General features: G+C 62.6%; 62 protein-coding genes and 1 pseudogene (1 of these 63 running past the window's edge). 32 read left to right on the top strand and 31 right to left on the bottom strand.

The window, feature by feature from the left end; translation table 11 throughout:
* Both AC07FD_RS21780 and AC07FD_RS21785 read left to right on the top strand, forming a co-directional pair.
* Positions 1-113 carry the final stretch of an efflux RND transporter periplasmic adaptor subunit gene (locus AC07FD_RS21780; RefSeq protein ID WP_478351496.1) on the top strand. The gene continues 1,051 nt to the left of window position 1, outside the view, so the window shows 113 of its 1,164 coding nt (coding positions 1,052-1,164); its start codon lies beyond the left edge, outside the window; the stop codon is at positions 111-113.
* Positions 110-3,241 (top strand): efflux RND transporter permease subunit, encoded by a 3,132-nt coding sequence (locus AC07FD_RS21785; RefSeq protein ID WP_478351497.1) that lies wholly within the window; start codon positions 110-112, stop codon positions 3,239-3,241. Before AC07FD_RS21780 ends, AC07FD_RS21785 begins: the two co-directional genes overlap by 4 nt.
* Positions 3,242-3,291: 50 nt before the next feature.
* Here the strand turns inward: AC07FD_RS21785 and AC07FD_RS21790 are convergent, their stop codons facing one another.
* The 6 genes from AC07FD_RS21790 to AC07FD_RS21815 form a co-directional block, all read right to left on the bottom strand.
* Positions 3,292-3,702 carry a GtrA family protein gene (locus tag AC07FD_RS21790; RefSeq protein ID WP_095084614.1) on the bottom strand — a complete coding sequence of 137 codons (411 nt, stop codon included), beginning with the start codon at positions 3,700-3,702 and terminating at the stop codon, positions 3,292-3,294.
* Positions 3,699-4,511, bottom strand: coding sequence for a ChbG/HpnK family deacetylase (locus AC07FD_RS21795; protein ID WP_478351498.1), 813 nt, complete (start codon positions 4,509-4,511; stop codon positions 3,699-3,701). The genes AC07FD_RS21790 and AC07FD_RS21795 overlap by 4 nt, the downstream gene beginning before the upstream one ends.
* A complete protein-coding gene (locus AC07FD_RS21800) occupies positions 4,508-5,497 on the bottom strand; it encodes a glycosyltransferase family 2 protein (protein WP_478351499.1) in 990 nt (329 codons plus the stop codon). Before AC07FD_RS21800 ends, AC07FD_RS21795 begins: the two co-directional genes overlap by 4 nt.
* Positions 5,490-6,653 carry a glycosyltransferase 87 family protein gene (locus AC07FD_RS21805; protein WP_478351500.1) on the bottom strand — a complete coding sequence of 388 codons (1,164 nt, stop codon included), beginning with the start codon at positions 6,651-6,653 and terminating at the stop codon, positions 5,490-5,492. The genes AC07FD_RS21800 and AC07FD_RS21805 overlap by 8 nt, the downstream gene beginning before the upstream one ends.
* Positions 6,654-6,859: 206 nt before the next feature.
* Positions 6,860-7,897: a zinc-binding dehydrogenase gene (locus tag AC07FD_RS21810; protein WP_478351501.1), complete on the bottom strand. Its 1,038-nt coding sequence runs from the start codon at positions 7,895-7,897 to the stop codon at positions 6,860-6,862.
* Between the two features lie 54 nt (positions 7,898-7,951).
* Positions 7,952-9,193 (bottom strand): acyl-CoA dehydrogenase family protein, encoded by a 1,242-nt coding sequence (locus tag AC07FD_RS21815; protein WP_478351502.1) that lies wholly within the window; start codon positions 9,191-9,193, stop codon positions 7,952-7,954.
* 133 nt (positions 9,194-9,326) lie between these two features.
* On the opposite strand from AC07FD_RS21815, the gene AC07FD_RS21820 reads away from it, so the two are divergent.
* From AC07FD_RS21820 to AC07FD_RS21845, 6 genes are all read left to right on the top strand, one after another.
* A complete protein-coding gene (locus AC07FD_RS21820; protein WP_478351503.1) occupies positions 9,327-10,142 on the top strand; it encodes an SDR family oxidoreductase in 816 nt (271 codons plus the stop codon).
* A 36-nt stretch (positions 10,143-10,178) separates the two neighbouring features.
* Positions 10,179-10,664, top strand: a complete 486-nt coding sequence (locus AC07FD_RS21825; RefSeq protein WP_478351548.1) for a MaoC family dehydratase — start codon at positions 10,179-10,181, stop codon at positions 10,662-10,664.
* Positions 10,661-11,695: a phosphotransferase family protein gene (locus AC07FD_RS21830; RefSeq protein WP_478351504.1), complete on the top strand. Its 1,035-nt coding sequence runs from the start codon at positions 10,661-10,663 to the stop codon at positions 11,693-11,695. The genes AC07FD_RS21825 and AC07FD_RS21830 overlap by 4 nt, the downstream gene beginning before the upstream one ends.
* Positions 11,695-12,471, top strand: a complete 777-nt coding sequence (locus AC07FD_RS21835; RefSeq protein ID WP_478351505.1) for an SDR family NAD(P)-dependent oxidoreductase — start codon at positions 11,695-11,697, stop codon at positions 12,469-12,471. The genes AC07FD_RS21830 and AC07FD_RS21835 overlap by 1 nt, the downstream gene beginning before the upstream one ends.
* A 92-nt stretch (positions 12,472-12,563) precedes the next feature.
* Positions 12,564-13,208, top strand: coding sequence for a TetR/AcrR family transcriptional regulator (locus AC07FD_RS21840; protein WP_457150375.1), 645 nt, complete (start codon positions 12,564-12,566; stop codon positions 13,206-13,208).
* Positions 13,209-13,424: 216 nt separating this feature from the next.
* Entirely contained in the window at positions 13,425-13,673 is a 249-nt protein-coding gene (locus AC07FD_RS21845; RefSeq protein ID WP_478351506.1) for a DUF680 domain-containing protein, read from the top strand.
* Between the two features lie 134 nt (positions 13,674-13,807).
* On the opposite strand, the gene AC07FD_RS21850 is transcribed toward AC07FD_RS21845, so the two are convergent.
* The 7 genes from AC07FD_RS21850 to AC07FD_RS21880 form a co-directional block, all read right to left on the bottom strand.
* Complete coding sequence (locus AC07FD_RS21850) at positions 13,808-14,593, bottom strand: ThuA domain-containing protein (RefSeq protein WP_457150377.1); 786 nt, start codon at positions 14,591-14,593, stop codon at positions 13,808-13,810.
* Positions 14,594-14,668: 75 nt separating this feature from the next.
* Positions 14,669-14,899 carry a hypothetical protein gene (locus AC07FD_RS21855; protein WP_478351507.1) on the bottom strand — a complete coding sequence of 77 codons (231 nt, stop codon included), beginning with the start codon at positions 14,897-14,899 and terminating at the stop codon, positions 14,669-14,671.
* A gap of 59 nt (positions 14,900-14,958) precedes the next feature.
* Positions 14,959-15,543, bottom strand: coding sequence for a sarcosine oxidase subunit gamma (locus AC07FD_RS21860; protein ID WP_478351508.1), 585 nt, complete (start codon positions 15,541-15,543; stop codon positions 14,959-14,961).
* Complete coding sequence (locus AC07FD_RS21865; protein WP_478351509.1) at positions 15,536-18,529, bottom strand: sarcosine oxidase subunit alpha; 2,994 nt, start codon at positions 18,527-18,529, stop codon at positions 15,536-15,538. Before AC07FD_RS21865 ends, AC07FD_RS21860 begins: the two co-directional genes overlap by 8 nt.
* The gene (locus AC07FD_RS21870; protein ID WP_478351510.1) at positions 18,526-18,837 is read right to left on the bottom strand and encodes a sarcosine oxidase subunit delta; all 312 of its coding nucleotides are present in this window, start codon (positions 18,835-18,837) and stop codon (positions 18,526-18,528) included. The genes AC07FD_RS21865 and AC07FD_RS21870 overlap by 4 nt, the downstream gene beginning before the upstream one ends.
* Positions 18,838-18,848: 11 nt before the next feature.
* The gene (locus tag AC07FD_RS21875; protein ID WP_095084629.1) at positions 18,849-19,271 is read right to left on the bottom strand and encodes a hypothetical protein; all 423 of its coding nucleotides are present in this window, start codon (positions 19,269-19,271) and stop codon (positions 18,849-18,851) included.
* Positions 19,271-20,524, bottom strand: coding sequence for a sarcosine oxidase subunit beta (locus AC07FD_RS21880; RefSeq protein ID WP_095084630.1), 1,254 nt, complete (start codon positions 20,522-20,524; stop codon positions 19,271-19,273). Before AC07FD_RS21880 ends, AC07FD_RS21875 begins: the two co-directional genes overlap by 1 nt.
* A 201-nt stretch (positions 20,525-20,725) precedes the next feature.
* On the opposite strand from AC07FD_RS21880, the gene AC07FD_RS21885 reads away from it, so the two are divergent.
* From AC07FD_RS21885 to AC07FD_RS21920, 8 genes are all read left to right on the top strand, one after another.
* Positions 20,726-21,094: a YrdB family protein gene (locus AC07FD_RS21885; RefSeq protein ID WP_478351511.1), complete on the top strand. Its 369-nt coding sequence runs from the start codon at positions 20,726-20,728 to the stop codon at positions 21,092-21,094.
* A gap of 164 nt (positions 21,095-21,258) precedes the next feature.
* On the top strand, positions 21,259-22,017 hold the full coding sequence (locus AC07FD_RS21890) for an SDR family oxidoreductase (RefSeq protein WP_478351512.1): 759 nt from the start codon (positions 21,259-21,261) through the stop codon (positions 22,015-22,017).
* A gap of 126 nt (positions 22,018-22,143) precedes the next feature.
* Complete coding sequence (locus AC07FD_RS21895) at positions 22,144-22,530, top strand: SET domain-containing protein (protein ID WP_478351513.1); 387 nt, start codon at positions 22,144-22,146, stop codon at positions 22,528-22,530.
* 177 nt (positions 22,531-22,707) lie between these two features.
* Positions 22,708-22,986: a 30S ribosomal protein S21 gene (gene rpsU / locus AC07FD_RS21900; RefSeq protein ID WP_023810129.1), complete on the top strand. Its 279-nt coding sequence runs from the start codon at positions 22,708-22,710 to the stop codon at positions 22,984-22,986.
* A 191-nt stretch (positions 22,987-23,177) separates the two neighbouring features.
* The gene (locus AC07FD_RS21905; protein ID WP_478351514.1) at positions 23,178-24,029 is read left to right on the top strand and encodes a tetratricopeptide repeat protein; all 852 of its coding nucleotides are present in this window, start codon (positions 23,178-23,180) and stop codon (positions 24,027-24,029) included.
* 177 nt (positions 24,030-24,206) lie between these two features.
* Positions 24,207-24,683 (top strand): DUF992 domain-containing protein, encoded by a 477-nt coding sequence (locus AC07FD_RS21910; protein ID WP_478351515.1) that lies wholly within the window; start codon positions 24,207-24,209, stop codon positions 24,681-24,683.
* Positions 24,684-24,880: 197 nt separating this feature from the next.
* Positions 24,881-25,363: a DUF992 domain-containing protein gene (locus AC07FD_RS21915; RefSeq protein ID WP_478351516.1), complete on the top strand. Its 483-nt coding sequence runs from the start codon at positions 24,881-24,883 to the stop codon at positions 25,361-25,363.
* A 202-nt stretch (positions 25,364-25,565) separates the two neighbouring features.
* Complete coding sequence (locus AC07FD_RS21920; protein WP_478351517.1) at positions 25,566-27,002, top strand: MFS transporter; 1,437 nt, start codon at positions 25,566-25,568, stop codon at positions 27,000-27,002.
* A 101-nt stretch (positions 27,003-27,103) separates the two neighbouring features.
* Here the strand turns inward: AC07FD_RS21920 and AC07FD_RS21925 are convergent, their stop codons facing one another.
* From AC07FD_RS21925 to AC07FD_RS21955, 7 genes are read right to left on the bottom strand one after another with little or no spacing between them, the layout of a single operon-like run.
* The gene (locus AC07FD_RS21925) at positions 27,104-27,796 is read right to left on the bottom strand and encodes a response regulator transcription factor (RefSeq protein WP_457153126.1); all 693 of its coding nucleotides are present in this window, start codon (positions 27,794-27,796) and stop codon (positions 27,104-27,106) included.
* Positions 27,793-30,528, bottom strand: a complete 2,736-nt coding sequence (locus AC07FD_RS21930; RefSeq protein WP_478351518.1) for a DUF4118 domain-containing protein — start codon at positions 30,526-30,528, stop codon at positions 27,793-27,795. The genes AC07FD_RS21925 and AC07FD_RS21930 overlap by 4 nt, the downstream gene beginning before the upstream one ends.
* Before the next feature lie 57 nt (positions 30,529-30,585).
* Positions 30,586-31,149, bottom strand: coding sequence for a potassium-transporting ATPase subunit KdpC (kdpC, locus tag AC07FD_RS21935; RefSeq protein WP_478351519.1), 564 nt, complete (start codon positions 31,147-31,149; stop codon positions 30,586-30,588).
* Positions 31,150-31,160: 11 nt separating this feature from the next.
* Positions 31,161-33,254 (bottom strand): potassium-transporting ATPase subunit KdpB, encoded by a 2,094-nt coding sequence (gene kdpB, locus AC07FD_RS21940; protein ID WP_478351520.1) that lies wholly within the window; start codon positions 33,252-33,254, stop codon positions 31,161-31,163.
* The gene (locus AC07FD_RS21945) at positions 33,251-33,463 is read right to left on the bottom strand and encodes a hypothetical protein (RefSeq protein WP_478351521.1); all 213 of its coding nucleotides are present in this window, start codon (positions 33,461-33,463) and stop codon (positions 33,251-33,253) included. The genes kdpB and AC07FD_RS21945 overlap by 4 nt, the downstream gene beginning before the upstream one ends.
* 25 nt (positions 33,464-33,488) lie before the next feature.
* Positions 33,489-35,192, bottom strand: coding sequence for a potassium-transporting ATPase subunit KdpA (gene kdpA, locus AC07FD_RS21950; RefSeq protein WP_478351522.1), 1,704 nt, complete (start codon positions 35,190-35,192; stop codon positions 33,489-33,491).
* A gap of 34 nt (positions 35,193-35,226) precedes the next feature.
* Positions 35,227-35,316, bottom strand: a complete 90-nt coding sequence (locus tag AC07FD_RS21955; RefSeq protein ID WP_095084642.1) for a K(+)-transporting ATPase subunit F — start codon at positions 35,314-35,316, stop codon at positions 35,227-35,229.
* A 443-nt stretch (positions 35,317-35,759) separates the two neighbouring features.
* Between AC07FD_RS21955 and AC07FD_RS21960 the strand changes: the two genes are divergently transcribed.
* Positions 35,760-36,257: a YciE/YciF ferroxidase family protein gene (locus AC07FD_RS21960; RefSeq protein ID WP_478351523.1), complete on the top strand. Its 498-nt coding sequence runs from the start codon at positions 35,760-35,762 to the stop codon at positions 36,255-36,257.
* A 40-nt stretch (positions 36,258-36,297) separates the two neighbouring features.
* Here AC07FD_RS21960 and AC07FD_RS21965 read toward each other — a convergent pair whose 3' ends face one another.
* Positions 36,298-37,017: a Crp/Fnr family transcriptional regulator gene (locus AC07FD_RS21965; RefSeq protein ID WP_477227958.1), complete on the bottom strand. Its 720-nt coding sequence runs from the start codon at positions 37,015-37,017 to the stop codon at positions 36,298-36,300.
* A 220-nt stretch (positions 37,018-37,237) separates the two neighbouring features.
* On the opposite strand from AC07FD_RS21965, the gene AC07FD_RS21970 reads away from it, so the two are divergent.
* Both AC07FD_RS21970 and AC07FD_RS21975 read left to right on the top strand, forming a co-directional pair.
* A complete protein-coding gene (locus AC07FD_RS21970) occupies positions 37,238-37,474 on the top strand; it encodes a DUF6894 family protein (protein ID WP_478351524.1) in 237 nt (78 codons plus the stop codon).
* Positions 37,475-37,619: 145 nt separating this feature from the next.
* Entirely contained in the window at positions 37,620-37,817 is a 198-nt protein-coding gene (locus AC07FD_RS21975) for a hypothetical protein (protein ID WP_478351525.1), read from the top strand.
* Between the two features lie 128 nt (positions 37,818-37,945).
* Here AC07FD_RS21975 and AC07FD_RS21980 read toward each other — a convergent pair whose 3' ends face one another.
* From AC07FD_RS21980 to AC07FD_RS22005, 6 genes are all read right to left on the bottom strand, one after another.
* A complete protein-coding gene (locus tag AC07FD_RS21980) occupies positions 37,946-38,248 on the bottom strand; it encodes a DUF982 domain-containing protein (protein WP_095084647.1) in 303 nt (100 codons plus the stop codon).
* A gap of 155 nt (positions 38,249-38,403) precedes the next feature.
* Positions 38,404-39,615, bottom strand: a complete 1,212-nt coding sequence (locus AC07FD_RS21985) for an acyltransferase family protein (protein ID WP_478351526.1) — start codon at positions 39,613-39,615, stop codon at positions 38,404-38,406.
* A gap of 144 nt (positions 39,616-39,759) precedes the next feature.
* Positions 39,760-40,038 carry a hypothetical protein gene (locus AC07FD_RS21990; protein ID WP_478351527.1) on the bottom strand — a complete coding sequence of 93 codons (279 nt, stop codon included), beginning with the start codon at positions 40,036-40,038 and terminating at the stop codon, positions 39,760-39,762.
* A 29-nt stretch (positions 40,039-40,067) separates the two neighbouring features.
* On the bottom strand, positions 40,068-40,274 hold the full coding sequence (locus tag AC07FD_RS21995; RefSeq protein WP_478351528.1) for a hypothetical protein: 207 nt from the start codon (positions 40,272-40,274) through the stop codon (positions 40,068-40,070).
* Positions 40,275-40,448: 174 nt separating this feature from the next.
* On the bottom strand, positions 40,449-40,691 hold the full coding sequence (locus AC07FD_RS22000) for a hypothetical protein (RefSeq protein WP_478351529.1): 243 nt from the start codon (positions 40,689-40,691) through the stop codon (positions 40,449-40,451).
* A 423-nt stretch (positions 40,692-41,114) separates the two neighbouring features.
* The gene (locus tag AC07FD_RS22005; RefSeq protein ID WP_478351530.1) at positions 41,115-41,327 is read right to left on the bottom strand and encodes a hypothetical protein; all 213 of its coding nucleotides are present in this window, start codon (positions 41,325-41,327) and stop codon (positions 41,115-41,117) included.
* Positions 41,328-41,733: 406 nt separating this feature from the next.
* Here AC07FD_RS22005 and AC07FD_RS22010 point away from each other — a divergent pair.
* Both AC07FD_RS22010 and AC07FD_RS22015 read left to right on the top strand, forming a co-directional pair.
* A pseudogene (locus AC07FD_RS22010) lies at positions 41,734-41,975 on the top strand (hypothetical protein).
* 452 nt (positions 41,976-42,427) lie between these two features.
* Positions 42,428-42,619, top strand: coding sequence for a hypothetical protein (locus tag AC07FD_RS22015; protein WP_478351531.1), 192 nt, complete (start codon positions 42,428-42,430; stop codon positions 42,617-42,619).
* 533 nt (positions 42,620-43,152) lie between these two features.
* Here AC07FD_RS22015 and AC07FD_RS22020 read toward each other — a convergent pair.
* The 4 genes from AC07FD_RS22020 to AC07FD_RS22035 form a co-directional block, all read right to left on the bottom strand.
* The gene (locus AC07FD_RS22020; protein WP_478351532.1) at positions 43,153-43,863 is read right to left on the bottom strand and encodes a pentapeptide repeat-containing protein; all 711 of its coding nucleotides are present in this window, start codon (positions 43,861-43,863) and stop codon (positions 43,153-43,155) included.
* A gap of 157 nt (positions 43,864-44,020) precedes the next feature.
* Positions 44,021-44,212: a hypothetical protein gene (locus tag AC07FD_RS22025; protein ID WP_478351533.1), complete on the bottom strand. Its 192-nt coding sequence runs from the start codon at positions 44,210-44,212 to the stop codon at positions 44,021-44,023.
* Positions 44,209-44,538, bottom strand: a complete 330-nt coding sequence (locus tag AC07FD_RS22030) for a hypothetical protein (RefSeq protein WP_478351534.1) — start codon at positions 44,536-44,538, stop codon at positions 44,209-44,211. Before AC07FD_RS22030 ends, AC07FD_RS22025 begins: the two co-directional genes overlap by 4 nt.
* Complete coding sequence (locus tag AC07FD_RS22035) at positions 44,535-44,843, bottom strand: hypothetical protein (RefSeq protein ID WP_478351535.1); 309 nt, start codon at positions 44,841-44,843, stop codon at positions 44,535-44,537. Before AC07FD_RS22035 ends, AC07FD_RS22030 begins: the two co-directional genes overlap by 4 nt.
* A gap of 174 nt (positions 44,844-45,017) precedes the next feature.
* Between AC07FD_RS22035 and AC07FD_RS22040 the strand changes: the two genes are divergently transcribed.
* The 11 genes from AC07FD_RS22040 to AC07FD_RS22090 form a co-directional block, all read left to right on the top strand.
* Positions 45,018-46,346 carry a tyrosine-type recombinase/integrase gene (locus AC07FD_RS22040; protein ID WP_478351536.1) on the top strand — a complete coding sequence of 443 codons (1,329 nt, stop codon included), beginning with the start codon at positions 45,018-45,020 and terminating at the stop codon, positions 46,344-46,346.
* Position 46,347: 1 nt separating this feature from the next.
* Positions 46,348-46,899, top strand: a complete 552-nt coding sequence (locus AC07FD_RS22045; protein WP_478351537.1) for a hypothetical protein — start codon at positions 46,348-46,350, stop codon at positions 46,897-46,899.
* A 97-nt stretch (positions 46,900-46,996) separates the two neighbouring features.
* Positions 46,997-47,194: a helix-turn-helix transcriptional regulator gene (locus AC07FD_RS22050; RefSeq protein ID WP_478351538.1), complete on the top strand. Its 198-nt coding sequence runs from the start codon at positions 46,997-46,999 to the stop codon at positions 47,192-47,194.
* Between the two features lie 390 nt (positions 47,195-47,584).
* The gene (locus AC07FD_RS22055) at positions 47,585-48,076 is read left to right on the top strand and encodes a hypothetical protein (RefSeq protein ID WP_478351539.1); all 492 of its coding nucleotides are present in this window, start codon (positions 47,585-47,587) and stop codon (positions 48,074-48,076) included.
* A 261-nt stretch (positions 48,077-48,337) separates the two neighbouring features.
* Positions 48,338-49,480, top strand: coding sequence for an AAA family ATPase (locus AC07FD_RS22060; protein ID WP_478351540.1), 1,143 nt, complete (start codon positions 48,338-48,340; stop codon positions 49,478-49,480).
* Positions 49,481-49,838: 358 nt separating this feature from the next.
* Positions 49,839-50,252 (top strand): hypothetical protein, encoded by a 414-nt coding sequence (locus AC07FD_RS22065; RefSeq protein WP_478351541.1) that lies wholly within the window; start codon positions 49,839-49,841, stop codon positions 50,250-50,252.
* 92 nt (positions 50,253-50,344) lie between these two features.
* Positions 50,345-51,787, top strand: coding sequence for a hypothetical protein (locus AC07FD_RS22070; RefSeq protein WP_478351542.1), 1,443 nt, complete (start codon positions 50,345-50,347; stop codon positions 51,785-51,787).
* Between the two features lie 11 nt (positions 51,788-51,798).
* Positions 51,799-52,080, top strand: coding sequence for a hypothetical protein (locus AC07FD_RS22075; RefSeq protein WP_478351543.1), 282 nt, complete (start codon positions 51,799-51,801; stop codon positions 52,078-52,080).
* 31 nt (positions 52,081-52,111) lie between these two features.
* A complete protein-coding gene (locus tag AC07FD_RS22080; protein ID WP_478351544.1) occupies positions 52,112-52,921 on the top strand; it encodes a hypothetical protein in 810 nt (269 codons plus the stop codon).
* Between the two features lie 42 nt (positions 52,922-52,963).
* Entirely contained in the window at positions 52,964-53,290 is a 327-nt protein-coding gene (locus AC07FD_RS22085) for a phage upper tail fiber protein (protein ID WP_478351545.1), read from the top strand.
* On the top strand, positions 53,290-53,689 hold a 400-nt coding region (locus AC07FD_RS22090; RefSeq protein WP_478351546.1), incomplete at its 3' end, for a hypothetical protein. The genes AC07FD_RS22085 and AC07FD_RS22090, both read left to right, overlap by 1 nt.

Genomic DNA, 53,689 nt, shown 5'->3' on the forward strand with positions numbered 1-53,689 from the left:
TCGACAGCGGCGACATGGTGGTGACCGAAGGCACCCAGAGCGTCAGTGAGGGCGGTGCTGTGCACATCGCCGGCGAAGAGCAGCGCGCCGCGGACGCTGCTCAAGGCTCATGACCAGCCCCGTCAACGCCGCCAGCGACACCGGCTTTACCGCCCTGTTCATCCGCAGGCCGGTGATGGCCTTCGTGCTGAACACACTGATCGCAGTCGCCGGCCTGGCTGCCTTCTATGGCGTCGAGATCCGCGAACTGCCTGACGTCGACCGCGCGGTCGTCACGGTCTCGACCGCATTCGAAGGCGCCGCGGCCGAAACCGTCGACCGTGAACTGACCGACACCATCGAGGGCGCTGTCGCCCGCGTCTCCGGCGTCAAGTCGATCTCGTCGTCTTCCTCCTTCGGTTCGAGCCGCGTCACCATCGAGTTCAACGACGGCGTCGACCTCAACGTCGCCGCCTCGGACGTGCGCGATGCCGTCGGCCGTGTCGCCAACCTGATGCCGGACACGGCCGATCCACCGCGCATCGTCAAGGCCGACGCCAATTCCGATCCGGTGATGCGACTGGCGGTAACGTCGGACAATATGTCGATCCAGGACATGACGGTGGTGGTCCAGGACCAGATCGAGGACGAACTGGCCGCCGTGCCCGGCGTTGCCGACGTCCAGATATATGGCTATCGCGACAAGATTTTCCGCATCGACGTCGACCAGAACAAGCTCGCCAGCCTCGGCTTCACCGTCGCCGACCTCAGGGCAGCACTTGCCTCTGTCGCCTTCGATTCACCGGCCGGTTCGATCACCACGACAGACCAGGACCTGATCGTCCGCACGACGGCGGACGTGACCACGCCCGAGGAATTCGAAAACATCATCATCGGCGGCACGACGCGCATCCGCGACGTCGCCACCGTCACGCTGGGCCCCGATGTCGGCCAGACGACGCTGCGTTCGGACGGCAAGACCGGCATCGGCATCGGTATCATCCGCCAGGCGGAATCGAACACGCTGGACATCTCGACCGGCGTTCAGGCCGCTGTCGCCAAGCTGCAGGAGAATCTACCCAAGGGCATTTCGATCAAGATCACCAGCGACGACGCGGTTTTCGTCAACGGCGCGGTGCACGAGGTCGAGATCGCACTCGGCCTGTCCGTGACCATGGTGCTGATCGTCATCTATGTGTTTCTGCTTGACTGGCGCGCAACGCTGATCCCGGGACTGTCGATGCCGGTCGCCATGATCGGCACCATCGCGGCCATCTATCTGGCCGGCTTCTCGGTCAACATCCTGACCCTGCTCGCTTTGGTGCTTGCGACGGGATTGGTCGTCGACGATGCCATCGTCGTGCTCGAAAACATCGTGCGACGACGCAATGAAGGCATGGGCCCGCGCGCCGCCGCCGTGCTCGGCGCTCAGGAAGTGTTCTTCGCCGTCATTGCCACTACTCTGACGCTGGTCGCCGTCTTCGTGCCGATCTCGTTCTTGCCCGGCCAGACCGGTGGCCTTTTCCGCGAATTCGGCTTCGTGCTCGCCATGTCGGTGCTTTTGTCCTGCGTGGTGGCGCTGACGCTGTGCCCGATGCTCGCCTCACGCATGCTATCGAGCGCCTCGCTGCACCATGAAGGCGGCCACGGCATCGGCGCCCGCATCGGCGGCGCGCTGAATTCAGCCTACAAGCGGGCCCTGCACGCTTGCCTCGACGCGCCATGGATCGTGCTTCTGGTCGCGGTGCTGTTTGCCGGCATCGCCTTCGCGCTGTTCGGCACCATCCGCCAGGAACTGACGCCGACCGAGGACCGCGCCGCCGTGCTGTTGCGCATCAGCGCCCCGCAAGGTGTCAGCCTCGACTACACGACGCAGCAGATGCAGAAGATCGAGAGGCTGATCCAGCCGATGCGCGAGTCCGGCGAGATCCGCAGCACTTTCGAGAACGCCGGCCAGAACGGCTCCTACAACTCAGGCTTCATGGTGATGACGCTGGCGCCGTGGAACGAGCGCAGCCGCAGCCAGCAAGAGATCATGGCCGAGATCAGCCAGCTGACGAGGCAGGTGCCGAGCGTGCGCATCTTCCCCGTGCAGCCCAACAGCCTCGGCATTCGCGGTGCCGGCAACGGCCTGCAGTTCGCGCTGGTCGGCAATAACCGCAAGGCGCTCGGCGACGCGGCGGTCAAGATCATCGCCGAGATGCAGAAGGACCCGCGTTTCCAGACACCGCGCCTGTCGATCGATCCGACGCAGCCGCAACTGGCCGTGGCCATCGACCGCGAGCGCGCCTCCGACCTCGGCATCGACATCACCGGGATGGCCAACACCTTGCAGGCCATGCTCGACGGCAACGATGTCGTCGATGTCTACATCGCCGACCGTAGCTACGGCGTGAAGCTGGTCTCGACCACCAACCCAATCAACGACCCGACCGACCTGGAGAACATCTTCCTGAAGACATCAGACGGCCGCTTCGTACCGATGTCGACCATTGCCACGCTGACCGAGCGTGCGGTGCCGCCGTCGCTGTCGCGTGAGCAGCAGCAGCCGTCGGTGGCGATCACCTCCAACCTCAACGGCGACTTCGCGCTTGGCGATGCCTTGACCCGCGCCGAGGAAATCGCGACGCCGCTTTTGCCTGCCGGCAGCCGCATCCTGCCGTTGGCCGAGGCCGCGACGCTGGGCGAAACCAACAGCGGCATGGTGACCATCTTCGGCTACGCTCTGGTCATCATCCTGCTGGTGCTGGCCGCCCAGTTCGAAAGCTTTGTCAGCGCCGTCATCATCATGGCGACGGTGCCGCTCGGGCTAGCTTGTGCCATCTTCGCGCTGCTGCTCTCGGGCACCAGCCTCAACGCCTACAGCCAGATTGGCCTGGTGCTGCTGGTCGGCGTCATGGCCAAGAACGGCATCCTGATCGTCGAATTCGCCAACCAGCTGCGCGATCGCGGGCTTGGCGTGCGCGAAGCGATCGAGCAGGCCTCGATCATCCGCGTGCGGCCGGTGATGATGACGATGATCTGCACCGTGCTCGGCGGCTTGCCGCTGGTGCTGGCGAGCGGCGCTGGCGCCGAGGCGCGCGTGGCGCTCGGCTGGGTCATCGTCGGCGGACTGGGCCTTGCCACCGTCTCGACGCTGTTCCTGACGCCGGTTGCCTATCTCTTGCTGGGCCGCTTCGTCACGCCGAAGACCCATGAGGAAGCGCGGCTAAAACGCGAGTTGGAGGAAGCCGCCTATAGCAAGGTTGAGTCGGCCGAATAGAGAAGTCCAAGAAAGTGTGTCGCGGTTTTCCGCCAGTGAATAGGCAGTGCCTATCTCAAGAACCGGCCTTCGATCGACCAGCGCGCGGCGAGGAAATTCAGCACCGCCGCCACCACGACACCGCCGATCTTTGCCGGCCATACTCCAACGGTGGCGGCAAACAGTGCGATCGAAAGGCTGGAGACACCGAGCGAAATCAGCGCCCCGAGCGAGGCGAAACGAAGGAACGCATCGCGCAGCCGGATGGCTTGATTGCGCTCGAACGCCCAGAAGCCGTTCGCCACGAACGAAAAGCTGACGGCGATGAACCAGGCAACGATGTTGGCGGGCACCGGCGGCATCTGCAGCTTGAGCAGCAGGTAGAAGCTGGCAAGGTCGATGGCCGTGTTGGCAAGTCCGACAATGGCAAAGCGGACGATCTTGTTGCCGGTCGAACGCCGGGGCTGGTCGGCGCCGCTCATCCCTTGCGATCCATGATTGCGACACCGGCGCGGGCCAGGCTGGTGCCGAAATCGTCCGATGCCAGGACCGCGAATTCGACCTCGCGCACGCTTTGCATCGGGTCACGCGCGCGCAACGTCTCGTCTACATGGCCGGGGTGGCACATAAACAGCCCCCGCTCCGGCAGTGCCTCGACGGCGGCCTGCAGCACGGATGCGAACTTTTCGGGTCGCCGCCAGTCATAGATGCCCGCGAGCGGTTCGAAGACGGTGAAGCCGGCATGCTGCATGGACCGGTTGAACCCGGCGGCGAGCGCTGCGATCGCGGCGACTTTCGGCGCCGTGCCGGCCAGTGCCGGCGCGCCGCGCAGTGCCGGCCTGTCGGCTTCTTCATGCAGACGCGCGCGCAGCCATGTGCGCACAACCGGAAGGAAATGCACATGCTGATGCCCGTCGACGAAATCGGGGCGGCGCCCGAGTGCTTCGACGAAGCGGCTGTACTGGGCGTCGAGTTCGGCATGCACATCGCGGTCGTCGATGCGGCCGCGCAGAACAGGCAATGCCAGCGAGCGGAGTGGTGGCAGCCGGCCTTCCGGCGCCAGGCTCGACCGGCCGGTGACGGCTGGCTGGTCGGTCAAGGTAAGATGCAGCCCGACCGCGACACGACCGCACAGGGGCTTAATGCGCTCCGCCTCCCGCGCCCATTGCGCAAATCCGGTCATGCAGCTGGTGCCGGTCAGGCGCCCACGATCGAGCAGGTCGAGGATCGCGGCGGAGACGCCTGGCGCCAGGCCGTAGTCGTCGGCGATCAGGCGGATGCGCCGCTTCATGCCTCGCGAGCGCCCGGTGCCAACCTGTCGGGAGCGACGTCGCTGCGTACGACATCGCGCACGATATAGACTGGCCGATCCTTGCTTTCGCTGAGCGTGACCCAGACATACTCGCCAATCAGGCCGAGAAGCGTCAGGTTGAGGCCGCCGAGCAGGACGACGGCGACCAGCAGGCTGGGATAGCCGGGAACGGCAATGCCGTAGAAGATCACCTCGAAGAACACCTTGGCGCCGTAGACCGCGCCGGCAAATGCGGCAAGCAGCCCGCTGAGGCTGATCAAGCGCAGCGGAATGACGGAAAAGGAGGTGAAACCTTCCAACGAGAAGGCGATCAGGTTGAGCCGGCTCCATTTCGACGTGCCGCTGGCGCGGTTCTCCGGCGAATAGGGCAACGCCTTCTGGCGGAAGCCGGCCCAGGCAAACAGACCCTTGTTGAAGCGTCGTTTGTCACGCAGGCTGGTCAGCGCACGCGCCACGGCACCGCGCATGACGCGAAAGTCGCCGGCATTTTCGGGAATGTCGAAACGCTGGCTGCTGTTGATCAGGCTGTAGAAAAGCCGCGCCAGCTGACTGCGTCGCCAACTGGCCTCACGCCTGTCGTTCTGCGCGTAGACGACATCGATGTCGGGATGTTCCACCAGCTCGGCGATCATCTTCAGGCTGATGTCCATCGAATGCTGGAGGTCGGCGTCCATGATCAGCACCATATCCCCGCGCGACTGGTCGAGACCGGCGAGCACGGCGACTTCCTTGCCGAAATTGCGGCTGAGGCGGACGATCTCCCATGACCCCGTCAGCACCTGCGAAAACCGTTTGGCGCCATCGTCGCGGCTGCCGTCGTCGACCAGGATCTTGTGCACGGTCATGCCGAAGCACTGTGCCACCGCTGCCTCCAGCGCGGCAAGCAACTCGGCGAAGGCCAATGCCGACGGCGCCTCGTTGAGGAACGGCGCGACGATATCGAGTACCGGCCGCGACTCAGCCATTTGCGACCCCCGCATTGACCACCTTTTCTCCCGCCTTGGCCCAGAACCACCAGATCAGGGAACAGGCGACGAAAGCAATCGCGATCGGCCGGAACCAGGGGTAAAGGAAAGCATGAACATGTTGCTCGACGCCGCTCAGCCCGGTCGCGAACAGCGCCGTCGACAGCACCGAGGCGAGAACGCCGCCTCGTTCCTCGCGCCACAACAGGGCGACGGCGAGCCCGGCGGGCACGGCGATCATCGCATAGGTGTTGGGCTCGACGCGCGGATTGAAGACGCACATGTAGAACGTGGCTGTCAGGAAGATCGCCAGCCCGGCCGTCCCCCGCTCGAGCTTGCGATCGAACCAGAGCACGGTCGAGAGCGTCAACAGGCCGACCACGAAGCGCACCGCCGTGGCGCCGGATTCCGCGATAGGCATCCCCGCCACCGCAAAAGGCGCGGTGAAATCGGAGGCAACAAAGCGGCTGGTCTTGTCGACCGCCATCGAGGTCAGCATGCGGGCGAAATCAAGATACTGGCCGTTCAGATAACTGGCTGGCGCGAAAGCATAAGGTATGGCGAGCACGAACAGCACCGCCAGCACCAGCACCGGGATCAGCCGGGGGCGCAGCCCTCCTGCCAACAGCAGCATGATGATCGCGGTCGGCTTGGCGATGACGGCCAGCGAAGCCCAGAAGAAGGTCTCGGCGCGCCGACCTTCAAGCGCCGAAAGCGTAAGGAGCCAGCAGGCGCCGGTCAGCAGTATTGTCGATTGTCCGTTGCGGATCGCGCCGAGCGCCAGCGGCAGAGCGAGGAAGAGACCGAATGAAAGCAGCCAGGTCAGTTGCTGACCGCCGAGCTTGCGAACCTGCCGCATTGCGGCAAAGGTCAGCACCGCGAAGCCGAGGGCATGCCACACCAGGCCGCCCAGATGCGGGCCCAGCTTCAGCAGCGGAACATAGAGCGCGGCAAAAGCCGGCGCGTAGAGATACCCCATCTGGGAGCCAAGATTGTAGAGCGGCCGGCCGGCCAGAAATTCCTCGCTGCCAAATCTGTAGGCCCCCAGCACCGAATGCGTGTCCGGCGACCACAGGACCATGACAAGAACGATCAGGAACGCTCCGATCCACATGCTAAGTCCCAAACGGTCGAAAACCGGGTTGGCAATCGTCATCAAGTCACTCCACACCACCCCGAAACAGGCCCTTGCCCGCGCCGTCAGGCATTCGATGGCGGCGGCATATCACGGACAAAGCGGCGCGGCATAGAGGGCTGAAAGAGTGGATGGTGCCCCAACGGCACCGGCGGCAGCCGGACATCGCCATTTTTGGCGTCGAGAGCGTCTGGAGGCTTCGTGTTCGAGCTTCGGGCACCTTCATGCTAAGGCCGGATGAACACCTTGCCGTTGGGCTTGGCCAGTTCCGCCGGCACCCGCGCCATTGCCTCGGCGAGCGGCACCACCGCCGTCACATCGGTCGACCAGCGCCCATCGGAGAACCGTTTCTGCGCTTCCAGGATCGCCGGGCCGCGGCGGTCGCGAAACTGGCGCATCCACTCGCTCAGCCAGAAACCCTCTATGTGCTTGTGCTGGAAGATCAGTTGGCCGGGTTCACGGATGATCGTGGCTTCGGGATCGAGCCGCCCATAGATGATCCAACGCGAGCGCTTCGGCATGACGTCGAAAATGGCAGAGGCAAGCGGCCCGGTGACCGCGTCGAGGAAGATGCGCGGCTGTTCGGCCTTCATCACCTCGCGTAGCGCCGTCTTGAAATCCGCTGCCTTTTCGTTGAGGACGTACGCCGCGCCAAGCTCCCTCAGAGCCGCGATCTGATCGTCGCGGCGCACCGTGACGATGGGTCGAAAACCCGCTTCCCTGGCCAGGCCGATGATCAGCTTGCAGAGTTGGCTGGCGCCGGCGGTCATGACGAAGGCCTTTTCGCCCTCTTCCGTGACGATGTCGAACATGGCGAGCGCGGTGAGCGGGTTGACGATCATCGCCGCGCCATCCTCGTCGCGAACGGTGTCGACGAGCGGGATGCACACCACCGCTTCCGCAACGGCATATTCGGCCCATGAGCCCCAGTTGCTGACGCCTGTGGCGAAAGCGACGCGCTTGCCGACGAGGCTCTTGGGATAGGGCTCATCGCCACTGGCGACGACGGTGCCGACACCCTCGAAACCGGCCGGCTGGCCCTTGGCGCGCGGCTGGCCGTACTGACCCTTGATGAAGGCGACATCGGACGGATTGATCGAGGCGAGGCTGACCTTGATCAGCACCTGCGTTGGCCCTGGCGTTGGCACCGCGATGCTGCCCGGCTCGAGATAGGGCTCCATCGCTTCCAGCACACTGCCGGAAGGCGTCCTGGTGTAGCCGTCGCCGACAAGCAGCAGCGCCTTCATTTCGGAGGGGACGGTCATCGGAACACTCCTTGCTCGGACCTGCCGGCGTCGCCGGGTGACGAATGCCGGCGCTCAAACCTTTTCCTGCGTGTATTTCTTCAGTTCCGTCCGCGCCACCTGGCGGCGATGCACGGCGTCAGGCCCATCGGCAAGGCGCAATGTCCGCAGATGCGTCCATGAGCGCGCCAGCGGCGTGTCCTGGCTGATGCCTTGCGCGCCGAACATCTGCACCGCCTCGTCGGTGACCTTGAGCGCGACGCGGGGTGCTACCACCTTGATCTGGCTGATCCAGGGTGCTGCGGCGCGCGCATCGCCCTGGTCGATCATCCATGCCGCCTTGAGGCAGAGCAGCCGCGCCATCTCGATCTCCATGCGGCATTCGGCGATGATGTCGAAATTGGCGCCGAGTTTTGCCAAGGGCTGGCCGAAGGCCTCGCGACGCACGGAACGCTGGCACAGCATCTCCAGCGCCATCTCGGCCTGGCCCATGGCGCGCATGCAGTGATGGATGCGGCCAGGGCCGAGCCGCCCCTGCGCGATCTCGAAACCCCTCCCCTCGCCGAGGATCAGGTTCGATGCGGGCACACGCACATTGTCGAAGCGAAGATGCATGTGGCCGTGCGGCGCGTCATCGTCGCCATAGACCTGCATGGCCCGGACCTTGGTCACGCCCTTTGCGTCGGAAGGCACCAGGATCATGGAATGCCGCCTGTGTTTCGGCTCTTCGTCGGCACCGGTCCGGACCATGACGATGTAGATGGCGCAGCGCGGATCGCCGGCGCCGGAGGCCCACCATTTCTCGCCGTTTAGCACATAGTCGCCGCCCTGGCGCTCACAGCGCATTGCAATGTTGGTGGCGTCGGACGAGGCGACATCCGGCTCGGTCATCAGGTAGGCCGAGCGGATCTTGCCGTCGAGCAGCGGCTTGAGCCACACATGCTTGTGGTCGGCCGAGCCATACCGTTCCAGCACCTCCATATTGCCGGTGTCGGGCGCCGAGCAGTTGAAGGTCTCGGCGCCGAGATGCGCCTTGCCCATCTCCTCGGCAAGATAGGCGTATTCGACCGTGGAAAGGCCGTAGCCGCGCTCCGAGCCGGTCAGCCAGAAGTTCCACAGGCCGCGCTCCCGTGCGGACTTCTTCAGCCCTTCGAGGATTTCGCTCTGGCGCGCACTATGGACCCAGCGGTCGCCTTGCTTGCCCACTTCGCCGAGGAATTCCTTGTCGAGCGGCATGATCTCGTCGCGCACCATGGCCGCGACGCGCGCGTGGATCGGCTTCAGCCGCTCGGTCATGCCGAGATTCATCTCCGTCATCGCTAACCCTTCATGCAGGCCAGGCATTTTACCCGTGGCAAGGATGACCGTACTTCGGATAGCCTTGTCAACGCGAACTGTTTTGCCTGCACACCGAGGCCCGCACACCAAGGCAGGGCGCGAAGGATTTGTGATGAGCTATCTGGACGAGCTGTTTTCGGTGGCCGGCAAGACCGCGCTGGTGACGGGAGCGGCGACCGGCATCGGCCGCATGGCGGCAACCGCGCTGGTGAAGGCCGGCGCGAGCGTCATGATCGCGTCGCGCAAGGGCGAGGATTGCATCAAGGTCGCCGGTGAACTGAACGGGCTTGGCGCACCTGGCCGGGCCGAAGGCTTCGCCGGCGATGTCTCCAGTGAAGCCGGCATTGCCGCACTCGTCGCCGAGGTCAAGGCGCGGACCGACCACCTGAACATCCTGGTCAACAACGCCGGTGTATCCTGGGGCGCGCCGCTGGAGAGCTTTCCCTATTCCGCCTGGGCGAAAGTGCTCGGCGTCAATGTCACCGCGGTCTTCCATCTGACGCGCGAATTGCTGCCGCTGCTCGATGCCGCCGCCAGCGATGCCGATCCGGCCCGGGTGATCAATCTTGGTTCGGTGATGGGCACGCAGCCGCTGGCCGACGACGCCTATTCCTACACGGCGTCGAAGGCCGCGGTTCATCATCTGACGCGTACCCTGGCGCTCGAATTCGCCGCCCGCCGCATCACCGTCAACGCCTTCGCCCCCGGCCCCTTCCAGAGCCGCATGACGGCTTTTGCCACCGGCACGCAGGAACAGGCCGCACATGTCGGCAACCATGTTCCGATCGGCCGTATCGGCGCACCGGATGACATTGCCGGCGCAACACTCTATTTGTGCAGCCGTGCAGGCAGCTATGTCACCGGCGCCATCCTGCCGATCGACGGCGGACAGTCGGTGCAGCATGGGCTGACGTTGTTCAAGGAATAACATTTTCCGGCCGGAGCCGGGGGTGAACTGGAGGACATCCGCGTGGAACCGATCAGTCTCGATGTACTTCTGGCCAGTGTCGGCAAGGAAGTTGGCGTGTCGCCGTGGCGGTTGGTCACGCAACGCATGATCGACCAGTTCGCCGACGCCACCGACGACCACCAGTTCATCCACTGCGATCCGGAGCGCGCTATGCGCGAGACGCCGTTTGGCGGCACCATCGCGCATGGCTTCCTGTCGCTGTCGCTGTTGTCGGCGATGACCTTCGAGACCATGCCGCCGCTGGAAAACGGCAGGATGGGCGTCAACCACGGCTTCGATTCATTGCGCTTCCTGGCGCCGGTGAAGACCGGCGCGCGCATCCGCACCCGTTTCGTGCTGGCCGACGTCAAGGTCAGGCCGTCGGGCTGGGTGCAGACCGCGCATGACGTGACGATCGAGATCGACGGCTCCAAGAAACCGGCGCTGACCGCTCGCTGGCTGACGCTGACCTTGATCGAACGCCAACCCGAGACGGCATGAGCGATCCGAACGTTCTCGACCAGGCAGCGCTTGCGCCTTATCTCGAGGCCAACATCCCCGGCTTCACCGGGCTTGCCTCCATCGAAAAATTCAAATCCGGCCAATCGAACCCGACTTACCTTTTGACCGCGCAAAGCGGCCGCTACGTGTTGCGCGCCAAGCCGCCCGGGCAACTGCTGAAATCGGCCCATCAGGTCGACCGCGAATTCACCGTGATGAGCGCGCTTGCCGGCACCGCCGTGCCGGTGCCCAGGATGCTGCATCTGTCGGCGGAGGTCTCGCCGATCGACCGTATGTTCTACGTCATGGATTTCCTCGACGGCCGCATCCTCTGGGATCCGGCGCTGCCGGAAGCCCGCGACAACGACGAACGCGCCGCCATCTACGATGCCATGAACGCTACGCTTGCGGCGCTGCACGATGTCGATGTCGGGGCCGCGGGTCTCGTCGATTTCGGTCGGCCCGGCAATTATTTCGAGCGCCAGCTGGCGCGCTGGACCACCCAGTATCGCGCCTCGGAAACCGGTACCATCGCCGATATGGACCAACTGATTGCCTGGCTGGAGACGCATAGGCCCGCCGACGACGGCCGCGTCTCGCTGGTGCATGGCGACTACCGGCTGGACAATCTGATTTTTGCCGCCGACCAGCCGACGGTTCTGGCGGTGCTCGACTGGGAATTGTCGACGCTCGGTCACCCCTTTGCCGACATCGCCTATCAATGCATGCAATGGCGCCTGCCCCACGCCTCGGGCTTTCGCGGCCTGGGCGGCGTCGACCGGCATGCGCTCGGCCTGCCCTCCGAAGAGAACTATGTCGTCGCCTACTGCCGGCGACGCGGGCTGGACGGCATCGGCGACTGGACCTTCTTCCTGGCCTTCTCCTTCTTTCGTCTGGCGGCGATCTGCCAAGGCGTCTTCAAGCGGGCATTGGACGGCAACGCCTCCAATCCCGAAAAGGCCAGAACCTATGGCGAGGCGGTAAAACTGCTTTCGCATCTCGCCGCGAAACTGATCGACCAGGAGGCGTGATGGGCCGTTTTGCGGGAGCAACCGTGCTGATCACCGGTGCGACCGGCGGGCTTGGCCGGGGTGCGGCGAAGGGCTTTGCCGCTGAAGGTGCGCGGCTGGTGCTGTCGGACATCGACGAAGGGGCGCTGGCCGACCTTGCAGCCACACTGCAGGCCGAAACGGCGATCCTGGCCGGCAACATCGCCAACGAAAAACTGTCCGAGGATCTGGTCAGGCTGGCGGTCGAAAAATTCGGCCGGCTGGATGTCGCCATCAACAATGCCGGCATCGTCCAGAGCTTCGTGCGCTTGCCGCAGGTCCCCTCGGATGAGGCTCGCCGCGTGCTGGAGGTCGATCTGCTCGGCGTCTTCTATGCCATGAAGCACCAGATCCCGCAGATGGAGCGGCAGTTCAAGGCGACCGGCAAGGGCGGCGCCATCGTCAACATCGCTTCGGCCGCCGGCCTGTCCGGCGCGCCGAAACTCTCGGTCTATGCCGCCGCCAAGCACGGCGTCATCGGTTTGACCCGCTCGGCGGCGGTCGAATACGCCACCAAGGGCCTGCGTATCAACGCCATCTGCCCCGCCCACACGAGAACGGCGATGGTCGACAGCTTCGTGCGCGTTTCCGGCGCGCCGGAAGCGGAGGCGTTGGCGGAGCTGACGCGTGGCGTGCCGATGAAGCGGGTGGCGGAAGTCGACGAAATCACCACCGCCATCCTGTTTGCCGCCGATCCGGCAAACTCCTTCATGACCGGCCATGCGCTGGCCGTCGACGGCGGCATCGGTGCGATCTGAAGCATGCCGTTTGGGAACCTGTCGCGCCCTTGTCCGTTTTCGTACAGCGTATATAATTTAGCCAGGTACCAACCAACCAAAGGCACGAGATCTTGCCGCCGAGCGTCCAGACACGCCGCGAGAAACAAAGGGCCGAACTGCGCTCCGAGTTGGTCGAGGCCGCGCACAAGCTCGTCCAGGAAGAAGGCTATGAAGGCCTGACCATCCGCAAACTGGCCAAGCGGGTCGGCTACGCGCCGATGTCGGTCTATTCCTACTTCGCCGACAAGCAGGACATCCTGTTCGCCCTGGCCGAAGATGCGTTCGAGACGCTTGCCCGCCGCATCGAGGAGCATTCGTCCGACGATCCGATCGAGGCATTGCAGGCGGTCATGACCGAGTATGCCGCCTTCGGGCTCGGCAATCCCAACGAATATCGCACCGTGTTCATGACCGAGAAGACCAAGCTGCCGGAAGGCAGGAGCTATGAGGACATGGAAGAGAGCAACCCGGCGATGAACGCGCTGATCAGCAGGGTCGAGGCCTGTGTCGCCGCCGGCAAGCTGCAGGGCGACCCGCGCGCCATCGCCACCATGCTGTGGGCGGTCGGCCACGGCACGATCTCGCTGCTGATCACCTTTCCGTTCTATCCCTTCGGCGACCCGCAGGCTTTCGTGAAGCGGATGTGCGATTTCACGCTTGCCACGCTGAGCACGCAGACCGTGCCGCCGCTGACCGAAACGCCGGTCAAGTGCTGAGCGGCATCCTTCACCGGCTCTGACAACCACGACCAACGTCCGGTTGGAGTGCTCGGCTGCGCCAGAACGCCGCGATTTTCGGCGTTCAATAAAAGTTCAATAAAATTCATTCGTACATGTACGTTTCTGACTTGAACGACGGCATTGCCAGACGTATATGTACGCCGTATCGTACACGTACGGAGAAAATTCAACGGTCGAAAACGGAGACTGACGATGAAAACGACACTCCTCACACTCGCCGCCGTGCTGGCACTTTCGGGCTCGGCCTTCGCCGCCGGCGCCGCCCAACCGGTCAAGCAGGCACCAGCTGCGACCTGCGTCGACACCAGGACCCACGTGAAGCTCGATTGCGCTCCCACCGGCTCGGTCGAGAAGAAGGGCTCCACCGAAAACACCGCTGACGGCAAGGGCCCGCGGCTCGGCATCAGCATCAATCCGTGGATCGTGCCCAGCACATTCTGAGACAAAATCAAAAAGCCGAGGCCGGCGCAAATTGAAAGCCGGCCTGGCGAGCAGTTTGGTCTAAGCGACGCCGTCTCGGTTGGCGGCACCGGACTGGCCCAGGCGAACGCTGACGCGTAGCCCGGCCTGGCCCATCAACTCAGGCCCTTGTCACCGTCGGCATGCAGGCGCAGCCCTTTCTGGACGATCTTCTCCTTGGCGGCATCCGTCGGCACGTTCGGCGCATTGGTGATGCCGGACCAGGCCGGCGCCGGGTTGTGCGCCCAATGCACGGCGTTGCGCAGCACCTGTTGCACGCCCTCATTGTGGTAGATCGGGTAGGTTTCGTGGCCGGGCGAAAAGTAGAAGATCCTGCCGGCGCCGCGCTGGTAGGTCAGTCCGGATCGGAACACCTCGCCGCCCTCGTACCAGGAGACGAACACCGTCTCGAGCGGCTCCGGCACCGCGAACGGCTCGCCATACATTTCCGTCTCGCCAATCTCCAGGCACTCACCGATGCCCTGCGCGATCGGATGGCTGCGATTGATCGCCCAGACGCGCTCGCGCTCGCCCGCCTCGCGCCATTTCAGCGAACAGGGCGTGCCCATTAGCCGCTTGAAAATCTTCGAGTAGTGGCCGGAATGGAGCACGATCAGCCCCATGCCTTCCCACACTCGCTTCTGCACGCGCTCGACGATCTCGTCCTTGACCTCGCCATGCGACCTGTGACCCCACCACAGCAGGACATCGGTGGTGGCCAGGCGCTGTTCGCTCAAGCCGTGCTCGGGTTCCTGCAAGGTGGCGGTGGTCGCCTCGATACCCTTGTCCTGGTTGAGCGCCGCGGCGATCGTGCCATGCATGCCCAAGGGATAAAGGTCGCGCACGGCGGCATTGGTCTGCTCGTGGACGTTCTCGCCCCAAACGATGGCTTTTGTCGGCATTTTTCTCTCCCAAAGCGCTTTAAATAGCATGTCCGATGGGATTGAGAAGGCCCGATCCGGCTGGTCCGATGGAAACTACCTCGTGCGCTTCTTGCGGCCGGCCACGGTCTTGGCCTTGCCCGGCTTCGCGGGACCGCCGGGGATGGCCGTTCCCGTTATCGACACCGGATCGCTGGCCGGAAAGGTGTCCTCGAGGCCTTCCTCGAGTTCTTCTTCGGCGCTCGAGCCTTGGTGCTTCTCATGTTCGAGCGAACGAACGGCAGGGCTCTTCTTGACCGGCGACTTCGGCGCGGAATTCGACGGCATCGGCATTCTCCCTCGGTGTACGGATGCAGAACGAGCTTGCCCTGCAAAACGTTCCGAGTTCAGACCGCTGCGTCCCGCGATCCCTCGGACAGGAAAGTAAAGACATAGTCCGAGAAGGAACGCCAGCACTCGACCCGGAAGGCATCGGCCGCCGTTCGCAGCAGCACGATCTCGGCCTTGCCCAGGATCGTGCGCGAAGCCGCTCCGACCGGGAAGGCATCAAGGGACAGATCCTGCGGGCAGCCAGAATTGATCGCCGCGGCCGCGCCGGCGCCCGTCACGGCAATCGCAATGTTGCGATGCGATATACCGACGGCCGAATGGAGGGCGGAAACCGCGGCGCAGTCGGCGAGCGGATCGTTGCCGGCCTCGTCGATGACCAGCCATTCGTCGGGTCCAAGCCACAGAGCGGTGCGGCCGGCCTTCGTGGCCGAGGTCTTCGGCTTTTTCGGCAAGGTCACACCAAGCGCCTTGGAAAGAGCGGCAGTCGAAGCCTCCGGCGCGCGCAGCGAGATGCGCTCGGCCGGCGGCAGCACCCCGACCTTGGCGCCAGTCGCGGCGGTGCTGCGTCCAGCCAGCGCCGGACGGCGCTCGACCGAAGGCGATGCAACCGAAGTCGTCTTCTTTGCAGCGGCTTTAGCCATTGAGGCGCCCTCCCGTCTCGTCGAAGAACACCATGCCGGAAACCTCCACTTCGATCACCCCGTTCGGCATCGGCACGTAGAGCGTGTCGCCCATGCGGTCGCGGCCGCCGGCGACCAGCGCAAGGGCAATCGAGCGGCCGCAATTTTCCGACCAGTAGCTCGAGGTGACGTGGCCGATCATCTTCATCGGGATCGCCTGCCTTGGATCCTCGACGATTTGCGCGCCTTCTTCCAGCACCACCTTGGGGTCCTTGGTCTTGAGGCCGACCAGCTGCTTGCGGCCCTTGGCGACCAGATCCGGCCGCGCCATGCCGCGGATACCGACGAAATCGGCCTTCTTCTTGCCGACGGCCCAGTCGAGCCCGGCATCGTTCGGCGTCACCGTGCCGTCAGTATCCTGGCCGACGATGATGTAGCCCTTTTCGGCGCGCAGCACGTGCATGGCTTCGGTGCCGTAGGCCGCCGCACCATGCTTCTGGCCCTCGGCCCAAAGCGCTTCCCATACGGCCTGTCCGTAGTCGGCCGGCACGTTGACCTCGAAGCCACGCTCGCCGGTGAAGGACATGCGGAACAGCCGGGTCGGCACGCCGCAGATCTTGCCTTCGCGCACCGACATGTGCGGCAGCGCCTCGTCGGACATGTCGATGCCTTCGACCAGCGGCGCGATGATGTCGCGCGACTTGGGACCCTGTACGGCGATGACCGCCCATTGCTCGGTGATCGAGGTCAGCCAGACATTGAGTTGCGGGAACTCGGTCTGGAGATAATCCTCCATGTGGTTCATGACGCGCGGCGCGCCGCCGGTCGTCGTGGTCACATGGAAGCGGTCTGGCGCCAGCCTGCCGACGACGCCGTCATCATAGATGAAGCCGTCCTCGCGCAGCATGATGCCATAGCGGCAGCGGCCTGGCTCCAGCTTCTCCCACGGATTGGTGTACAGCAGTTCCATGAACTTGGCCGCATCCGGCCCGACCACTTCGATCTTGCCGAGCGTCGAGGCATCGAACAGGCCGGCCGTCTTTCGCACCGCGACGCATTCGCGGTCGACCGCGGCGTGCATGTCGTCACCCCCCTTGGGGAAATACCAGGCGCGCTTCCACTGTCCGACATCCTCGAACACGGCGCCTTGCGCTTCGGCCCACGGATGGATCGCCGTCTTGCGCGTCGGGTCGAACAGCGGCCCGCGCGCGTGGCTGACGATCGCGCCGAAGGTGACAGGCGTATAGGGCGCCCGGAACGTGGTCAGGCCGACTTCCGGGATTGGCTTGCCAAGTACCTCGGCAGCAATCGCCAGGCCGTGCATGTTGGAGGTCTTGCCCTGGTCGGTCGCCATGCCGTTGGTGGTGAAGCGCTTGACGTGCTCGATCGAGCGCATGCCCTCATGCACCGCCTGGCGGATATCCTTGGCGGTGACGTCGTTCTGGAAATCGACAAAGGCCTTGACCGTCGTGTCCGGCCCGGCGCCGGGGGCAGCCCCCAGCATGCCGCGCGACCAGCTCTCCGAGGCGTCGACCTTCGGCTTGTTGCTCTTGGCGGTTTTAGCAGCGGCATCTTTCGCTGCCTTCTCGCCGGCCGCATATGCCTCGTCGATCGTCGCTGACAGCCCGTCGGTGCCGTTGCAGGCGCCGACCGAGACGCAATCCTGCGCATAGGTGCCCGGCACGAAGCGCTTGGTCTCGTCGTTGAAAGCGACCTTGCCGCGCGACTGCGAGAACAGATGCACCGACGGCGTCCAGCCGGCCGACATCAGGATCGCATCGACCGGGATGGTGCGTTCGCCGCCGCCATTCTTCGGCCGCACGGTCATCGACGACACCCGCGATTTGCCGCCGGCGCGGATCACCGCGCGGCCGAAATTGACCTCGATGCCGAGCGCCCTCGCCTCGTCGATCACCGGTCCGGTCGGATGGTCGCGCAGGTCGACGATCGCCGCCACGTTGACGCCGGCCTTCTTAAGGTCGATCGCCGCCGCATATGCGGAATCATTGGCGGTGTAGACGCCGACATTCTTGCCGACAGCGACGCCATAGTGGTTGAGATAGGTGCGCGCCGCGCCGGCCAGCATGATGCCCGGCCGGTCGTTGTCGGCGAACACCATGTGCCGTTCGATGGCGCCGGAGGCCAGCACGACGCGCTTGGCCCTCACCTGCCACAGCCGCTCGCGCGGCAGGTCGTGGCCGGGGGCGGAGAGATGATCGCTGACGCGCTCAACCAGGCCGACGAAATTCTGCGCGTAGTAGCCGAAGGCCGTCGTGCGCGGAAGCACGCGGACATTGTCCATGCCTTGAAGCCTGGCAATCGCCGCCTGCGCCCAGGCAAAACCGTCCTGGCCATCGATCCCGGCACCGGTCTCGAAACGCAAGCTGCCACCGAACTCGGCCTGCTCGTCGGCCAGGATGACGCGCACGCCGGTCTCGGCCGCGGCAAGTGCTGCAGCGATGCCGGCGGCACCGCCGCCCAGCACCAGCACGTCGCAATGCGCATAGCGCGACGAATAATGATCGGGATCAGGTTTATCCGGGGAAACGCCAAGGCCGGCCGCGGCGCGGATCTTCGGCTCGTAAAGGCTCTTCCAGGCCGCTTTCGGCCACATGAAGGTCTTGTAGTAGAAGCCGGCCGAAAACAACGGCGACGCGATGTCGTTGACCGCGCCGACGTCGAAGGACAGCGACGGCCAGCGGTTCTGCGACTGTGCTTCAAGCCCGTCATAGAGCTCTTGCACGGTGGCCCGCACGTTTGGCGTCTTGCGCGCCGCGTCACGCTTGATCTCGACCAGCGCGTTGGGCTCTTCCGCGCCCGCCGACAGGATGCCGCGCGGACGGTGGTATTTGAACGAGCGGCCGACGAGATGGACGCCATTGGCAAGCAGCGCCGAAGCCAGCGTGTCGCCCTCGATGCCGGCGTAGGACTGGCCATCGAAGCTGAACCGCGCGGTCTTTGCCTGCTTGAGGCGACCGGCACCGGGAATGCGGAACGCGCCGCTCATTTGGCAACCACTTCGTTGGAGATCTTGGGCAGCTTCGACGGTTTTGGCTCGCCGGCCTTGTAGGTCATGATGAACTTGTCGGTGACGGTGTCGCGCACCGCATTGAAGAAGCGAGCGCAGCCATGCATGTGCCGCCAGCGCTCATAGATGATGCCCTTGGGATTCGAGCGGATGAAGAAGAACTTTTCGAAATCGTCGTCGGTCTCGCCAGCCATGTTGGCCGAGCGCGCGATATGCGCCTCGCCGGCGTTGCGGAACTCGAGTTCCGGGCGCTCTTCCTCGCAATAGGGGCAGCGGATGAGAAGCATTTGGTTCGTTCCTACAATTCGCCGTTGCCGACATGAGCGCCGGCGGGTTGGTCGCAAAGCCTCTGGCCCATGGCGGCAAAAGGCGCGACGAGCCGGATGCGCTCCTCCACGCTTGCGGCCGGACGAAACAGGTCGCGATATGCCATGTTGCCGATGGTGAGTTGCATCGGATCGGTCGTGACGATGACGCGGCGCGGCTCGAATGTGTCGTCCTCATCCTGGTCGGAAGGCATGTTCTCCAGGAACATGACCACCTTCTGGCCGCCGCTCCACACGCAGGCCAGGATGCCGTCATCGACGGAAAACGGCCAATTGGCCTCGTTCCCGGCGCGGCTGATCGGCTGCGTGCGCACTTCGTCCGCCGAGGGAAAATGGAACATGCCCTGTTCCCCCGCCAGCATCAGCGGCATGGCGACAGCCATCTGCGCCATCATCAGTGCGCCACCGCCGCCGCCGCCGCCTCGTCGATGAGGCGGCCGGTGCGGAAGCGTTCGATGGTGAAGGGCGCGTTGATCGGATGCGGATCGTCCTTGGCGATGGTGTGGGCAAAGACATGGCCAGAGCCCGGCGTCGCCTTGAAGCCGCCCGTGCCCCAGCCGCAATTGACATAGAGGCCGGGCACCGGCGTCTTGGCCAGGATCGGCGAGCGGTCGGGCGTGACGTCGACGATGCCGCCCCATGAGCGCAGCATCTTCATGCGCGTGAAGATCGGGAACATCTCGCAGATGGCGTCGAGCGTGTGCTGCAATATGTGCAGGCCCCCGGTCTGGGAATAGGAGACATACTGATCGGTGCCGGCACCGATCACCAGCTCGCCCTTGTCGGACTGCGAGATATAGGCATGCACCGTGTTCGACATCACCACGCAAGGCACCACCGGCTTGACCGGCTCCGACACCAGCGCCTGCAGCGGATAGCTTTCCAGCGGCATGCGCACGCCGGCCATGTTCATGATGACGGACGAATGGCCGGCGGCAACGACGCCGACCTTCTTGGCGCCGATGAAGCCGCGCGTCGTGTCGACGCCCATCACCGCGCCATTGGCCGCCCGCTTGACGCCGGTGACCTCGCAATTCTGGATGATGTGGACGCCGCGCGCCGAGGCGCCGCGGGCATAGCCCCAGGCCACGGCATCGTGGCGCGCCGTGCCACCGCGGCGCTGCAAGGCCGCACCGACGACGGGATAGCGGGCATCCTTGGAAGTGTTTAGCGGCGGGCAGAATTCCTTCGCCTGCTCCGGCGTCAGCCATTCATTGTCGATGCCGTTCAGCCGGTTGGCGTGGACATGACGCTTCAGCACCTGGATGTCGTGCACGTTGTGGGCCAGCATCATGACGCCACGCGCCGAATACATGACGTTGTAGTTGAGCTCCTGGCTGAGCCCGTCCCACAGCTTCAGCGCATGGTCGTAGATGCCGGCGCTCTCGTCATAGAGATAGTTCGAGCGGATGATGGTGGTGTTGCGGCCGGTGTTGCCGCCGCCGAGCCAGCCTTTTTCCAGCACCGCGACATTGGTGATGCCGTGCACCGTGGCGAGGTAATAGGCGGTGGCCAGGCCATGACCGCCGGCGCCGACGATGATGACGTCATACTCCTTTTTCGGCTCAGGAGAGGACCACTGTTCCTCCCAGCCCTTGTGGCCGCGCATGGCCTCGCGGGCGATGGCGAATACCGAATATTTCTTCAACGTTCCAGCCTCGCAAATGGCAGCCAAGCGTTCATCAAGCCTCGGCGCGCGAGGTGTATCACTAGCGAAACGCAGCTTCCACCCTTGCGCTGTTTGCGACGGCGCTTGCCGTTTTGCGCCGCGCTGAAAAAGACGCATGCGATCTGGTAGCCATCCTAGCCTTCAGTCACATTGCCTGTCGCGGGACTCGGGAGGACGATCATGGGCAACGCCTGGTGGAATTTGACGTTGCGCTTCCTGCTGGAGCTTGCCGCCTTGCTTGGCCTCGGCCTGGCGGGTTGGGATGTCTCCGACGAATGGTGGCGCTGGGTCTTCGCCCTGGCCTTGCCGCTCATCGCAGCAGCCTTGTGGGGCACCTTCGCCGTCCTCGACGATCCGAGCCGGTCGGGCCGCGCCCCGGTGCCCGTACCGGGTGCGGTGCGTCTGGCGCTGGAACTGACGATCCTGTTCGGTGGTGCCGTCGGATTCTACGTGGCCGGCTACACGACCACGAGCATCATCGTCGCCCTGCTCATCGTCATCAGCTACGCGTTCTCGCTCGATCGCCTCAGCTGGCTGCTGAAGCAATAGTTCGCCCAACCAGCCTCGCCTTCCCAACCGGCTCGCTTTCATCCATTGGCGGCAAGAAACCAACTGCGCAGGTATCGGGTGTCGCGGGTAGGTGTGGCCTGCGACCAAGGGACCTCGTTGCCGGCACCAGTCGGCCAGACAGGACCGACAGAAGGACGACAGCCATGCTCGCACTCGCCAACAAAATCGCCATCGTCACCGGCGCCAGTTCCGGCATCGGCCGCGCCACCGCGAAACTGTTCGCCGAGGAAGGCGCCAAGGTCATCGTCGCCGCCCGCCGCCAGGCCGAGCTCGATGCGCTGGTGGCCGAGATAGCCGACGCCGACGGCGCGGCCGTCGCCCTTGCCGGCAATGTCCGTGACGAAACCTATGCGAAAGCCCTTGTCGATCTGGCTCTCGAAAAATTCGGTGGGCTCGACATCGCCTTCAACAACGCCGGCGCCGTCGGCCTGATGGGTCCGATTTCGGAACTGCCGCTGGAAGAATGGCGCGAGACGCTCGACACCAACCTCACCAGCGCGTTTCTCGGCGCGAAGTATCAGGTGCCGGCGATGATCGAGCGTGGCGGTGGTTCGCTGATCTTCACTTCCACCTTCGTCGGCAACACCGTCGGCATGCCCGGCATGACCAGCTATGCCGCGAGCAAGGCCGGGCTGATTGGGCTGACGCAGGTGCTTGCCGCGGAATATGGCCCAAAGGGCGTGCGGGTCAACGCGCTGCTGCCCGGCGGCACCGACACGCCGGCAGCGACCTTCAAGACTCCTGAGGCGCGGGCTTTCGTCGAAAACCTGCATGCGTTGAAGCGTGTCGCGACACCGGAAGAGATCGCCCGTTCGGCCCTCTACCTTGCCTCCGACGCATCCAGCTTCACCACGGGAGCCGCGCTGTTTGCCGATGGCGGCGTGTCGATCAACCGGACGTGAAGGCTTTTCCCCGCCAGGATGCATGTTGATTGTCGCAAGGTGGACGGCCGGTCTTGCTTTTTCCGTGCGATTTGGCGATGCCGTTTCCTGTCGAAACGGTCTTTTGCCAATACAGGTCCTGGAACCATGATGCTGATCAGAACCTACGTGGCTGCGAGTGCCATCGAAGGCGTCGGCATGTTCGCCGCCGAGCCGATCAGGAAAGGCGCCTCGATCTGGCGGCTCGATCCGGATTTCGACCGATTGATTCCGATGGAAAAATACGAGGCAGCCCCCTCGCATCTGAGGGAATTGCTCGACCGCTATGCCTATCCAAGCCCGGACCGTCCCGGTTTCATGGTCTATGAGGTCGACAATGGGCGTTTTATGAATCACGCCGAACGGCCGAATACGGATTTTTCGCAGTATGGCGGCGCCATTGCCACCCGCGACATCGCGGCCGGCGAGGAGATCACCTGCGACTATGGCGAGTTCTTCGAAGATTTCGAGCGGCTTCACCTCGCCACGGCGTAGTCGGCTCCTGATCCAGCGGCAAACCGGTTGCGGTTTGCCGGTGATGTTCATTTCGGCTGTGGACAGCGCGGCCTGATTCTGCTATCAGCCGCCACAATTCGTGGTGTAGATCGCTGCGGAGGCTTGTGGCTATGGCCGCTTGCCTGTTGATAACAAACCCGAAAGACAGGATTGCCCGTGCAGGTACTCGTCCGCGACAATAACGTTGATCAGGCGCTTCGCGCGCTCAAGAAGAAGATGCAGCGCGAAGGCATTTTCCGCGAAATGAAGATGCGCGGCCATTACGAGAAGCCTTCCGAGAAGCGCGCCCGTGAAAAGGCCGAAGCCGTGCGCCGCGCCCGCAAGCTGGCTCGCAAGCGCGCACAGCGCGAAGGCCTGCTGCCGATGACGCCGCGTCCGGTTGCTGCTGGCGCCGCCGGCGGTGCAGGTGGTGCCCCGCGCCCGCCGCGGTTCTAACGCCAATTTTTCGTCCTTTTCGAAGGATACTAGAGGTGGCGCGATGCGGAATCGCCGCCACCTTTTTGTTTAGGGCGACATGCGTCCACTTGAACGCTCAAAAGATGCTCTAACGCTTTACGACAATTTTGACCCGGCCCGGAGGGGGGACCCGGACCGAGTGACGCGGCTGAAGTGAGGACAGGGCAGACATGAACGCAATCAGCGTGGAGCGCAGAACCCCATTGCGCGGCTTTGCCCTGACGGCAGCCCTGCTTTCCGGGCTGGCGCTGGCCGGCTGCCAGACGGCGGGCCCTACAGGCGAATTCAACAACATCGACAAGGCGCAAGGCTCGAGCGAGAACATCTCCTCGCTGTCGGCGGTGATCCAGCGCAATCCCAAGGATCCCGAAGGCTACAATGTGCGCGGCTCCGCTTATGGCCGTGGCGGCCAGTACCAGACGGCGCTCCAGGATTTCAACACCGCCATCCAGCTCAACCCGAATTTCTACCAGGCCTATTCGAACCGTGCGCTCATTCAGCGCTTCCTCGGCAATCAGAAGGCCGCGCTCGACGACTACAACCGCTCGATCCAGATCAATGGCAATTATGACGCCGCCTATATCGGCCGCGGCAATCTCTACCGCAAGGCGGGTCGCACCCAGGATGCCTTCAACGACTTCCAGAAGGCAATCCAGCTCGACACCACCGATGCGCGCGCTTACCACAATCGCGGCCTGATCTATCAGAGCCAGGGCCAGCACAAGTTCGCCATCGAGGATTTCTCGACCGCCATCTCGCTAGCGCCGGACGCCGCCGAGCCCTACAACGGCCGCGGCCTTTCCTACCTGGCAACCAACGACGAAGACAACGCCTTTGCCGACTTCAACATGGCGATCAAGCTCGACGGCAAGAACGCCGAGGCCTGGGCCAATCAGGCGCTGATCTACGAGCGGCGCGGCGACAAGGTCAAGGCAGGGAAATCATACCGCGAAGCCGTGCATCTTGATCCGACCTACCAGCCGGCCAAGGATGGCCTCGCCCGCGTCAGCGGTGCGACTTAGGCTTCAATCAAAGCGCTGCCCGTTGTGCGCCCAAAAGAGCGCGCGGCTCTCGAAAAACCCATCAGCCCGAACCCCGGCGGCAAGGTGTTGGCGCGTGCCTTGTTCGCGCCAAGTTTTCAGGGGAACGGTCTGGCCACCCAAGCCGTTATTCCAAGCAATTTGCGAAAGGACCCTCCCATGATCAAGAAACTCGCCTGCGCCGCGGCCCTCGCCACGACGGTGTTCGCCGCCGCCCCTGCCAGCGCCGGCAAGCTGCAGCTCGGAACGCTCGACTGCACCATTGATGGCGGCACCTCTTACATCGTCGCTTCCAACAAGGGCGTGTCCTGTGTCTTCCGCCCCTACCACCACGGACCGTCGGAGATTTACACCGGCGTCATTTCCAAGATCGGCGTGGATGTCGGCCAGACGCATCAGGGCCAGCTCGTCTGGGCCGTGCTGGCGGCAACGCGCAACCGTGACGCGGGCGATCTCGCCGGCAGCTATTATGGTGTCAACGCCGAGGCCAGCGTGGTGACCGGCGGCGGCGCCAACCTGCTGGTCGGTGGCTTCAACAGCGCCTTCATGCTGGAGCCGCTCAGCGTGCAAGCACAGACCGGCGTCAACCTCGCCGTGGCCGTGACCTCGCTGGAGCTGATCCACTCGCTCAAGTGATTGCATGGAGCTCTGCGCTCCACGACCCCTCTATTTACGGCGCGGAACCAGATAGGGTGGTTCCGCGCCGTTTGATTCTTGGGCAATACCGGGAAAAAGGTGAAACGGCTTTGCCAGGAAAAGCGCGTAGCGCTTTCCCTCAGGGAATTGCGTCAAAACAGAGAGATAGGGCGGTTCCGAACCGCTGGGGGGACTGCATGCCAAAGAAAGCCATCGCTGCTGCCCTATTCGCCACCACGCTTGCCGGAGCGGCGCATGCACAGGACAACGGCATCGAACTCGGCGTGCTGGATTGCGCCATCGGCGGCGGGACCGGGTTCATCTTCGGCTCGAGCAAGGATTTGAGCTGCACCTTCAACCCCGCCGACAAGACCTTTGCACCGGAAGCCTATTTCGGCGCCGTCAACAAATACGGCCTCGACATCGGCACCACGAAGCAGACGGTGATGCAGTGGATCGTGCTGACACCGCTGAAGAACATCTACGCGCCGGGCGCGCTGGCGGGCGACTATATCGGCGCCAGCGCCGAGGTAACGGCCGCCGTCGGCGCCGGTGCCAATCTGCTGGTCGGCGGCTCCTCGCAGGCCTTCACCTTGCAGCCACTCAGCCTGCAGACGCAGACCGGCATCAACCTCGCCATCGGCGTCAGCCAGTTCCAGTTGCGCAGCACCGAGAATTGATCGCCGGTTGCCTGCTGAAAAAATCTCGAAAATTTCGCTTGAGCTCAACCCTGGTTGAGGTTTTACAAGCCGGCCCCGACTGGAGCGGCGCCCTCGACGCGGCGCGCGATGCACGCTCCCGCCTGCGCATGGTCCTGCCGGAAACCCATACTGGCTTCTGGCGCCATGCGCTGGCATCGAGATATGGAAGGCAGGGGGGGAAATGACCGGAATCAGCACAAACAGGGTCGACTGGCGCGCTTTGTGGGCAAGCGGCGACCTGGCGCGTTTCTGCTTCATCAGCCTCGGCATCCTGCTACACGCCACCAACGAGACGATGGTGGCGACGGTGATGCCGGCCATGGTCGGCGAACTGGCCGGCGTCCAGCTCGTCGGCTGGTCTCTGGCCATCTATGAGCTCGGCGCCATCGTTGCCGGCGCCGCGGCGGGGCGGCTGGTGAGCTATGTGGCGCTGCGCACCAACATGGTGGTTGCCGCCCTCCTCTATGCCACCGGGGCGCTGATCTGCGCCACCTCGCCTTCCATGCAATTGTTCCTTGCCGGCCGCCTGATCGAGGGGCTTGGCGGCGGCGCGTTGGTGTCGCTGGCCTTCGTCTCGGTCGAACGGCTGTTCTCGCGCGCCATCTGGCCGCAGCTTTTCGGCATCATGTCGGCGATCTGGGGCGTCGCCGCCTTCAGCGGCCCGCTTCTCGGCGCGATCATGACCGAGCTTTTGTCATGGCGCTGGGCCTTTGGCATCTTCACCTTCGGCGGCACAGCGATGGCGCTGGCGAGCCTGATTGTCCTCAACACGCCCGAGGCCACCAGGCCGCAGGCGACCGCGGGCAAGGCGCCGCCCTTCCCATTCGCAGCGCTTGGCTGCCTTGCCGTCGCCGTGGTGCTGATCGCCTCGGCAGGCGTCGACATCGCCCTGCTGCGCTCGTCGGTGCTGATGGCCCTCGGCCTCATCGGCCTGGTGCTGTTCTTCTACATCGACGCGCTGAAGCCGCGCTCCCGGCTTTTTCCGGCGCGGCTGTTCTCTTGGCGCACACCGGTCGGCGCCGGCATGACCATGGTCGCCGCCTTTTCGGTGGCGACCTGTTCCTTCGGCGTCTACGGGCCGCTGATCCTGACCAGCCTGCACAACATCCCGCTGCTCACCACCGGCTACATCATCGCCGCCGAATCGATCGCCTGGTCGATCCTGTCGATCCTCGTCGCCAATGCGCCACCGCACCGCGAGCGGTTGATCATCGTTGGCGGCGCGCTGATGATCGCGGCAGGCATCGCCGGCTTTGCCTATACGATACCGCTAGGCTCCATTCCGCTGATCCTGCTTGGCGCCCTGCTGCAGGGTGGCGGCTTCGGCATCGCCTGGCCGTTCCTGACGCGCGTCATCGTTGCCTCCGCCCCGGAGGACGAGCAGACCATCGCCTCGGCGGCCGTGCCAACCATGCAGCGCATCGGCTATGCCGTGGGGGCAGCACTTGCCGGGATCGTTGCCAATGCCAGCGGCTTTTCAGAAGGACTGAATCATGACGCGGCCGCGAATGTCGCGTCCTGGCTGTTTCTTGCCTTCGTGCCGCTCGGCATTGTGGGCTGCCTCGCGGCCTTGCGGACATCGTCGACGGCAAACCGCCTGCAGGAGGCTGTTGGTTAAAGCAATTCGAGGAAAGTGTGAAACCCGGGAAAAGCGCATTGGCGCTTTCCCTCAGGGAATTGCTTTAAAACAAAGAGATAGAGCGTCACGTCGAACGGCCTCTATTCGACCTCTCGCAGTCGATAGCCGACACCGGTCTCGGTGGTGATATAGCGCGGCTGGTCGGGGGTCTTCTCGATCTTCTGCCTGAGCTGCCTGACATAGACCCTGAGATACTGCACGTCGGTCGAATCGCCCCAGACCTGCTTCAAAAGGAAATGGTGGGTCAGCACCTTGCCGGCGTGCTGCACCAGGATGCGCAGGATCTCGTATTCCTTCGGCGACAGCTTGACGTCCTTGCCTTCGACCTTGACGATGCGTTTGACCAGATCGACGGACAGGTCGCCGGTCTGGAACACCGGCTTTTCACCTTGCTGCTGGAACTTGTGGCGCAGCGCCACGCGGATGCGGGCAACCAGCTCATTCATCCCGAACGGCTTGGTGACGTAGTCGTCGGCGCCAAGTTCCAGAGCCTGGACGATGCCGGCCTCGTCGGTCCGGCTGGACAGGATGACCACCGGAATGTCGAGGCCGTCGTCGCGCCATTTGCGCAACAGCTCGTGGCCACCCATGCCGGGCAGGCCGAGATCGAGCAGGACGAGATCCGGCTTCTCCGCATCCATCAGTTCGATCGCTGCCTTGGCGTTCGGCGCCTCGCTGATCGCGTAGCCCTGGCTGCCGAGCCCGACACGAAGCAGCTTGCGGATCGGCGGCTCGTCGTCGACAACCAATATCCTGACGTTCGAGTTTGTCATGCCAAGTCACCCACTTCGTTGTCGTCCGTATTGGCGGCATCGAGATCGGGCTGGTTCGCCGGCTTCGGCATCTTGATGGCGAAGACCGCGCCCGAACGGTCGGTTCGGTTTGCCGCCATGATCGTACCCCCCATCGCCTCGATGAAGCCGCGGCAGATCGACAGGCCGAGCCCGGTGCCGGCGCGGACCTGGTCGCGCTTGCGCGCCCGGTAGAACGTGTCGAAAATCCGTTCCAGGTCGCCGGGAGGGATGCCCGGCCCTTCATCCATGATCTGCAGGATAACGGAACCATTGTCGGTCCAGCCCTGTATCCGGATCGTCGAGCCGGGCGGCGCGTATTTCGCTGCATTGTCGAGGAGATTGAACAGCGCCTGCTCGAACAGCACGGGGTCGACTTTCAACATCGGCAAATCGCTGGGGATGTCGATCTCGGTCTTGTGCTCAGCGATGATTTTCTTGGCCCTCTGCAGGGCGGAACCGACGATGTCGCCGACATAATGGAAAGAATAGTTCGGCTCCATCGCACCGGACTCGATCTTGGTCATGTCGAGCAGATTGGCGATGAAGCGGTTCAACCGCTCGGATTCGTCGAGCACGGTCGTCAAGAGCTCCGCCCTGTCCTGTTCGGGAAGTGCCGGCGCGAACTCCCTCAGCGTGCCCGCCGCGCCCATGATGGCGGCGAGCGGCGTCTTCAAATCATGCGAGATGGACGTGAGAAGTGCCGAGCGCAGCCTGTCCGCCTCGGCCGCGAGCTTGGCGCGGTCGACGTCGGCGACGAGCTGGACGCGCTCGATGGCGACCGCCGCCTGGTCGGCCAGCGCATCGAGCAGGCGCTGCTGCTCGGGCGTCAGCAACGGACCCTGCTTGTCGTTGTCGAGGCCGACGACGCCAATTGCCGTGCGCCCAGTGCGCAAGGGAAGATAGAGGCGCTTGGCGCCCGGAAGCGTATCGGCGCCGCGTCCCGCGGCACGGTTGTGCTCCCAGGCCCAGCGGGCGGCTGCGATGTCGGCCTCGGCCAGCGTGTCGTCGGGCGGATAGCCGGCCTTGACGGTGATCGTTCCGTCTTCCGGCAAAAGCAGCACCACCCGCAGCTTCAGCATCGAGGCGATCTGGAAGGCGGTGGCCCAGAGAACGTCGTCGAGCGTGCCGGCACCGGCGAGCTTCTTTGAAAAGAGGTAGATGTCCTCTGTGGCCCGCGCCCGCGAGCGGGCGGCGATCGCCTGACGCTGCACGCGCACCGTCAGATTGCTCGCAATGACGGCGACGACCAGGAACACGCCGAGCGCAACAATGCTCTCCGGATCCCGGATCGTCAGCGTGTAGCGCGGCTCCAGGAAAAAATAGTTGAACGCAAGCGCGCTGGCGAGACAGGCATACAGAGCCGGCCACAGTCCGCCGGTCACCGCCGATGCCAGCACCCCGACGAGAAAGATGATTGCGAGATTGCGAACGTCGAGAAACTGGTCGAGAAGGACGGCGAAGGCGAGCGAGCCGGCGACATAGGCCGTGGCCATGAGATAGGGCCAGATCTGGAACTGCCTCTGCTCGTCCGCCGTCCTGACGCTCCTCGACGCCGCCTCGGTGTTGCGCTCGGTTCCCGAGATGACATGGACGCTGATGTCGCCGGCATTGCGGATGAGATCGTAGGTGAGCGAGCCTTCGATCAATTCGCGCCAGCGCGACCGGGTCGGCCTGCCGACCACGATATGGGTGAAATTGTTCGCCGTCGCATAACGTACGATGTCCTGCGCCAAATTCTGACCCGGAATGGTCGTCACCTCGGCACCAAGCTGTTGGGCGAGGCGCAGGTTCGTGGCGAGTCGGTCCTTGTCCTCCTCGGGCATGCTGGCCGAGCGAGGGCTGTCGACATGCAGCGCCATCCACGGCGCGCGAAGCCGGTCGGCCAGCCTGCGTGCATAGCGGACGCGGGCCGACCCTCCCTGGCGCGCGTCGAGACAGACGAGAACCCTTTCGCCTGCAGCCCACGGCCCGGGAATGGCATGCGCCTGCATATGGATCAGCAACTGGTCGTCGACGCGCTGGGCGGTGCGGCGCAGCGCCAATTCCCTCAGCGCCGTCAGATTGCCGGGCGAGAAATAGTTCTCGATGGCGCGCTGGGCGGTGTTGGGGAAATAGACCTTGCCTTCCTCGAGCCGCTTGATCAGGTCGTCGGGGGTGAGATCGATGATCTCGACATCGTTGGCCTGGTCGATGATGGAATCGGGAACCGTCTCGCGGACCCTGACCTTGGTGATCTGGGCGACGACATCGTTCAGACTTTCGACGTGCTGGATGTTGAGCGTCGTGTAGACGTCGATGCCTCGCGTCAGGATTTCCTGGACGTCGAGGTAGCGCTTGGGGTGACGGCTGCCAGGCGCGTTGGTGTGGGCGAGTTCGTCGACGAGAACCAGCGCCGGGTGCCGCGCGAGGATGGCGTCGATATCCATCTCGTCGAGGACCCGCCCCTTGTAGTCGACCTTGCGGCGGGGAATGACCTCATAGCCCTCGACCAGGGCCAGTGTTTCCTTGCGGCCATGCGTCTCGACGACGCCGATCACCACGTCCACGCCGTCGGCCAGCCTGGCGCGGCCCGACATCAGCATCTCGTAGGTCTTGCCGACGCCGGGTGCCGCACCCAGGAATATTCTCAGGCGGCCGCGTTCCTCCCGCTCGGCATGATCGAGCAGCGCGTCGGGAGAAGGTCTGGTTTCGTTGCGGCTGTCGTCCGGCATCAGCATCGATCATGGATGGCGCCGGGGGTACTGTCGATCCCCGGCACCCACCATTCACTATTTCGCGGCGTCCAGCGCAAGGTTGAGACCGAGCACGTTGACCACCGGTTCTCCCATGAAGCCGAGTTCACTGCCCTCGACCTGGCTGTCGACAAGCGCCTTGACCTTGGCTTCATCGACGCCCCTGGCCTTGGCCACCCGGGCCACCTGGAAGTAGGCCGCCCCCGGGCTGATATGGGGATCGAGGCCGCTGCCGGATGTCGTCACCAGGTCCATCGGTACGGGCTGATTCGGATTCTCCGCTTTCAGCTTTTCGGCATCGCCCTTGATGCGGTCGATCAGCTTGGGGTTGGTCGGGCCGAGGTTGCTGCCGCTGGAGGCAGCGGCGTTGTAGCCATCGCCGGCTGCCGAGGGGCGGCCATGGAAGTACTTGTCGCTGGCAAAGGCCTGGCCGATCAGTTCGGAGCCGACCACCTTGCCGTCCCTTTCGATCAGGCTGCCATTGGCCTGGCGCGGGAACAGCGCCTGGGCGATGCCGGTCATGCCAATTGGATAGATGAGGCCGGTCAGCACCGTGAAGAAGACGATCATGATGATCGCGGGTCTTATCTGGGTGAGCATGGACGTATTCCTTAAGCGAGGCCGAGGGCGGTGACGATCATGTCGATCGCCTTGATGCCGACGAAGGGGACGACGATGCCGCCGAGGCCATAGACAAGCAGGTTGCGGCTGAGCAGCGCGCCGGCGCCGATGGCACGATATTTGACGCCTTTCAGCGACAGCGGGATCAGCGCGATGATGATCAGCGCGTTGAAGATGATGGCCGACAGGATAGCGCTTTGCGGCGTCGCCAGATGCATGATGTTGAGCGCCTGCAGCGGGCCGGTCGTTTGCCCCGGCGCGACGTAAAATACGGCGAACATCGCCGGGATGATGGCGAAGTACTTGGCGACGTCGTTGGCGATCGAGAAGGTGGTCAGCGAACCGCGCGTCATCAGAAGCGCCTTGCCGATCTCGACGATCTCGATCAGCTTGGTCGGATCGCTGTCGAGGTCGACCATGTTGCCGGCCTCGCGCGCGGCGATCGTGCCGGTGTTCATGGCGACGCCGACATCGGCCTGGGCAAGTGCCGGCGCGTCGTTGGTGCCGTCGCCGCACATGGCGACAAGCTTGCCCTTGGCCTGCTCGTCGCGGATCAGCTTCAGCTTGTCCTCGGGCGTCGCCTGGGCGAGGAAGTCGTCGACGCCGGCTTCCGCGGCGATGGCCGCCGCCGTCATCGGGTTGTCACCGGTGATCATCACCGTGCGGATGCCCATCTTGCGCAGTTCGGCGAAGCGCTCCCGGATGCCGCCCTTGACGATATCCTTGAGATGGACGACGCCCAGCAGGCGCCCGTCACGCTCGACCGCCAGCGGCGTGCCGCCCGACTTGGCGATCTCGTCGGCGATCACCTGGAGGTCCCTGACTGTATCGCTGCCGGGCCGTGTGGCGTGGGCTGCGACCGTCGACTGGCTGACATGAGCGAGTACGGAATCGACCGCGCCCTTGCGCACCGAGGAGCCGTCGATATCGACGCCGCTCATCCGGGTCTGCGCGGTGAAGGGCACGAAGGTGGCGTGCAGCGTTGCCATGTCGCGGGCGCGGATGGCGTATTTCTCCTTGGCCAGCACGACGATCGAACGGCCTTCCGGCGTTTCGTCGGCAAGCGACGCGAGCTGGGCGGCGTCGGCCAGTTCCTGTTCGGTGACGCCCTTGACCGGGCGAAACTCGGTCGCCTGGCGGTTGCCGAGCGTGATGGTGCCGGTCTTGTCGAGGAGCAGCGTGTCGACGTCGCCGGCCGCCTCGACGGCGCGTCCGGACATCGCCAGCACGTTGAAGCGCACCAAGCGGTCCATGCCGGCGATGCCGATGGCCGACAGCAGGGCGCCGATCGTCGTCGGGATCAGGGTCACGAACAGCGCGACCAGCACGGTTACCGAGATGTAGCCGCCCGAATAGGAAGCGAAGCTCGGGATCGTCGCCGTCGCCAGCATGAAGATCAGCGTCATGCCGACGAGCAGGATGTTGAGCGCGATCTCGTTCGGCGTCTTCTGGCGTTCCGCGCCTTCGACCAGCGAGATCATGCGGTCGAGGAAGGTATGGCCCGATGCCGCGGTGATACGCAGGCGGATCCAGTCGGACAGCACCTGGGTGCCGCCGGTGACCGCCGAACGGTCGCCGCCGGATTCGCGGATGACTGGCGCCGATTCGCCTGTTATCGCCGCTTCGTTGACGGAAGCGACGCCTTCGATCACTTCGCCGTCCGACGGGATGATGTCGCCGGCCTCGACCAGCACGGCATCGCCAACCTTGAGGCTGGTACCGGGCACCAGTTTGTATTTCGTGCGGTCTTCGCCGGTCAAAAGCTTGGCCTGGGTTTCGGTGCGCGCCTTGCGCAGCGAATCCGCCTGGGCCTTGCCGCGGCCTTCGGCGACAGCTTCGGCGAAATTGGCAAACAGCACGGTGAACCACAGCCAGATGATGATCTGCAGCGTGAAGCTGAAATCGCCACCGCCGGTGATCAGATCCCTGACGAACAGCACGGTCGTAAGCGCCGAAACAACGGCGACGACGAACATCACCGGATTTATGATCAGGGTGCGCGGGTTCAATTTCTTGACGGCCCCGCCGATAGCGGGCAAGAGGATGCTAGCATCCATGATGCTCGCGGATTTTGAGTGGCTCATTTTGGAGCTCCGGCTTCGCTGTTGTTGGATGGCACCGATCGATCGGATGCCGAAAAGGGCGGCCCATAGACCAGCAGCCAGATCACGATCATGACCGCCGCAATGCCCAGGAACGTGGATACGCTTGGGAAGGGAGCGGGAGGAGTTGCCTCCCCCTCATTGTCGGCCTTGGGCCGAGCCTTGCGACGCGTGGTGTTGAACCAGGACATGACTTCTATCCAAGACGGGGCGGCATCAGAATGTCTGCCCATGGATCATTGCCAGGTGTTCGACGATCGGCCCGATCGCCAGTGCCGGGAAGAAGGTCAGGCCGACGACGATCAGGATGACGCCGACCAGCAGGCCGACGAACAGCGGGCCATCGGTCGGGAACGTGCCCGCCGAGGCCGGGACCGTCTTCTTGGCCACCAGCGAGCCGGCAATGGCCAGCGCCGGAATGATGACCAGGAAACGTCCCATCAGCATGGTGATGCCGAGCGTGATGTTGTACCAGGGCGTGTTGCCGCTGAGACCGCCAAAGGCCGAGCCGTTGTTCGCCGCCGCCGAGGTATAGGCGTAGAGTATCTCGGAGAAGCCATGCGGCCCCCCATTGGCGATGGATGCCACAGCGCTCGGCAGGACCACGGCGATGGCCGTGAAGACCAGCATCGCCAGCGGCAGACAGAGGATGGCCAGCATCGCCATCTTGACTTCCTTGGCTTCGATCTTCTTGCCGAGATATTCGGGCGTGCGGCCAACCATCAGTCCGGCAACGAAGACGGCGACGACGATGAACATCAGGATGCCGTAGAAACCGGCGCCGACGCCGCCGACGATGACTTCGCCGAGCTGCATGTTGATCATCGGGATGAAGCCGCCGAGTGCCGTGAAGCTGTCGTGCATGGCGTTGACCGCGCCGCAGGATGCGGCAGTGGTGACGACTGCAAACAGGGCCGACATGGCGATGCCGAAGCGCGTCTCCTTGCCTTCCATGTTGCCGCCGTCGATGCCAAGCGCGTGCACCAGCGGATTGCCGCCAGCTTCCGCCCAGTAGCAGACGGCGACACCTGCGATGAACAGGACGCCCATCGTGGCCAGGATCGCCCAGCCCTGGCGCTGGTTGCCGACCATGCGGCCGAAGACGTTGGTCAGGGCAGCACCGAGTGCGAAGATCGTCACCATCTGGATCAGGTTGGAGATCGCGTCGGGATTTTCGAACGGATGCGCGGCATTGGCGTTGAAGAAGCCACCGCCATTGGTGCCGAGCATCTTGATGGCCACCTGCGAGGCGACCGGACCGACCGCGATCGTCTGCTGCGCGCCTTCAAGCGTGGTGGCGTTGACGTACGGGCCGAGTGTCTGCGGCATGCCGAGATAGACGTAGACAAGGGTCAGGACGATGCAGAGCGGCAACAGCACATAGAGGGTGCAGCGGGTCATATCGACCCAGAAATTGCCGATGGATTTGGCCGAAGCACGGGCGAAACCACGGATCAGCGCGACCGCGATGGCGATGCCGACCGCCGCCGACAGGAAGTTCTGCACGGTGAGGCCGGCCATCTGCACGAGGTAGGACATCGTGCTCTCGCCACCATAGTTCTGCCAGTTGGTGTTGCTCACGAAGCTGACGGCGGTGTTGAAGGCCAGGTTGGGTTCGACAGCGGTCATGCCGGCGGGATTGTAAGGCAGGACGCCTTGCAGCCGCTGCAGGACGTAAAGCACCAGGAAGCTGGCAACGCTGAAGAGCATGATGCCTGCCGCATAGGCGGTCCAGTGTTGCTCCTCGCGTTCACTTGTGCCCGCGATGCGATAGAGCCCGCGTTCAATCGGGTCCAGAACCGGCGAAAGAAATGTCCGGTCGCCGTTGAAGACGCGGTACATGTAGCCGCCGAGCGGCTTCACCAGCAAAACGACGATCCCGCAATAGACGAGGACCTGTAGCCATCCGTTGAGTGTCATGGTTGTAGCTTTCCGGGCCTTGCGTCAATTGCCGTCAGAAGCGTTCTGGACGAACGAGGGCGTATGTCAGGTAGACGAGGAGGAACAGCGTCACGCTGCCACCGAGAATATAGTCGACGAGCATTTCGCGGTCCTCGCGTTAGAGAATGTCACAGGCTTTGATGTAGGCGAAGGACAGGGCAAAAAACAAAATGCCGATCCCGAGAACGACGATGTCCATTGTGCTTGTTCCTTGCTTCCGATCTTCTACCTTCAACCGTAGTTCCTGCCACGGGCAGGTCGGCGATTGCGTAAACAGATCGGCGATTGCGTAAAAAGCGGCCCGCCATACTTCAGGTGTGACGGCGCCAACCTTTGCTCAAGGCGGAATATGGACCCGATCGCCATAAAGGTTCGAGACGGGACGGGAAGGAAAGAAATAGGAATTTTATAAAGGTTTTGCGCCCGCCTCGTGGCCGGCCCCCCGGGCCAACAATTTGGGTCGCCTGGGACGTCATTGCCGGAACGAGCGGAACAAAACCTCCAATGCGAGATTGTCGACCTGAGGGCTCACCACAGGAGATGACCATGGCAAAGCAGAAAATGCTCGACGACCTATTTCACGACACGCTGAAGGACATCTATTTCGCCGAGAAGAAGATCCTGGCGACGCTGCCGAAAATGGCCAAGGCCGCGCAAAGCGCCGACCTGAAAGCGGCCTTCGAAAAGCATCGCACCGAGACCGAGGGCCATGTCGCAAGGCTGGAGAAGGTCTTCGGCGTCATAGGCAAGAAGGCGGTCGGCAAGACGTGTGCGGCCATCATGGGCATCACCGAGGAAGGCGCCGAGATCATGGACGAATACAAGGAATCTCCGGCGCTCGACGCCGGCCTTATCGCCGCAGCGCAAGCGGTCGAACACTACGAGATTTCGCGCTATGGCACGCTGAGGACCTGGGCCGGCGAACTCGGCCTGAACGATGCGGTGACACTTCTCGAAGCCACGCTGAAGGAGGAGAAGGCCACCGACGAAGCCTTGACGCAGATCGCGGAGACGGCTGTGAACGTTGCAGCCGAAGCGGCGTAACCCGAAAAACTCATGATCGGTGAGCCGCGCCAGGAACGAGCTAGCGCGGTTCCCGCATCATGCTGAGATAGGTCGGGTCGAACTCGGCTATTTCCTGCAACCGATGCCAGTCGAGAATGGTCACCGTGTGGTTCGCCCAGTTGACGACGCCGACCTTGCGCAAGGCGCCGATAACGCGGTTCATATGCACAACCGAGAGGCCAAGCACGTCGGCCAGTTCGGCCTGTGAAAGCGGCAGATGAAAGCTCATGCCGTTGGTGCGTTGCACCACCTGCAAGCGCACGAAAAGTTCACAGACGAGATGGGCCAGATGCGAGGTCTTGGAGCGGCGTCCCATCGCCACGATCCACTCGCGGTGGATGGCGCCATCAACCAGCGTGTCCAGCCACAACAGCCGGGTCAGATGCGGTGCCTCCTCGGTGATGGCGCGCAGACGGCTGTGATCCGCGAACATGACATGACAAGGCGACAGGGCGACGATGCCGTGATCCATAGTCTTCAGCAGGAATGCGTGGAGATCGACGAAGTCGCCAGGCACCTGCAATGAGGTGAACTGTCGGCCGCCATTCTCCAGCACCTTGTAGCGTGCCGCCAGGCCGTCGAGGATCAACGTCGAGTAAGTCGGCCGCGATCCCGAGGCGACAATGTCCTGTCCGGTCGCAAAATGCCTTTCGAAAGTCATGGCACCGGCCAGCAACGCTTTCTCGCCGTCGGATAGCGCGTCGTGTTGGCCAAGGTTCAGATAAAGGGATTCAAGCACCGCTATCTCCAGCGAAGGGGCTCAGAGCCGATCGCCAATTCGTCTTGGCGCAAGCATGGGGCGTGCGGAAGCACTAGGTCTTCGGACAGGGCCAGGCATTAACATTTGTTAGAGTGCACTTATTCGCCGGCAAACGCCACCTCAGGTGGAACCACAGTTCGGTCCGTGAATTGTCGGTTGAATCTCTCGCGCACATCGTCACCTGGAGGTCCAGCGCATCATGCCCAGATATTACCTCGACCTCTACAATGGTGATGGTTTGACGGTCGACAATGACGGGCAGGTGTTCGAAACGCGCGAACGCCTGCGGCGAGAGGCGATTCGCATACTGCCCGACATCGTCCGCGACGAGATGATCGAGAACGATCGCACGGTCATTACCGTCAAAGTGCGGGACGAGAGCGGGCGCCATGTCTTCGAAGCATCGCTGGTCCTCTCTTCGGGGTGGTGTGACTGAGAGCCTCGGCCCAAGGCTCGGACCAAAAGATTCCACTGGCCATCATTTGTAATCGTCACCGCCGCCGCACCGCTGCACCATGCGGAGACTGATTGAGGTGACAACGGTTCCGAAACCGACGTCCCAGCAGCGGAAGGACCGGCATATGAATCGCGCGAAAGTCGACACGGAGCGCGACGAACGCGCCAAGCGTGAGTCGCTGATCGTGACCGCCGCCGAGCGCGCGGCGCGAGAGGAAAAGACGGCTAGGCTGAGAGCTCTGCGCCTTGCGGCGCAGTCGGCGGACGAGCCGGCATCGGCAGGCCCCAAGCCGCCACGGCGACGCTCACGTTCGACGCAATGATTGTCGCGCAAGGTACACAGCCCGCATCTGTGATTTCCTGCGGTTCCTGAAAAAGCGAAAACCCGGCTGGGTCGAGCCGGGCTTCTGCGATAGCTGGTGTAGATTAGCCACCACGATGGGAGGTGGCGTCAGGCGGCGTAGCCGCCATAACCACGGGCAACTGCGTGTACACCCGCGGTTGGCTCGAGATCCGGCCACAGGATGCCGGAAGCCTGGGCAAATTCGACCAGCGCACGGCGCGCCTGCTCGATGGTCACATAACCCGGAACCGCGAGATCACATGCCTTCATCGCGTTGCGATAAAGCGGGCCGCGGCGGGAAGTCGTCCAATCGGTCAGGAAATCGTGCATTTCGGCCAGCGAGGCAATCTCGCGCTTGAAGCCAAGGCCGACGGTCAGTGCCACCGGTGAATGAAACAGCTTGTCGTGCATGAAACGGACTCCTGATTATCGCAGCGCCAAGAGAGATATCCGGGCTGGTCCACGAACGGGACGCGGTGAAACGCGCCGCGTGGCAGGAGGTTCCAGACCGAGCGCTTTTATATGAAGGCGGCGGTCATCCTTTGATCGCGATGCCCGCACGAGCGCTATGAGCGATCGGCGGATTGTCGTGTGAGGCTGGTCGGCATCCGCCAGGACCTTGCTTCACTCGCGACTGGAGCCTCGCGTGTCTCACGCTGCTTCGACAGGCGAAGAACTGCCGCAAGCCTGTTTCCCAGCGAGACGCCGGGCTTTTCAACAAAAAGGTGCGCGACCAGCGCCATGAGGAGCAGAAGCACCATCGCCATCACGATCACAAGCCAATACTGGGTGGCGCTATCCAAGGCGAAGGTCCGCACCGGCGTGATGGAAAATATCGAGACGAAGGCAAGCCCCTGCAAGAGATAGATGCCATAGCTGATCTCGCCCAGTCGCACTGAACGGTTGGCGGTCAGAAGACCAAGGAAATCGGCGCCCGAGACGATCAGGAAGAAGGCACCGATGCACAGCAGCATCGGTCCCGGCGCGTATGCAACCCTATAGGTGGCAAAAACATACACCAGCAGCATCAGGGCGATGGCGGACAGGGCATGCCGGTGCAGCTTCACCAGCAGCGCGTTTGCTTCTAGCGTCGCGCACAACATGCCGCCTGCGAAAAGTCCCAGATAGCTGTAGGCCCCGCTGCCTCCACTCATTGACATGAGGATGGAAAAAGCCAGCAGAACGGCCGGCAATCCTATGCGGGTAACCGGGTGCCGGCTGAATATGGCTGCGATCGGCAGGCTGAAATAGAACAGCCATTCATAGGGCAAGGTCCAGGTTACGCAGGCCAAGACGCAGACGCGGGCACTCGAAAGCGGGATATAGCCAAAGACACCAAACAGCAGATTGAAAAATGCCCGCTCGTAGGTCGCGAAGGTCGAATAATCGATCCGCCCGTCAACGACCTCCAAGGCCATCGCCACGCCGACAGCCAAGATGTAGAGCGGCCCGATCCTGAAAGCCCGCTTGAGCAACAGGGTCGGAAAATCCACGGAGGCCTTTGCCGATAGCAGTTTCCCCCAAAACAGATAGGCGGAGATGATGAAGAAGAAGGACACCCCCATTTGTCCCAACAGGCCGTAGAAAGCGGACGGCGGATACTTCCATGCGCCGGTCGTCAGGAATTCATGGTAGATGACGGCGTGGTGGAGTGCGACGGCGAGCGCCAGATAGCCTCGCATTCCGTCGATCGCCCGGACCCTGGCCGCGGTCACTTCGAAGCCGACCCGCTGAAAAAGCGGCAAGCCTGCTAGCGGCCAAAGCAGCGCGACGACCACGAAGGCGGGCCAGAGATCATAAAGTCCAATCACGATTGCTCCGAGCCGATGCGCACAGCCTGCTGAGTCCCTGTTGGACTATGCAACCTTGCCCAGCGCCGGCACAAGCGTTCGCCACGATCCGCGTGATGCGTCCCGCTGCGGCTAGCCGAACAATCGCTGACCTGCCTGACCGAAGCCATCGAGCGCAACGACAACCGCGATCGGGAATTTCGGAGACGTTGGCCGATTGCGCGTGACGTGTGGGCCTATCGCCGCACGAGCGTTTGCTTCAGCCAATGTGGCCAGCACTTGCTCGACTTTCTGCGCCGAGGCGTCCGTGCGCTCGATCTGCCGCATCACCTGCTGCGTCAGCATTGCAAGCCTTGCGGCGCGATATACGTCGCCGTTTCTCGCGGTTTCAAGGTTGAAGGTCGCGATCATCATGGGGCGCAATCCCAAATCATGGAGCACTACGATGCCGAGGGATCGATCTTCGTCAGGCGCTCTCTGGCCTCGATCACACGCCGCTGAGCGGCCCGTATTCTGCCGCAGAGCGCGAGATTGATCCCGACTCCGCAGTCTTCGTCCAGCATTTCCTTGGCGCGCCTGAGGGCGGACTCCGCCCGCTTGACGCGCTGTCTGGCCTTGGCCAGTTCCAAGATCATGAGATCGGCCATTGCGCCGCGTCCACTGTGCTCCGGGGTGTACATCATGAAGGGCTAACTCATGACCGAGCGGATCGTTCCCCCGTTGAGGTCTGGCACCGAGATCACGAATAGAGTCTTCGTTGCCACGAACCCTTCAACGGAGATCTCTTTCCCATGACAGTGAGACCACGATGGCGGGCTTTTCTATTGCCCCGCCGTCAGGACGAGCGTGCGCACTCTTGCCTTGGTTCGCTTCAGGCAATGCTCTGGAATATCTGGCCGCGTCGCCTCGGCGCATTCTTTCCCTGTGACTGCAACGGTTTCGCCGGGCTGCACGTTCGCCGCCTGGGTAGCGGTGGTTGAGGTGAAGAGCACTGTCTGAGTGATGAGCGCCGCGACGGCGGCGACCTGGATCAGGACGGTAGCTAGGGCGATTTTCTTGAGCACGCGAGAAAACGCTCCACCCCGCTCCTGGTTCCTCCGGCTTCTGATTTTCGTTCAGATTGGCCCACTCCCTTGCGGTGTGGACTTTTCTGCTTGAGCAGGCCAGCCAAGCAGGGAAAGAAGCAGGGAGACCTAAGCTAGTCAGAAATCACCAGCGATTTCAACGCGTCGTCGAACGATGGTGGCGGGCCACGAACGATGAAAATGGGCACTATGTCTACGCTAAAGCGCTCTAGAATGACCGGAAATCGTTTCTCGTCGAACACCTTATAGCGAATCCTAGGGTCGGCCTCTTTCATAACTCCGATCAAGCCGATTCCCACCCGACCTGCCTTTCGCATGGCGTCCTTCGAAAAGCCCGCGTCAAGGTGACATCCGCGGCAAGATCGCGACGCTTTGAATCGGCAGCATCGATGACGGCAATCCCTATTCGCCGTTTGTGCGAGTCGTAGTCCTTGCATTGCATTCGATCAGGATCTGCCTCGTCACGCCGTCCACGGTGCCTGCGATCAGTACGTCGACCTCTCTAAGGCCATCCGGCCCTTTTACCCACTCGCCGACCTTCACCTCGGCGGAAGGATCGAACTGCTTCGCCACGTCGGCAACGACTTGTTCATAGGCCCTTCCGAGCTTGGCCATGCGGAGGTTTCCTCGGTTGTCCGTGCCCGAAAATGGCTCACCAATGCATGGCGCTTGCCTCGTCAGGGCGCTGCTGCATTTTCAGGTTTGCAAGGCGGTTGGCCTTTGAAGTCACGAGCAAGGCACCCATACTTGTCGAACGTCTGCCCGGTTTCCCTCGCGGCTTTGGCCATACCGCAGGCCGAAATGGCCAGGCAGGAGAGCAGAGCAATCGCGGTTCTCATAACGAGCATCGATTCATGTCTGCGCCTCATTTTCCGTCCTTTTACGATGCCCGAATTGCCAGAGGTTGACCGTGATCGGCGCCGGGGTCAACCGTCCCGAAGACGCACGCGATTGAGCATCGTTGCACATTTCGGCGCTTGCCATCCCTTCGTTGCGGCGACCCTTCAAACGGAGTTCGCCAATGGCTAGATCGAAACCGTCCAAGCAATTATCGCAGGCTGAAATCGAGCGCTTTCTCGTGGCAGCGGAAGCGCTGCATTGGAGCATCGTGAAGCCGTTCATATCGCCACACTGCGAGCACTACCGCGCTACGCGTGTCTTGCATGAGGGGCTGTTGAAGGCCGTGCGGGAAGTGACGGGAAGGAAGTCGAGTTTATCCCATGGAATGTGACGGGTCCGGTGCGATGCCCCCCGGCTGAGTAGCGCGCGGGCTGGGACTTCAGTCTTAGTCCCGCCAATAGGCTTAATTGCGAAGTTGCTAATATGCCCATAGTTTTGGCAGCGCGGGGAACGCAACCCCTTCCCGCAGTGACCGGTGCGGCTTTCGCATCCCCAAGATAGCCCCAAGGCCGCACCGGCCATCGTATCAAGAACGGGTCGCGCGGACGGTCGGGCTTGTTTGCCCAATCGTGGAAGGCAGTCCTAAGTGCTCTCAACTGTTTTACGGGAAAAGCTGGTGTGCGAATGCGGTCGCACCGGTTATCTGAAACTACGAGAAGACGATCAGCCCCTCAGCGGGACCTGGGAATCCTACAGCCTGGAGGGGTTCAATGGCGGCAGCCTGACGATCACCAGTTGCGGAAATATTCCGGGCGACAAGTTGGCCTATCTCCGTCCTTTGTGTCCTCAATGCAGCCAGTGGGGCAAGGTGAAGTATGCCAGCCGGACCTGAGCCCGAACGGACCACTTACATCGTTGGCGTGTTTGAGAAGCCGCATTGGCGGACAGTGCTGACCACCAAGGACAAGGCCGAAGCAGAGGCGCTAGAACAGGCAATGGCCCAGGACGACGTTAAGGCGGATCGAGGAGATCACGCCGAAGCCGAAGCGGCGGTAGGCTTTGAGTGATGGTGAGAAGTCTAGCCCTTACCACCACCGTGATTGCATCGATAGCTGCCGCTATCGTGCTGACATTTATGGCAGCTAAAAGATTTGAACTACGGCGCCCAAATCCGATCGAGGCTCATATCGAGAGAAATATCTGAGGGATGCGAGATGATCCTGCTACAATCCCATATGGCCGTCCGAATAGTGGTTATCCTGGCGCTTCTGTCCGCCTTCGCCTACGGATTCGCAAAACTTGTGGAACGCTATGGCGGCGTTGGCGATAGGCCCTCTCCGTGTGAGCAATCGTCTGATTGCCCCGACCCGAACGCGCCGCCTCCTGAACTTGAGCCTAAGCCTTCTTAAGCCGCACCCCGGCGCCGCCGCCGGACAACCCTAGCGAAACAGCAGATAGACGCCATATGCAAGAGCTCTGAATGAAATGCGCGATCGCTTGATTGAATATGGCGTCTCCCGCAAGACACGGGTTTAGCAAGCTTCGCCCCCGCAAGGGCGCGCTTGACGATTTCAGCCCCGGCAGCGACACGGCGCCGAGCCTATGGCTCGCTACAGGGCCAATCTTCAGGCCTCGTCAAGCCAGAAGGCAACTCGGTCCGGGCGTCTCCGCAAGCCATGTTGAGCTGCCACTGGGACAGACCCGCCGAATTGGAAAGATCGAGACCCTCGATACGGGTCTGAAAGAAAAAAGCGCGGTCAAAGTCTATCGGCGCGGTGAACGTCGCCCCTCGGAAGTCCGCCCGCGCGAGATTGGCAAACGAAAAGCGGCTGCCGCTGATATCGGCGTCATGGAACTGCGCTCGCCCCAATTCCGCCTTTGTGAAATCAACATTGGTCAGATTGGCGTCCTGGAAATTCGAGCGCTGCACTTCCGCGCTCGTAAACACAGCGCCCTGCGCGTCCATACGGCTGAAGTCGGTCCTGTAGGCCTCGATTTTGTCGAACCGGGCGCCTTTGGCGGTCGAGTCGGCCAGGGAAGCACGCACAAGCGTTGCCTTCTCAAAATTCGCCGCAAGGAGATTGCTGTTCCTAAGGTCGGTCGAAGTAAAATCAACACCGATCAGGTTCGCCCCGCTCAGGTCCTGTCCTTTTAGGATGAGAAGCTTTTTGTCACAGTCCTGCCAATTGACGCCAGGCGTCGCGGCTGCGTCGCAATCTTGAGCGGCAGTGGCGTTCTGCCAAGCAAATACGATGCAAACCGCTAGAACCAAGCCGGATGTGCCGTAAGCTGTGGTTCGTCTCAAAGTCATTGTTGCTGGACCTCTGCTACTCGCCGACAATCAACCTTACCACATCTGCTGACACTCGAAAGCGACGGCATTTTGCCCGCTAATCCCGCTAGTCCCCGCCGCCAAATGAAAAGCCCGCCACCGTTGAGGCAGCGGGCTAAAATGGTGGGCGTCGGACCTATTGAATGCAAGAGCCCGGCGGGTAGCGCTCAGGGTCGTAGTGCGACGGCGAGACGAGCATGAAATCGTCTTGAGTGCGCACAGGGATCATTCCGAAGTTGTTGCGGTAAGCGTGGTGGAACGGCAGAACGATCATGTCGTTGCTCGGCTTGATCGCACGTGGTACGGCGCCTGGATCGAGCAGGGTCATATGCCGCTCCTCACAAGCACTTCCTGAGATTCCAGATCGTCGGGCCACATGACGGTTTCGCCGTAGTCTCCCGGACAGTACCCTTCCAAGTCGCCGCCGTCCTCGTCGTCGCAGTGGTCGAGCTCCAGATCATCGAGGCAGCCGAGCGACGGCTCGTCGTCTGCTGTCTCCTCCAGGTCGCAATCGACTTCCATGAGATTGAGCGCGGTGATCAACGACATGGCGCGAAAGTCGTTGAGGCGCTTCTCGACCGACTGGCGCCATTGGCGGGGATCCATACCCTTCGGCATGCCGAGAGGCTGCAGGATGGGCGTGTGCGCGTTCATAACAAGCCCCTATCGTGGTTTTCATAGTAGATGCCGAGGCCAGTTGAGGCCGGCCAGACATGCGCCTTCCACAAGGCACGTGGATGGTCAGAGTGGCTGATGTCGGCCATCCAGTCATCCATTGCCTCGGCAAGTTCCCGAGCGAGGCGGTTGACCCGCTGGACCGGCAATTCGCGCGGCAGGACGGGCGACGCCGACGCCGCTGAAGCAATGGCCGGAACGGAGGCGATTGCTCCAACAAATAGGGCGCGACGGGAGAATCTCCCGAGGATTGGGCTTTCAGGCTGGTCAGAAAAGCGGTGCATAATCCAGTCTCCTTCGGTTGCATTTTCCTTGGGAAACGCATTGGGAAGGAGGCAAAGGACGTCGACAAATACCCTACAAAATCAGCCTGTTATGCGAGAAATCTGGCGGAGAGAGCGTCCGTCTCCGCCTAATCCCAGGGGTTCCGAGAGCTTCCCACATTTCGGAAAGAATCCTTGCAGCGTCAGGGTTTGAGTTCCCATAACGTCCCATGGTGTCTTGTAACGTCCCGCAACAAGTTGTACGTAGAGTTGTTCGCAGGGAGAGTTCGAATGCAAATCAACCGCCTGTCTGTTGCCGCCGTGAACGCCAAGACCAAGCCCGGCCTATATGCCGATGGCATGGGCCTTTACCTCCAGGTAGCCAAGGGCGGCTCCAAAAGCTGGATCTTCCGTTTCATGCTAGGGGGGCGCCCCCGCAAGATGGGCCTGGGTTCGGTCAACACAGTTTCGCTCAAGCTGGCGCGGGAACGTGCCGCCGAGCAACGGCTCAAGCTGCTCGATGCTGATGACCCGATCGAACAGCGCAAGGCCGAACGGCTGGAAAAGCTGGCGGCATCGGCAACGGCGCTGACCTTCAAGGAAGCTGCCGAGGCGTATATTAAGGCGCACCGGGCTGGTTGGAAGAACATCAAGCATGCTGGCCAATGGAAGGCCACGCTAGAGGCGTATGCTTATCCTGGGTTCGGAAGCTTCGCCGTCTCTCGCGTCGACACAACGCTTGTCTTGAAGGCTCTGGAGGCCATCTGGAACACCAAACCGGAAACGGCGACAAGGGTGCGTGGGCGCATCGAAAGCATTCTCAATTGGGCAACAGCGCGCGGCTACCGGCACGGCGACAACCCGGCGCGCTGGCGCGGGCATCTCGACAAGCTCCTACCGGCCCGTAGCAAGGTCGCGAAGGTCAAGCATCACGCGGCGCTGCCCTATAGCGAGATAGGGGCTTTCGTGGTCGACGTCCGCGCGATGGAAGGCGTCAGCCCCAAGGCGCTCGAATTCGCCATTTTGACGGCCGCCAGAACGGGCGAGGTCGTCGGGGCGCGGTGGCCAGAGATCGACATCGCCAACGCACTGTGGACGGTCCCTGGCGACCGCATGAAGGCGGGCAAAGAGCACCGCGTCCCGCTTTCCGACCGCGCGCTTGAAATCCTCGCCAGTCTCCCGCGCGAGAAGGATTCAGAATCCGTGTTCCTCGGCGACAAGAAAGGCCAATCCCTCTCGAACATGGCGCTGCTGATGACGCTCCGCCGCATGGAGCGCGACGAACTCACCGTGCACGGGTTCCGCAGCACGTTCCGGGACTGGGCGGCCGAGCAGACTGCATATCCAAACGAGATGCTGGAAATGGCGCTGGCGCACACAGTCAGTGACAAGACCGAAGCCGCCTATCGTCGCGGCGACCTGATGGAGAAGCGGCGCCGGCTGATGACTGATTGGGCGGACTTCTGCGCGGCGGCAAAGTCTGTATCGGCTTCGAACGTCACTCCGATCAGAGGGAGCCTCTGAAATGGTCGGATTTCTGCCAGATGGATTTGAGGAACTTGATCAGGCCAGGGACAGAGAAGGCGCTGCTATCCTTGGCTCGCTGTTGTCGGCCGGCAAAAGGCAGGCGTTCAGGATGAACCATTTTGGCAAACTCTTTCCGATCGAGGCCTCTTATTGGAGATCCGAGCAAGCAGAAGATGCAATGGCTCGAGGCCGAATACCCGACACAAGGAACATTCACAGAAATCAATTGATCCTCGTCGTCCGGGTGCTGGCATCTGCGGCTCGCGGCCGAGTTGCGGCTTTAGAAAGCTCGCCGACACCAAAAGAGCGAGACAACGGTGGGCGACCTTTCGAGTTTGACTGGGACGCGTACACGGAACGCTTTAAGCAGGAGGTCGCCAAGCGGGGATTCCCGGAGCCGACAAACGTGAAGGGCTGGCGTCGGAAAGCCGATGTAGCGCGCTGGCTTCAAAACCTAGTGGAAAGCGATCCCGGCGCCGAACGGCCTACCATGTCGTCTCGCACGGCCAGTTCGGCAGCGGCACAGCTATTTAAGCGTTTCCGGCAATAACTGCTTGTTGCCGGTTGCAACAGGTTGGTTCGTCGAAACCTGAGCGCTGAACTGTGATGTTCCCGTTGTGTCCAACAAGACCCAACAGGAGCAATCCATGGTCCAGAACATCCTCCGGCGCGACGAGGTAGAGCGCGCCACCGGGCTTCCCCGGACTACCATCTACGCCAAGATGGCGACCGGCGACTTTCCCAAGCCAATCCAAATCAGCGCCCGCTCGGTCGGCTGGCTGGAGAGCGACATCGCTCAATGGCAGAAGACGCGCATTGATGCCCGCGACGGAGTCGCTGCATGAGCAACTCCGGCATTGATCACGAAATGACATCGGCCGTCGACTTGGCCGCTCAATGGCTCGTCCAAAACTCACGGGAAAATCCTAGGCGCCCGGTAATCACCGAATTGCGCGAAAGATACGGACTCAGCCTGGCGGAAGCCTGTGAAGCTTGCCGCGTCGCTGCTCTTCTGCGTCGTCAGCGTGCAGCATGATGTTTCCAGAAAAGCGAAAGCCGGCCGCGTATGGTGCGCGCACCGGCCTTCAAAAGGCGTCTGGCTTCCCGGCTACAGACAATCCCGAGATTATCCTGTTTCCGGTTAATTTCCAAGCAAGAGTTTTGCAGGCGCGCTACGGGCTAAAGCCGCCCATCTCCCGCCTAATCGCCGAACTCGCATTCGGCGGGGTGTCGGCATGAGCAACAACATCTGCATCCTAGGCGTCGATCCCGGCTTGTCCGGCGCCGTCGCCTTCTACTTCCCCGCAGCGGCGGATCGTATCGCCGCCTATGATATGCCGATCGTGGCTAAGTCGATTGATGCCGCTGGCCTCGCACGTCGCATTGAGCAGATGCGTCCTGACCTGGCCATTGTCGAGAATGTCGCCGCGCGCCCCGGACAGGGCGTGTCTTCAATGTTTCGCTTCGGTGTTGCCCACGGCACGGTTCTAGGCGTTCTGGCTGCGCTCGTGGTGCCAGTGCACCTTGTTTCGCCAACATCATGGAAGCGTCACTTCCGCCTCGACAGTGACAAGGAAAAGGCTCGCGCCCTAGCTATCCGACTATGGCCCGCCTCTGATCACTTCACGAGGAAAAAGGACCATGGCCGTGCCGAAGCGGCCCTGATCGCCCGATGGGCCTCCGAAGTTCTGCCGGCTGGCAGGGGAGGCACAAGCGATGAACGCTGAGCACTTCGTATCAGCCATCCCGAGCGGGGCTTTGTCTGCCCTTTCCCTTGCCCGGCTGCATCTGATGGACAGTTCATTCCAGCTTGACGATTCCGGCATGCAGTGTCCGGCGCTCAACCGCCTTGCTTCTGATGCTGGACACCTTCTGTCCCGCTGGAATGGGCGCCAAGGAATGCCGCTAGACGTCCCGGACGTACCTGAGTGGATCTGCATCGCTGCCGTCGAATGGCGAGCCGAACGGGCCAGGCGGGAGATGCGGCGATGAGGCTAGAATATGACGAGGATCTTCCGCGCTACGTCGACAATCCCGGCAAGCCGCGTGCGAGTGATTTGCTGAATGTTGTCGGCGCCCAATCGTTCGAAGGTCGCGCGGTGCCGCCGCGCCAGTGGCGGGTGGATGATCTGGTCCCGGAAGCGACGGTGACGTTGCTCAATGGCGATGGCGGCACCGGTAAAAGTCTGCTCGCGCTGCAACTAGCCGTAGCTACGACAATCGGCGGCTATTGGGTAGGCAGGTTAGCCAAGGCAGGCGCCTGCCTCTACCTCTCAGCCGAGGACGACATAGACGAGTTGCACCGCCGGCTCGTCGACATCGTGGCCCGTGAAGATATCGGCTTTGCGGATATAGAGAAACTTTCCATTGTCCCGCTCGCAGGACAGGATGCCATCTTGGCCATTCCTGAAGGCAAGGGGAATGTTCTAAAGCCAACCAAGCTCTACGAGGCTCTCGACGGTCTCGTAAGCACGTCACGCCCCGCCCTGGTGATTCTGGACACCCTCGCCGATCTGTTCGGGGGCGAGGAAAATCAACGCGCCCAGGCACGGCAATTCATCGGACTGCTTCGCCGTCTCTGTGTCCGCTACGGCACCACCGTACTTGTCCTGGCTCATCCAAGCCTTGCGGGGATCGCCACCGGATCCGGTTCGTCCGGTTCGACTGGCTGGAACAACAGCGTTCGCAGCCGTCTCTATCTCGATCGCGTCAAGTCGAACGACGGAACCGAGGATGATCCTGACGTGCGAGTATTGCGTACCGTCAAAGCCAACTATGGCCGAACCGGGCAGGAGATCCGTATCAGATGGAAAGCAGGTGTCTTCGGCGCCAACATCACCGAAGGCGATAGCTTTACCGTCATGGCCGCCCAATCGAAGGCAGACCGTACGTTTCTCGAAATGCTCGCGGCATACGAGGCGGAAGGAAGGTTTGTCAGTGCAACCCCTTCAGCCAACTACGCTCCGGCTGTGTTCGGGAAGGACGGCAGATCGAGCGGCATCGGCAAGCGCGGGATGATCGAAGCAATGAACCGGCTTTTCGAGGCCGGCAAGATCAAAATCGTCGACTACGGGCCACCGTCCAAGGTCCGAAACCGAATTGCTACAGCGACCTATGGAGGGCGGGAATGAGCTTCCAACGCCCTTCCAACGCCCTTCCAACGTGTTTTCCAACGCCCTGCCAACTGGCTGGCAACGCCTGCCAACTGGCTTCCAACTGCCTACCCCCACATCCCCCCATACCCCTATGCGCTGCGCTGCCCCTTGAGAGGGCACGCCGCGTGGACGGCACCCACGAAAACAACGGACGCCCACATTTTTTACGCAAGGCTTTAAGACCCTTTCCGAGTGTCTAACCAGCTCGACACCCTTGCAGTTCGGCGGAGCGTATCTCCGCCCGTATTCCTTGCAGATAAAGGCTTTCAGCTTTCATATTGCAATTTACGTACAAACAGGCGTACATTTGTGCCGTGATTTGGAGTTAATTCAATTGCTCGCAGATGCCGACCAGATAGAAGCCGAAAGCCAGGCCGCTACCCCGTCAAAGGGCGGCAGTAAGGCGCGTCTCGTTACGTTCGATGATCTCGACAAGCGCACGAAGGCCGCTCAACAGGCAATTGAGTTTCGCGATGTGCTGATAAGTGAGCGCGGCGGCGATGACATCGGTGCGCTTCGCATGGCCATCATTGAAGACGTGGCCTGTACCTCCGCCATGATCCGCGATGCGCAAGTGCGCTGGCTTCGAGGCGAACAGATCAGCCTGTCAGAGCTTGCAACCCTGCTCAACTGCCGGCGCCGTGATGCCGAGTTGATTGGCCTCGATCCTGCACCGCGAGACATCACGCCCGACATTTCCACCTACATGGCCCACAAGGCCGCAGAGAAGGCAGGAGCGGCCACGTGAGCGCCTTGGCTGCCATCACCTACGCGGAAGCCTGCCAGGATCCGAACCTGTTTGGGCCATGGTTCGCGGCTGAAAGCTGGGATACGTGGCGCGTGATCGACAAGGCGCTGTTCGGGCTTCCGCTCAATGAGGCGGAGATGGCAGTCTTCCGTGAATTGACAGGCAGGGACGAGGCGCCGACGTCGCCGGCAACCGAAGCGTGGTTCATCTGTGGCCGTCGTTCTGGCAAGGACGTGAAGGCCGGCAGCATTGCCGCCTATCTCGCTACCTTCGGCGCTGAGACTTATGGGTATCTCTCCAAGCTTGTCCGTGGCGAGCGTGGCGTCGTTCAGGTGCTTGCCGTCGACCGTGATCAGGCCAAGATCGTTCTCAACTACACCCGGGCATTTTTCGAACAGCCGATCTTGCGCAAGACCGTGAAGCGGGAGACGGCAGACGGTATCGAACTGAAGAACGGCCTATCCATCGAGATCACCACGAATGACCGGCGTCGGGTGCGTGGTCGAACTGTCATTGCATGCGTGTTCGACGAGGTTGCGTTTTGGATGTCTGAATCCAGCGTCAATCCCGACGAGGAAATATACCGAGCGGTAAAGCCGGCGATGGCAACGATTTCAGGCAGCATGCTCATCGGCATCAGCTCGCCACATGCCCGCAAGGGGCTCCTGTACAAGAAATGGAAGGCGAACTACGGCAAGCCGGGCAACGTCTTGGTTGTGCAGAGTCCGACATGGCGGATGAACCCGAGCTTGAGCCGCGATAGCGAACTCATCTCCGAAGCCTATCGGGATGACCCGTCGTCGGCTGGTGCGGAGTATGGCGCACAGTTCCGCACCGACATCGAACAGTTTGTCAGTCTCGACGTGGTCCAGGGTTGCGTGCCTCCAGGTGTGTTCGAGCGGCCACGCGATGCGAAATACCACTATGTGGCCTTTGCTGACCCGTCCGGCGGCAGTTCCGATTCCTACACGCTCTGTATAGGCCACAGGGAAGGCAAGCAGGCTGTTCTGGACGCCTTGCGGGAGCGGAAGCCACCTTTCAGCCCGGAAGCCGTCACAGCTGAATATGCCGCCCTCCTGAAGCTCTATGGCATCAGTGCCGTGCACGGCGATCGATATGCGGGCGAGTTTCCGCGCGAACTCTATCGCAACCACGGCATTGAGTACCGCTTGGCCGAGAAGAACCGCAGCGAGCTTTATATGAACATGCTGCCCGCCCTTAACAGCGGCTTGGTCGATCTTCTCGATAATCCGAAGCTGGTTTCCCAGATCGTCGGTCTCGAGCGTCGTGTTGCGCGGGGCGGCCGGGAATCGATCGACCACGGACCGGGCGCTGGCGCACACGATGATCTGGCGAACGCTGCCGCAGGCGCTGTCTTCCTGCTTCAGGAGAACCGTACGGCGCCGACAGCCTACACCGTGCCTTTCGGCCATGGCGCTGGATCCTCAGCCTTTAGCGTCCCGATGGGCAGCAATGACCCATACGCCAAGCTCGATCGCGCGCTCTCCGACGCCGCCCGATTCACTCAACGATAGGAAACCCGAACATGACCCTGGACGAACTCTTGAACGCCAGAGACACCGCCGGCCAGCGCTATGCCGCCGTCCTGGTCGATCTGCGAGCCGCTTATGTGGACTTGGCCGCCCATGACATGGCCGTTGCGAACGGCAATGTGCCAGTCGAAGCCCCCCGGACCTTCACCGAACCGCTGAACGAAGTTCCCTTGACGATGGTGCATCCGAACTTTGCGCCGAACCGTGGCAGCGAATGGCGTGCCGAGATCAAGGCACGCGGTGAGGAACTGATTGCTGAATTTTCCAAGGGCTGATCGCCCCAACATTGAAAAGGAAACCATTCAAATGAACCGCATTGAAACCCTGAAATCCCGTTGGCGGCCGGAATGGTCCGAGCGTTCTGACTTGGCGAAGCTGAACGGCTCTTTCGAGAAGGCATTGAGCTTCATCGAAAGCCTGCCAGCGCATCGGGCGAAAATATCCGGGCCAGGCACGTTGAGCGCGAAGGGCCTGAGCGAATCGGTTCGCGCTCTGGCGGCCGAGAAGGTTGTTCCCGACCTGGCGCGCTCGAAATGGGAGACGCAGAAGGCGGCCAACGCCATAAAAAATCAGAAGCTCGCCCTGGCGGTGCCGAAGCCGGACAAGACCGACATTGCCGGCGCTATTCTACGCCAGGAAATCCGTAGCATGCTTCGCGGCATGGCTCAGGGCGACATGTTGAGACTAGTCATGTCCGATCCCGAATTTCTCGTCGCCGCATTCGAGGGACCGGCGGCGCTGTCCGGTATGACGCCGGAGTTTCGTGCGGATCTTGAGCGGCGGATGATCGAGGAAAAGCACGGTCCGGCGATCGGTGCGATGAACGAAGCCGAGGAGGCAATAGCGGTCGCCACGGCAGCCATCGAGATGGCGGTCGGCACCGTGAGGACGGAATGCGGCTTCGGCGATGGTCCCGACTTTCAGTTCGACCGGTGGATGGCAACGGCCAGCGCTGCCGTCGAGCAGGAAATCGCGGCTGAGAAGGCCAAGATGGAAAAGCCTCAGACCACTGCCACTGTTGAAAACCTCAACGACCTGGACGACAGGATCGACAAGTTCTTTGCCAGTCTGAAGCCCTTCAGCCTGCCCGACGATGGCGTCCAGGCTGCGGCCTAGGGGGGAAGATCGATGTCGACTCTTCCCCCCACAGGCCTCGAGGTGATCAGCCTCGATGCCTACAGCGCAATCTCAATCACCGTTTCCGGCGGCGCCGGTTCGGGCAGCATCGAGCGCCTCGGCAATAACCCCGGAGAGCAATCGTTTGGAGAGATGACACTCACCGCCAACACGACGGTCGGCCCGTTCGCGATGCCGACGAGGCATATGCTGCGCTGCATCCCGTCCGCCTATCTTAGTTACGATATTGCCCCGGCCGATTTCCCGGCGGTCAACTCGGATATCGAGCGCATCGCGAAGCTCTCGCAGGCTGAATACGACGCACTTTCCCCGCCGGATCCGGCCACGCTCTATCTGGTGGTCGGCTGATGGTCTGGTTTGCAACACCAGGGACGTCGAACGCTGGTGCGCATTGGGTCCAGACCCCGCCGGAGAGCACCGCTACTCAGCCGGTGCCGGTTTCGGCCGCGTCGCCCTACTCGGTCTCCAAGGTTCTTGGCCGCCCTATCCCTATTGTCATCGGCACCTATAAGGTCGACGGTATCCCGGTCATTGGTGGTGCTCGCACCGACACCAAGGTCACCGGTTACAACACCATCCACATCGGCTGGGGTCCGGAAGCCGGCTATCCGCCGGGCACGAATTTCATCGGGCAAGGCGGCACCGGCTACGATGCCGTAGTGCCAATCTCCACCTCCGAACAGGTGGCCGCACTTGGTTATCTCTTGGCCTTCGATCCCTTCGGCGATGGCTACCAACTGGTCAGCG

Source organism: Mesorhizobium waitakense, assembly GCF_056431085.1.

What these genes read in the sequence shown, in the direction of transcription:
- AC07FD_RS21785 (WP_478351497.1), top strand. Translation starts at nt 110, where the DNA reads ATGACCAGCCCCGTCAACGCCGCCAGCGACACCGGCTTTACCGCCCTG.
- AC07FD_RS21790 (WP_095084614.1), bottom strand. Translation starts at nt 3,702, where the DNA reads ATGAGCGGCGCCGACCAGCCCCGGCGTTCGACCGGCAACAAGATCGTC.
- AC07FD_RS21795 (WP_478351498.1), bottom strand. Translation starts at nt 4,511, where the DNA reads ATGAAGCGGCGCATCCGCCTGATCGCCGACGACTACGGCCTGGCGCCA.
- AC07FD_RS21800 (WP_478351499.1), bottom strand. Translation starts at nt 5,497, where the DNA reads ATGGCTGAGTCGCGGCCGGTACTCGATATCGTCGCGCCGTTCCTCAAC.
- AC07FD_RS21805 (WP_478351500.1), bottom strand. Translation starts at nt 6,653, where the DNA reads ATGACGATTGCCAACCCGGTTTTCGACCGTTTGGGACTTAGCATGTGG.
- AC07FD_RS21810 (WP_478351501.1), bottom strand. Translation starts at nt 7,897, where the DNA reads ATGACCGTCCCCTCCGAAATGAAGGCGCTGCTGCTTGTCGGCGACGGC.
- AC07FD_RS21815 (WP_478351502.1), bottom strand. Translation starts at nt 9,193, where the DNA reads ATGACGGAGATGAATCTCGGCATGACCGAGCGGCTGAAGCCGATCCAC.
- AC07FD_RS21820 (WP_478351503.1), top strand. Translation starts at nt 9,327, where the DNA reads ATGAGCTATCTGGACGAGCTGTTTTCGGTGGCCGGCAAGACCGCGCTG.
- AC07FD_RS21830 (WP_478351504.1), top strand. Translation starts at nt 10,661, where the DNA reads ATGAGCGATCCGAACGTTCTCGACCAGGCAGCGCTTGCGCCTTATCTC.
- AC07FD_RS21835 (WP_478351505.1), top strand. Translation starts at nt 11,695, where the DNA reads ATGGGCCGTTTTGCGGGAGCAACCGTGCTGATCACCGGTGCGACCGGC.
- AC07FD_RS21845 (WP_478351506.1), top strand. Translation starts at nt 13,425, where the DNA reads ATGAAAACGACACTCCTCACACTCGCCGCCGTGCTGGCACTTTCGGGC.
- AC07FD_RS21850 (WP_457150377.1), bottom strand. Translation starts at nt 14,593, where the DNA reads ATGCCGACAAAAGCCATCGTTTGGGGCGAGAACGTCCACGAGCAGACC.
- AC07FD_RS21855 (WP_478351507.1), bottom strand. Translation starts at nt 14,899, where the DNA reads ATGCCGTCGAATTCCGCGCCGAAGTCGCCGGTCAAGAAGAGCCCTGCC.
- AC07FD_RS21860 (WP_478351508.1), bottom strand. Translation starts at nt 15,543, where the DNA reads ATGGCTAAAGCCGCTGCAAAGAAGACGACTTCGGTTGCATCGCCTTCG.
- AC07FD_RS21865 (WP_478351509.1), bottom strand. Translation starts at nt 18,529, where the DNA reads ATGAGCGGCGCGTTCCGCATTCCCGGTGCCGGTCGCCTCAAGCAGGCA.
- AC07FD_RS21870 (WP_478351510.1), bottom strand. Translation starts at nt 18,837, where the DNA reads ATGCTTCTCATCCGCTGCCCCTATTGCGAGGAAGAGCGCCCGGAACTC.
- AC07FD_RS21875 (WP_095084629.1), bottom strand. Translation starts at nt 19,271, where the DNA reads ATGATGGCGCAGATGGCTGTCGCCATGCCGCTGATGCTGGCGGGGGAA.
- AC07FD_RS21885 (WP_478351511.1), top strand. Translation starts at nt 20,726, where the DNA reads ATGGGCAACGCCTGGTGGAATTTGACGTTGCGCTTCCTGCTGGAGCTT.
- AC07FD_RS21890 (WP_478351512.1), top strand. Translation starts at nt 21,259, where the DNA reads ATGCTCGCACTCGCCAACAAAATCGCCATCGTCACCGGCGCCAGTTCC.
- AC07FD_RS21895 (WP_478351513.1), top strand. Translation starts at nt 22,144, where the DNA reads ATGATGCTGATCAGAACCTACGTGGCTGCGAGTGCCATCGAAGGCGTC.
- AC07FD_RS21905 (WP_478351514.1), top strand. Translation starts at nt 23,178, where the DNA reads ATGAACGCAATCAGCGTGGAGCGCAGAACCCCATTGCGCGGCTTTGCC.
- AC07FD_RS21910 (WP_478351515.1), top strand. Translation starts at nt 24,207, where the DNA reads ATGATCAAGAAACTCGCCTGCGCCGCGGCCCTCGCCACGACGGTGTTC.
- AC07FD_RS21915 (WP_478351516.1), top strand. Translation starts at nt 24,881, where the DNA reads ATGCCAAAGAAAGCCATCGCTGCTGCCCTATTCGCCACCACGCTTGCC.
- AC07FD_RS21920 (WP_478351517.1), top strand. Translation starts at nt 25,566, where the DNA reads ATGACCGGAATCAGCACAAACAGGGTCGACTGGCGCGCTTTGTGGGCA.
- AC07FD_RS21925 (WP_457153126.1), bottom strand. Translation starts at nt 27,796, where the DNA reads ATGACAAACTCGAACGTCAGGATATTGGTTGTCGACGACGAGCCGCCG.
- AC07FD_RS21930 (WP_478351518.1), bottom strand. Translation starts at nt 30,528, where the DNA reads ATGCCGGACGACAGCCGCAACGAAACCAGACCTTCTCCCGACGCGCTG.
- kdpC (WP_478351519.1), bottom strand. Translation starts at nt 31,149, where the DNA reads ATGCTCACCCAGATAAGACCCGCGATCATCATGATCGTCTTCTTCACG.
- kdpB (WP_478351520.1), bottom strand. Translation starts at nt 33,254, where the DNA reads ATGAGCCACTCAAAATCCGCGAGCATCATGGATGCTAGCATCCTCTTG.
- AC07FD_RS21945 (WP_478351521.1), bottom strand. Translation starts at nt 33,463, where the DNA reads ATGTCCTGGTTCAACACCACGCGTCGCAAGGCTCGGCCCAAGGCCGAC.
- kdpA (WP_478351522.1), bottom strand. Translation starts at nt 35,192, where the DNA reads ATGACACTCAACGGATGGCTACAGGTCCTCGTCTATTGCGGGATCGTC.
- AC07FD_RS21955 (WP_095084642.1), bottom strand. Translation starts at nt 35,316, where the DNA reads ATGCTCGTCGACTATATTCTCGGTGGCAGCGTGACGCTGTTCCTCCTC.
- AC07FD_RS21960 (WP_478351523.1), top strand. Translation starts at nt 35,760, where the DNA reads ATGGCAAAGCAGAAAATGCTCGACGACCTATTTCACGACACGCTGAAG.
- AC07FD_RS21970 (WP_478351524.1), top strand. Translation starts at nt 37,238, where the DNA reads ATGCCCAGATATTACCTCGACCTCTACAATGGTGATGGTTTGACGGTC.
- AC07FD_RS21975 (WP_478351525.1), top strand. Translation starts at nt 37,620, where the DNA reads ATGAATCGCGCGAAAGTCGACACGGAGCGCGACGAACGCGCCAAGCGT.
- AC07FD_RS21980 (WP_095084647.1), bottom strand. Translation starts at nt 38,248, where the DNA reads ATGCACGACAAGCTGTTTCATTCACCGGTGGCACTGACCGTCGGCCTT.
- AC07FD_RS21990 (WP_478351527.1), bottom strand. Translation starts at nt 40,038, where the DNA reads ATGATCGCGACCTTCAACCTTGAAACCGCGAGAAACGGCGACGTATAT.
- AC07FD_RS21995 (WP_478351528.1), bottom strand. Translation starts at nt 40,274, where the DNA reads ATGGCCGATCTCATGATCTTGGAACTGGCCAAGGCCAGACAGCGCGTC.
- AC07FD_RS22005 (WP_478351530.1), bottom strand. Translation starts at nt 41,327, where the DNA reads ATGGCCAAGCTCGGAAGGGCCTATGAACAAGTCGTTGCCGACGTGGCG.
- AC07FD_RS22015 (WP_478351531.1), top strand. Translation starts at nt 42,428, where the DNA reads ATGCCAGCCGGACCTGAGCCCGAACGGACCACTTACATCGTTGGCGTG.
- AC07FD_RS22020 (WP_478351532.1), bottom strand. Translation starts at nt 43,863, where the DNA reads ATGACTTTGAGACGAACCACAGCTTACGGCACATCCGGCTTGGTTCTA.
- AC07FD_RS22025 (WP_478351533.1), bottom strand. Translation starts at nt 44,212, where the DNA reads ATGACCCTGCTCGATCCAGGCGCCGTACCACGTGCGATCAAGCCGAGC.
- AC07FD_RS22030 (WP_478351534.1), bottom strand. Translation starts at nt 44,538, where the DNA reads ATGAACGCGCACACGCCCATCCTGCAGCCTCTCGGCATGCCGAAGGGT.
- AC07FD_RS22035 (WP_478351535.1), bottom strand. Translation starts at nt 44,843, where the DNA reads ATGCACCGCTTTTCTGACCAGCCTGAAAGCCCAATCCTCGGGAGATTC.
- AC07FD_RS22045 (WP_478351537.1), top strand. Translation starts at nt 46,348, where the DNA reads ATGGTCGGATTTCTGCCAGATGGATTTGAGGAACTTGATCAGGCCAGG.
- AC07FD_RS22050 (WP_478351538.1), top strand. Translation starts at nt 46,997, where the DNA reads ATGGTCCAGAACATCCTCCGGCGCGACGAGGTAGAGCGCGCCACCGGG.
- AC07FD_RS22055 (WP_478351539.1), top strand. Translation starts at nt 47,585, where the DNA reads ATGAGCAACAACATCTGCATCCTAGGCGTCGATCCCGGCTTGTCCGGC.
- AC07FD_RS22060 (WP_478351540.1), top strand. Translation starts at nt 48,338, where the DNA reads ATGAGGCTAGAATATGACGAGGATCTTCCGCGCTACGTCGACAATCCC.
- AC07FD_RS22075 (WP_478351543.1), top strand. Translation starts at nt 51,799, where the DNA reads ATGACCCTGGACGAACTCTTGAACGCCAGAGACACCGCCGGCCAGCGC.
- AC07FD_RS22080 (WP_478351544.1), top strand. Translation starts at nt 52,112, where the DNA reads ATGAACCGCATTGAAACCCTGAAATCCCGTTGGCGGCCGGAATGGTCC.